We start from the raw sequence: 57,671 nt of genomic DNA, 5'->3' as shown, positions 1-57,671 counted from the left end.
ATATAGCACCAATTCATATCCTTCTTCTAGTAACACTTTATTACCACCTAAGGTTCTAACCTTATCTTCTTCGTGAGGATAATACCAGTTAGAAGAATTACTTCTATAAAAAAAACCAACTTTCTCAGTATAAGTAGTTTGATATCGTTCTTCTATAGGATTATAGTAGATGTGAAGATAATTCTCACCTACTTTTATTTCTTCTAAAAATGTCGCATTGGCTTCTACGAAAGTGTTAGCCTTTAAAGCTTGCAAAGGTGTCAGTCTTATACCTGCAATTCTCAAACACAGTATTAGTAAAACAGCTAAAACTGATACCATGAATATTTTGCGGATATATGATTGATTCCTGTACTTTTTCTTTATATACATATATGATGCAAATATCAATACTATTATTAGTAGCATCATAATTATCCCTAAAATTAAATTAATCATATATTATACCTCTTTCATAAATAAGTATAAACTAAAAATAAAACTAAAACATCTTTTTTTACTAAGTAATAATCTAAGATTTTTGATTATTACTGCTCAGTTGAAAAAATACTTTCGACACTAAAACGCAAAAAATATACCACGGAATTAAAGATAGTAAAGAAAAAACTATACCTATAGTTCCGAAATTTGCAGGAATCATCATAAAAAAAGCTGAAATAAATCCAAATATTGCTATCAATTTACTATAAACCGAGCTGTTTAACATAGAAATCGAAATAAGGTAAAGTGCTATACAATTCAATATATAGTAAATAACATAGGCAGTTCCTTTCCATTCAAATATCATATTTTGAGCTGAAGATAATAATATATTTCGTTGTATATCACTCGATGCCAAATAATATTCTTTACTAATAAATATCATTTCAACTGCTTTATTGGATGAGAAATATGAAGCTATTCCTATGAATCCAAGTATTAAAGCTAGTGTAATCAATGTTGAATTTCTCTTTTTTAAGGACAAATATAATGAAAAATATATAACAGCTAATATCACGTTATTAATAATATATAATGCATCAAAATGAACTAACCCTAAAAGCCGATTATTTTTAAATAGTTCTAACCACCCTTCAACAGTTTGTGGGTGAGGAGATATGGCAAATATTATAACTTGTACTGGAATGATTATAAGCATGATAATTATAAGAATTCCTGTAATAAGATAGATAGATTTCCATTTTTCAGAATTTGCTTCTTGTAAATACTCTATTTTATATTTTTTCATAAATTCCTCCATATTTTTTATTCATATACGTATTCATGATAGATAACCCTAACACTTAATATAGTATATCATATAAAAATTGAAGCTTCCCTAAATATTCATTTTAAAATATTGCTTATTGCTTTTATGATTACTTAAGTCTTGCTCTACATTGATTGCAATAATACAACTCAGACGCCTTAACTCTAGGATCAAAAACATAACCACAATTGGGGCATTTATATAATCTTTCAAATATAATACCCATTATTATAATAGTAATTGTTACTCCAATGTATTTGATGCTGTTTTCATTAATCCTAACATTAGTCCATATGTCACTATAGAAAATATTATTACTACAATAAAGAATACTCCAATTATCATTGGTATGAGAATACCTACAATGAAGATAATATTATTAATCAAGTATAATATCCACCTGTTATTAGCTTTTAACTCAAGTTCCTTATTATTTATAAGTCTTGCCTCATTTGATATTCCATTACAGATATTGTAAACCATCATTACTCCAAGGATTAAAGAAGTTATACCTAATAAAATGCCTACTACACCTAATGGATTACTACCTAATTCATTAATTTGTGGTTGATAAATATCAAAAATTGACAAGAAAATCATAGGAAATGCCAATTTTTTTGCCTTACCAAAAAACTCATTCTTTTCTTCTAGTATTGATAATCCTTGATAAAACATAACAAATCCTATAATATCTGGTAGGATATCTATCCCATTTAATCTAAAATCCAACAAAAAAATAAAACCCCAAAACAACTTATTAAAACCCATTTTCATCATCCCTTTCTCTTGTTTAGCTTAAATCTTCTTTTTCTATAAATTTTTCAATAAATATTTGTATTGGTATTTCTTGATTACTATTATCCACCACAACTATGTAATAACAATAAACTTTTCTTAACTGATCAAATATGTTTTTATCTGGTACTTCTGCAGTACCGTAATCTTTTATAGCAAAATCATCTGTACTTAGCTCATTTACTATATCAAAAAATGATACTGTGCCTTCTGTAACTAAATTATCTAACTTAATTAAACTATCTTCATTAGTCAAATATTCTGTAGCTATATAACTTAAAACGTTACCATCACTATCTAATGCCTCATTCAAATTGATTATACTTACTTGACTAAAAGTGAAATCTTTACCCTCTTTGCTTTTTAACTTAAAATCCTTAATCCCATTTCCTTTTATTGCAGTTCCAACATATGATTCTAATTCGTCAAAATATATCTGTATACTTGCATCCCAATCTGAATAACCTTCTTTAGGATTTGGTCTCTTTTCTTCGACTAATGCATTATCAGTTGAATCTGGCTTTAATAGACCTATATTAATTGCTATATTTTCATCTATTTGACCCGAGTCCACCAATTTTTCAATTAAGCTAACCTCATCCTCATAACCATTCATTGGCATCAGTAATGCAAAATAACTTATTTTTGCTAATTGATCTCTAAAAAATATATTGGTGACAAGTTCGTTATAATCCTCTTCATTTAAAAGCGCTTGGCTCTTACTAAACTCTAGAGACTGCTCCCATGCAAAATCTCCTGATATATCACTATACCCTAATGCTCTTAGTATAAAGGTCATATATCCATGTGCTGATATTATAGCATCTGAACCATAAGTTGTAGTACTAGTACCATTGGTAAGTTTCTCATGATACAAATATCCAACATAATCATCAGCCCACTCAGGCACATCTATAAAAGGATGTGTATATTTTTTATTTTGAGCCTCTTGTTCTGCACCGATTAATCGTACAAACATTATTGCAGCTTCAATTCTATTTGGCTCTCTATCTAATTCAAAGCCTGAATCTGTTCCTTTAAAAACTCCAATTTCTTTTAATTTCTCTGCATAATCCTCATATAAATTTGTTGCATGTACAATCGTTGAATTAAAAAGTAATGTAACTAAAACTAAACATACTGTGACTAATGACCTTAAACTCTTAAATATACTTTTCATGAACATTTCTCCTCTAATGATTTCTAATACTAGTATCAATTTCTCATAACGGTTCCATATTTGCTACGTTGCTACTGTATTTCCTGATATCAAACACCAATTACTAACATAAAGTAATCATTCTCTACAGCATTACTGATTCTTAACCCATTCTACAAACTCATTTATTACATCATTTGGATTAGCTTTAATATTTTGCTCTGCAATTTCATCATAATATTCAAGCTCATGTATAATTAATGGTATATCTCTTTTAAACTTATCCTTAATTACATTTTCTGAATGAAGTTTTTGTACAACACTTATAATTATATCAACAAATTCTATTATAATCTTTTCACCTAGTTCAACAATTCTATCAAAATCTTTACTCTCTTCTTCATCTGTAAAATATAAACCTTGTTCTTTTATCCAACCACGTACTTTGTCTGCATCATTAATTTCATTGTATATATCACCAATTACTAACTCTCTATTTTGTAACCAAAAAGCATAATTCCATCTAGCTTCTTCAAAATCACCAGCACTAACTTTAACTTCTTTAACATTACTAATGGTGTTATACCCTAATGTTACTGTCGGAAGTCTATAATCATCATTTATGTTCTCAATACAAAAAGATATCACATAAATATCCTCTATTAATGAATCATTCCACGAATCAATTTCATCTTTGACTTTATTGAATATATATTCATCAAAATTCAACATGTTCTTATCCTCCAACTAATTATTATGTTTATTATCAAACGCTGTATATTATGATAATCTCCTATCTAAATAAATTAAATTAAGAGTCGTTAACTCTTCATCTGGAAAACAAAACCACTCTTTAATATAATTTTCGTATCCAATTTTATCTCTTATTCTATAAAATGCTTGTATTAATTCTTTAATTATAATATTTCCATTCAACTTAACATCTAAAATAACTTCATCTATATTATTCTACTTCATATATATTAAACCCTAGAGTTTCATTAAGTTTTAGTATATTAATATTATCTAGATTTACTGTCAAACTATATGCGAAATTCTGTGTAAATATTAAATTTTCATATTGAACAAAGCTAAAATCTGTTGCTTCTAATAGATTAGATGAAAATTGTGCTTCATTTATATTTGCATATTTAAATATACATGTTTTTAAATTACACTCTGTAAACACTGTATTTGTTAAATTGGCACCACTAAAATCTCCAACAATACAACACTTGTTAAAAGTAAGATTACTTAAATCTTCATTAGTAAAATTACTTTCAATATGTTCATTATTGAAAACAGTTTTTCCTAATCTGTTTTTTGCAACTAACTCCTCTCTATTCATTTATTTCTGTTCCTCCCCATTCAATCACTGTAAATCCACTTCTTTCAAACGACTTTAGTTCTTGTTCTGTAACCTCAATTGGTTCGTTTAGCGCTTTATATACCATAAATACTCTTACTATATTATCTGGCGTTGGTTCAATTGATAATTTAGCTAATTCCTCATATTCTTCCCCAGCAAAATATATTAAATTATATTCATTATTTTGCATCTTTGGTAACCAATAAACAATAAATTCATTATATTCTTTTGGAATCAATCCAATTTTTTCTAATGATTCTTGCAAGAACTCAGCTGTCTCTGATCCTTTTACTACAAAACCTTCATCAATATTCCATAGATAATCTGATTTACCTTCCCAAAACAAATATGAATATTCTTTACCATCTATTGTATGTATTCTGCCATTTGGCTCTGCTATAACTTTCCATCCGTCTCTATAATCCGGGTAAGTACATAATAATTCCCCAGCATAATCAATTTTAATACTAATTTGTGTTTTCTCTTTTGGATATAGATAAATTATAGGCTTTTCAAATTTAATATCCTCACCTTCATCTGTATAAATTTTCTTTACTTCTATTTGATTACCTTCATTTGATACATTTTCATTTGTCTTTAATTCCATTTTAGTTTTCTTACATGATACTAAAGCTATCACAATAATTACTATAAATAATATCATCCTTATATTATTTTTCAAATAATCCACCTCTCAAATAATTATACTTATCAATATTAGGATAAATATTCAAACTCATCACTAAATTCAAGTTTTAGTATAATTGCCCATCCACTTCTTTTTGCCATATCAATAACTGATTCTCCTGATTTCCAGTAATATTGATCATTTTGTCCTATTATTCCCCATAAACCAATATCTTCTGTATCAGATACTATTTCTTGTAATTTTTTACTCCCATATTTCAATTCTGTATTGGGTTTCTCAATATCAATTGATGAATTCATGTAACAATCTTCTTCATATAAAACAGTTCTAACCTCATAGCTATTCTCATCATCATTTTCTTTAGCAGTAATTGTTATTTCCTTCAAATTATATAATTCTGTTAAGGGATGTACTTTTACTATTTGACCGTCTTTCCATTCCTCATAGTATAATATAATCCCTTTCTTTTCTGTATTATATTTTAATACTATATCTGCTACACTAAAATAGTTCAATTGATGTCCTATTTTTTTAGTATTTCCTTCAAATAATTCTTTCTGTATTATCTTAACTTTTCCTTTAGATACATGATTTGGTATGTATCTGAATTTATACATACCATAAAAAATTAATGCTATTGCTATTATTGTTAAAAGTATGACTTTGATTATTTTTTTACTCATCTTTTAACTCTCCCCTCGGCTCATCCAACTATTATAACTGCTTGTTCCCTAGTTAAAGTTCTTGAATTAACATTTTGACCAATTCTGAACTTCTACAAAATTCCCTTCTGGGTCTTTTGCATACACTACAGTCAGTAATCCAATTCCCTCATAAGTTTTCATTACAATTTCTCCAATTTGAGATCCTCCATGCTTCAATAAATTTTCGAGCACTTCTTCAACTGAGTCAACATGAAATGCAATATGAGCAAAACCCTTACAATTAATTGATTGTCTTCTTTCATTTTTGTCTTCTGGCTTATACTCAAATATCTCAAGTGTTGGCCCCTCTTCACTTCCAGGAAGACGTAAATGGATACCAGTCACTCTAACACCATCTATTTCCGTCAATTTATCAATCCATTTACCAGATAGATCTCTTTCTGGTAAAAGTGGTTCGCAATTAAATACTTTACAGTAAAACTCAGCAAGTTTCTTCCAATCATCCGCAATTATATTAGTGTGGATATACTTTATATCATTATTGTTCATAATTTTTGAATACTCCTTTCAAATATAACCAATTAATTAACTAATCACTTATGTCATATAAGTTTTCGCATTATTATTAGCACTGATACTTTCTATAAAATAGCCGTATCAATACATCACATATTAAAATCTAGATTTCTTATAATTGTAAGGAATACTTGTTCCTACAATAACATCCTCTATCTTTTCAATAATTAGCCAATCATCCATATTACCTTGTCTGTCAAATTCTAATGGTGCAATCTCTTGTAGGTTACTAAATTCAACTAGGCATATACATTTCTTGTGCCATCTTACTTTTTGCTTATCAGATAAATTTAGCTTTTCTTGATTTTCTTCTAATACATTATTTATTTCTTCTTCTGATAATTTTACGTAATTCTGTACACTTTTCACATTAGCTGTAGCAGTTATTTTTTTTGTTCCATTTTTCATAAAGTATAGCTTTTCACCTTCAAAGACTCTACTATGAGGTATTTTTCTACCCGCCGCCGATCTGATTATCATCGTTTTTGTACCCTGAATAATTTTCTCTAATACCTTTTCTTTATCATTACAATAAACCATATGTACCATTTCTTTTTTCCTCCTATCATCAATAAATATTCTTTATTATTTCTAATAATCTCCTTTTTCCTTCTGATAATTCTAACTCCACAATTTTGATATCTTTAACAGTATTGATTCTGAAACTATTATTAAATCTAGAACTATTATCGATTCACTTTTACTGAAAGAATATCCTAGTTTATTTCTGTTCCTCCAAATATCTTAGTGCTATTAGCTATTAATACTACTGTGAATATCATAACAAAACATATGTTCTTTTGCAATGATTTCTTAGACCCCTTCCCGAACCAATGAAAACATTGCCATATGATATCAATTCATTCAGCTTCAAAAAACTTTGCCTAGCTTATATTTCTAATAATATATAGCATCCCTTATTAGCCTCAATTTTCAATTGGTATTTATAAGCATGTAATTTAGTTTATCTTCCCGTCTATCATTCATCTTGTACCAGTTTTCTTGTTTATCTACAAATTCAAAACCAACTCGTTTAAGTATTCTTTGCATTTTAAGGTTATTACCCATAGTATCAGCATATATGTACTTCAATCTTAGGACATTAAATACATAGCCTATTGCCAAATTGACTGCTTCTGTTCCATATCCTAATCCTTTATAATTATCATTAGCAAGAATAATCCCTAGTTCACATTTGCTTTCTTTAGAGTTAATTCTTTTTAGAGATAATTCACCTATTGGAATTATATCAAAAAAAATGCCTAACCTAGGATAGTCTGATTCATTCTCCATAATATAATCATACATTTTATCTACTTTAATTTTATTATAAATATAGGGATTAGGATCCATAACATTATCTGCAACATATGATTTCCAAAACCGATGATATTCTTCTCTTGTATACGTCCTTATACATATCCTTTCACCTTTAATACAAATCATAAGCGCTACTCCCTCCTATAAAAAATCTAATATACTACATATTATATTAAGCAAAAAAGCTGCCAATAACTATATAATTTCTACTAATTTTATTACATTGTATGTATAGATTAAACTTGTCTGCTTGGATTGTATTTATCACCATATTTTTCTTTTGCCATTTCTGTGTATTTTAAAATAAAGTCAGATTTGGCTTCCGTATATCCATCTCGATTATGTTGATATTTATCTAATAATCTTAATTTTAGTTTACCATATTCATCAGCAACTTTTTTATATTCCATAAGATAATCTCTAAAATATAATTCATTCCAATTATCATTGTATCTAATATGCAAGTGATAAACTTTATCTGCAAATCCTTCTTTTGTATATCCTTTATTAAATGACATACTCATATATGGTTTTTTTTGAGATGACATCAATACCCAACCATTATGTATTATCGTGTCTATTAACTGTTCAATATTACTATCGTCATGTATCTCCAACAAGATATCCACAGTTGGTTTAGCAATTAATCCTTCAACAGCACTACTTCCAATATGATTTATACGTATAATATTTTTATTATCAATATAATTTATTAGTCTTTCTTTTTCAATTTCATACCAATTTTTATAATCTATATTATGTTCTTTTAAAATGATAGGGAATAATTCCCATAATTCTTCCAATGTCATTTCTCCTAATTCTTTTCCCATAAATACCTCCTTGATCTTCCTAGTTTTTGCATATATATTGGTATCTTATCATAATTTAAGATTACTTTTCAAAAATAGTTTTCCAGTTATCTTTATTGCTAAATGTCTCGAAACTATATTTTGATATATAATTAAATTCTTTATTGTTTTTCTTTTCATAAGCATCATATGCAATATATAATAACGACTCAAATTCCAAATCCTTAGGCATTTCTTTAGGGTTATTAATGATTTTATAATAATAGTCTCTGCCATTGGCAACTACAACACACCTAGTATACAGAAACCAATCCACCGAAAAATGACTATTTTTATCCTTATATGAATATTGACCAATGTTCTGTGCATATTCAATGCCATCTAAATCATACAGCAATCTTGAAAGTATATCATGAAATTTATAAATATCTTCGTTAGATTTTTTAGACAAATAATTAATAGCACTATTAAGCACTCTATCATCATCAACTTCAAATTTCCATTCAAACATTGAGATTACATTCCAAAATTCACTTTCATCCATAACTACATTATTGGGTATATCTCCATAGTCTTGTTTGTTACTACAACTTGTAACAATAGTAAATATTAAGGACAAAACATACAATAAAATTCTACTCATAATTTATTTCTCCTATATTATTTATCTTATAGAGCAATATAAAATATTTGCTTATTATAAATCAAATACTATTCTTAGCTTGACTGTTCTTCAATTCATAATATTATCTACATTAATATATTACAAAAAAATTATATCATAAACAACTCCATCAAAAAATTGTAAATTATTCCCTTAACTCACTATCATCAGTTATACAACTACTCCAGTGTCTTTGAAAGGATTCCCAAATAATTTCCTCTAGTGTTTTATGTCTCCTTAAGCAACTTTGTTTTCGATGTTTTTTTTACATGAAGTTTTACAATCTGTAAAACTTTACGATTATACGAATCAAATATCTTTTTCCATTTCAAAACATCTTCGTAACTTTTGGCTGCATATAAACATGATAACCGTGATGGATACTCTGAAAATTCTTCTAATCTTACCATCTCAACAATAACTTCTCTAATGGATATAATTGTTTGATCCATATAATTAATAGCAACATCAGCATTTTCTTTATTTAGTGTCAATCCATTCCCTTTACTTTTTTATATACTTATATAATATAAACTCAGTATAATCAATATAAAAACCTTCTTCAATATCTTTGTAACTCTCAGGTTCAATGCCAAAACCAAAGGCACTATTTGGTCCTCTTCCATGCTGACCCTTCTCAAATATCTTTTGTCTTTTATCATAAAGCTTAATTCCATCCATTTTACTAACCCATGAAAATGTTCCATTTTCATTAAAAGTACCATTGTATAAAAATTCTCCTTTACTATAATTCATATTATAGGTAGTTTCAAAACTGAAATATATATCATTCCCTCTATTCCAAACTCTTGATAAAATAATATTTGTGCTATGCACCTCTAAAAGCTTTTCATTCATCTCTATGATTTCATCTGAATTGAATGGTATCCATTCTGGTTTAATAAATAGCTTTACCTTTACTGATTCTTGTACCTGATTTAATATATATCCATTTCTATCAGTAACATTATTAAATATACCTTCATTAGAATAATTATTAATATAATGTTTGTATCCCAATATAATAATCAACAAAATTAGAATAACGCTCATTATTATTTTCCTTCTCATAACATCACCACCATTTCTTTTTTATTATATTCCTTATTTCATTATTTGTTTTATTGTAGTCGTATAATGAATTATCTATTATAAATTTTTCCATATTCAATACTTCTAGAATCTCCATCTCTAATACCTTTCTTGATTTAAGTACATTAATAGTACCTTCAACACCATTCATTTTGTTTTCTTTTCCAAATCCTCTCTTTGTATAATAGTAAGTAAATCCTTCTAGCCATGAGTAAGGTCTCTCTCTAGCAACTTTTTCAAAAGCCTCATCTATATTATTCTGATTAACATATAATAAAATTGGTTTCAACGGACTTATGATCTTTTCCAATCTTTTAATATAATTTATTGTTGTTTCCTTAGGACTATTATCTCGTAACATGCTAACAGTTATTGGATTTTGAATAAAACAACATTCAAAAATATATGTATTTTTATCTTCTAGAGCGTTATCTACAAAATTTGTCCATTTATCCAAGATTAATTCAATATGTCTATCTAGTGATAATTCATAGATATCATACTCCATTATATCATTTAGTAATTCATCTGGATATTTACCACCATTCATTAATTTGGCATATGGTATAAAAAAACTTTCTCCTTTTTGTACAGTATTCATCTTAATTAATTCTAAATATTTTTCATACTTAATAGTTAGCTCATTAAACTCTATACGATTCATACAAGATACTCCATCATAATCAGCAGGATGTTCTAAACTCCCTTCACAAAAAAGTTTATGTGCTAAATCAATTTCATTTAAAATTTGATCAGTTATTTGTGCTATTGTTGATTTACCTGAACCTGGCAATCCTTCAATAATAATTAATTTTGTTTCCATAACCTTCCCCCATTCTTTAAGCCCCTTCTGGAACGCTCTTGCCTAGCTAATGGATATACATTGTCAAGAAAAAAAGCTATTCCATCTTCATCATTAGTTTTTGTAACATAATCCGAAATATCCTTTAATTCTTGTACCGCATTACCCATCGCAACTCCTACACCACATTCCTTGATAATTTCAATATCATTAAAATCATCACCAAAAGCTACTACTTTATCTAGACCAACATTACTATCTTTTAATATATATTTGATAGCATTCAATTTAGAAACATCTTTATCCATAATTTGTCCAAGTGTATTATTATCTGTAACTACCATAGTACATTGCTCTGGTAATTTACCTCTGAATTGTTCCCAATCAGTTATCTCTGTTAGATCTATTAAAACCTTTGCTGCTGGTTTTAGATTAAAACAGCTAAAATCAACTTGTTTATATTGGATTTTACCAAAATACTCTTCAACATTATAATTTGAATATAATTCATTATTTATCTCTAATGATAGTTTACTATTTCTAAAACTATTACTAGATAGATCAATGATTTTCTTTACTGAGTCTCGTGAAATATACTTACTATGTATTTTTGTATTTCCCTGATAGATTTCTGCTCCATTATATACAATCCTTATGCTCTTCGCTAAAGGTGGAGGTAGAATTTTATCTACCACTCTAGGTGGACGGGCTGTCGCTATAACAATTTTCTTCCCATTAGATTCATGCTGTTTCAATATTTCTATTGTCTTTTTTGAAATAGTTTTATTACTTCTTAATAATGTACCATCAAGATCTAAAACAATAATATCAAACATTATATCCTCCTAATTTACCATAGTGTAAACAACTAACTAATATCACCACTAAAATAATATAACTATTTATACTCCCGACATCTCTGAACTGTCGCCTGTATACTTTAAATCCATCCACAAAACATACTCATCATATATCTCTTCTATATTCTCTGTTGTTATTTCTCTACTTATTATCTCAATTAATTCATCTTCAATCAACTCTTGAACTGAAAATTCTCCTATTCCTTCTTTATCAGAAGGATATATATGTATCGCTCTAAAACAAATCAACTTGTTTCCAATAAATCTGTATAAACGAGTATAATTTGATGATGCCCCATTCTTATTGAATTCATATATTACTTTCAATTCTTCATCGATTGTAGGTGATGACAGCTCACTTAGTTCTTCTGAGAAAACAAACTTCATCTCCTCATCATTCCAAAGAAAAAAATTGGAGCTAAAGTTACTAGCACCTCTATACGCCACATAACTAAAATCATTGAATCCATCAAAATTCGCATCTACAATCCCATTATCAAAGAACAATGTACCATTAGTTTTATTCTTCAACACCTGTATAGGAGTTGTTAAATCATTTATATCATATATTGTGATTATAAGATTACTATTATTAATTATTTCATCATCTTCTATATCAAATGATTTAGCCTCCATTACAATGTGTAACTTATGAACCTCATCACCAATATCTATATCCAACTCACACGACTCATACGCTTCTTTTTGTATTTCTTCATCTTTCTCATTTGTTTCAGTTACATCTATCTTATTGATTGTTGTAGCAGACTTTTTCCTTAGAAGTTTCTGAGATTGTTCATACACTTCGTAATCAACGCTATTATAATTACAACTTGTTATTATCAATCCAATTAACAATACTGCAAAATACCTTTTCATTATTACCTCCTTATCAACAAAATATATAGGTTATCTATTGCTTATTACATCCGATATCCTACTAAAGTATCTATTAATTTAATTACTAATTGATTCGTATTACCGTTTATATCATCCTCTGGACTATATTCAACTATATCTGCGCCCATAAATTTCTTAGACTGTGATACATAATCTACTATCTGTATAGCTTCTCGTGCAGTTAATCCTCCTACTTCCGGTGTAGCACAGCCTCTATAAACTCCTCCGTCACATGCGTCAATATCAAATGATAAGAATATCCCATCGGTAGTTTCTTCAAGTCTACTAACTATTTCTTTTATAACTTTTCCTATTCCCAACTTATCAATTTTATCCATACCATATAACGATATATTTTCATTTTTAATAGTCATATATTCATTTGGCATTAAATCTCTTATTCCTATGTACATTATATTTTCTGTATCAATTGCACCTGTAAGATTAGATGAATTAAACATATCTTGATATACATATCCTAAAGATATGGCTACACTTTTCCCATGAATATTACCATTTTCAAGATTATTCAAATCTGCATGAGCATCAACCCATATTAGTCCTAATTTACTTTTGCCATTTGCTTCTTTAAGATACCTGGAAGTAGCAGATACAGTACCAACAGCAATAGAATGATCTCCACCAACTATAATAGGTGTTTTACCTTTAACATAAGACTTATAGACGCAATCATTAAGTTTTTCACAATATAATTTTACTGCTTCTAATTTCTTCTCACTTTTATTTAACTGATGAATTTTGGAATCAATTTCTACATTACCAGAATCCTCAATATCTGACCCCCAAAATTCATTAGTTCGCTGTCTAATCTTCATATTTAGTCCATTCTCTCTTAAATAATCGGGTGCTGTTTTACTACCACTTTTATTGGCAGCAAAACCAAATGGCGCTCCTATAATTTCATAAGCTCTCTTCATTAATTAAATCCTTTCCATATATGCTTCTGTTAAATTAATATAATTGTTATATGCAATATTGACTAGTAACTAATTTCAGTAACTTTCCACTCGCTATTCCTTTCTTTAACTAATTGAACATTTACCTTCATGGTATCATTATAACCCTTAACCGAAATTATATAATGTGCATTTTCTTCCCCATTTGTAATGCTTACTCCTCCATTTGGTATAGTATCAAATTCTTTTATATCTCCTACAATTCCAATTATCTCTTGTGAATTCTCAATATAATTAATTGCTTCAATATATGATGCATCATTTTTTATCATCATCAAAGAAAAGAGTGTGCAAGAAGTAATAAATATGAAAAAACCTACAATTCCAGCAATAATTATTACACGTTTATTTAATTTTTTCTTAAAACAATATACATCTGTATTAGTTAACAAATCGCCTAGTTTCCTTCTGCTTTTTCCTGCAATAATACATATTAATTCAATTGGCCAGATAAAAGTAAATAAATTCCTTATTATTAACTTTATAACACCAGGCGTTTGCAAATCTTCTACATTCTTAACTTTTAACCCCATTAATAATTTTCCTAGGCTAATCCCTTTAAAACAGTCTTTTAATAAATATAAACAGAAAGCTATGACAATAATTTTCACAATATTATTATAGACATTATTAACATCATAATCTGTAAAACCAATTAAAAAAACCAGTAATACTATAATTAAATGATCAATCATAAAAGCTAAAAATCTTCTCTTAAAAGAAGCTCTCTCATTATGTACTCCTTCTACTGTATACATTCCAATCCTCCAATTCAAGTTTATAAATAAAGTTTTTATCAACGACTTTGCTGATAAATCCGCTTCAAGATTAATAATAAAATTCTACCCCTTTAATTTCATAAAGTGGCTTAACCATTAACTATACTTGATATTAATAAATCATATTCTTTACCTAACGGTAAGTTAATATCTACTTTTAAACTTCTCCTAGTAGTTTCAATTTCTTCATCTTTCATAGGATTATATCCTTTTTTAATGGACTTTTCCCAATATATTCCTATTCCCCTCTTTTGCCAGATAGGCAAATCATTATAGTTAACTCCCTCATTAAATAATAATTCATTTTTATTAGCTACAGTTTTACTAGATAGATAGTTAGTTGCCTCGATAGCTGAAATTCCTTTACTCCTCAATGTCCAATAACAATGAGCATTAAGAGAATTTCTATGAGCATCTGCTTGTCTCCATTCAAAATAATCAATTACTGCTTCTAGATTTGGTAACTCTGATACTCTACAATCAAAACATCCAATGTCCCCTAATAGATTTGTAAACTTTGCGCTTGCTTCTCCAGCTAGTATAGAATTTATTTTCCTTACTTTTCTCCCAAAAGTTGAATCTTCCAAGTGAAATAGCAATGAAATTTCGTCACTTTGAGTAAAACCATATATAATTCTAAATCCACAAGTCATCAAATGTTTAGTTGTTTCTATCATGTAATCCCTAAACTGACAATCAAAAGGAGCTTGAAATTTATGTATCTCTTTAGTTAGTCTAGTAAAATTTCTTCCATCTATTCTAGTTACAATATATATACCAGGTAAAACGCTATAATCTTTAGATGTTTCATATATTCTCATTTTTTTATCTATTTCATTGAATTTCATCATTCCACTCCTCAACTATATACTTATTATTATTTAAAGATACATAGTATAGTTTATCGAAACCTTCTTTATAAGAAGGTAATTCTAACTTATTATATGTGCTTAAGATACCCATTCGAGGAATCTTTTCTTTTCCATTTCTCAGTTCATTACGCATTATAGCATCATTAAGATTTGATTTAAAATAATAACCAATTACTTTAAATTTTTCTTCTTTTAACTTTGATATATACTTCTCTCTGTCTGTAACAGTTGGATTAGTATTATCTATAACTAAAGGTTGTTTTGCTCTAATACAGGCGTCAACTAGAATTTTTTCCCTATTTCTTGTTTTTAGCATATCTAGGTTTATCCTCATATGTGTATTGAAAAATAATTGCTTATAAAAACTACTTTTACCAGTGGCTTGTATCCCTATAAAAATTATTCCTTCCATATCATTCTCCCTTCAATAATAAACAAATCTATAACTATTTCTATTAAGAAAAATGCTCCAACATTAGTAATAATATGACTTAACGAAATCAGATTTTTTATTGTGCTGGCAGCACCAATCAACAAAGTTCATATGTATATTTAAATCTTTAAAAGTATACCAATCTGTATAAAGATTATAGTAATACTGATACTCACTACTATACTTTTCTTTAAGCTTTATAGGTAATCGTTCTAAAAAATCTTTGAAATCGCTCAGCAAAGTTATACAATAGTCTTTTTCATAAATTACTCCCTCAGGAATATGATGGCTTCCATACCACAAATCGTTAATATATCCTTTCATTATGGTATCAATCGTGATTCTATCATGAGGATTTAAGTCATATGATTCCAACAATAATTGAAATGGATTACCAAATTCATTAACTACTAGTTTATAAAACACCTTATCTGTTCTCATAAACATATAGAGCCATCGCATATGAATTGGCGATTTTTGTTGGGATTTCTCTATTAAATAAGGTAAAATAACTTCTTTCACAAGTGGATACTGAATTATTAAATCAGGATTTTTATCATATTTAGCTTCACTACAATAATCAGCAAACAATTCCAAGAGATTTTTATCAGCACTTTTCAAATATACTATTACATCATCCATTAACTTCTTGCTTCGTTTCTTCAAACCAGAATTATAAGCTTTTGCATATTCTAACCAAATTTTATTTAGATTTTTATCATTAGTATTTATTTTTGCAATTACATCTCCCATACTCATTCACATCCTTAATCTTAATAATCAAGTCAAAGTAATATTATTTTAAAACTATTATATTAAATTCCTAAATTTTAATGAATATAATTCATAACTCCTCAACCATAACTTAAATTCATTGCTTATAGATTCTACATTTCCATAAATACTGGAGGTTGCTAAACAATATCCATCTGAGAAGTACATTATTTTATTCTGCATTTGCTCATTAATATCATATAAATTATTCTTTAATAAAAGATTATAAACAATAGTTAATGATTTATCTATATCAATATTGTTATTTTCCAATTTTATATATGTTAATCCTGAGATACAATGGATAGAATTCACACTAACTTTCCAATTACAAGCCTCAAATAAAATAGACTTGATATCTGCAATCTTATGACTTTTAACAAAGGGAATATCATAAATTACATCAGGTATATCCTTATCATCCTTTAAGCAATTCTCTATCCAATTTAATATATCTGTAGAATCCAATAAACCACAATCTAATCCTAGTAACATAATATTTATTTCTTCTTTAATATTCATAATAACTCCTATTATAATAATAACCATGTGTAAAGATCACCGTAATTTGAGTGATACTCATATCTATAGATTTATACTCCCGACATCTCTCAACTAAGTCTGCAAAACTTTCTTATTCCACAAATATTCATATATCTAAAGCTAAAATAATTCACTCCGTTTCTACCAACCATATATAAATTTAGTATTATTCTTAAATCAGATTTACTTGAGATTATAGATTGAAAATATGATTATTATGCATTTGTCTTTTTCTCTATGGGAATCCATATCTCACAAAAACAATCTGTCTCAAGATCTTGTGAGTACAATTCAAAATCAGTATCATCAATCATATTATACTCTGAACCTGGAAGAAACTCAGAAAAGATCTTGCCCCATGTTCCCCCTATACAATCCGGAGTTTCACCAATACATTTAAACACAGCCCATAATGTAGGTTTTACCTCCCATATGCCATATCCTTCAGGTACATTACCACAACTAAATTTCATACCAATACCATAATCAAAATGTTTACTTTCTTTTGATATAGGTGCACAAACTCCATAAATATCATTCTCATTAGTATTTTGTTTCAAAACTTCAAATGTACCATTGGCACCACATTCTTTCCAAAAATCTGGAATTTCAGTATTTCCCTCTTCTGAGATTGATTCATTCCTAAACTTCCTAATCTTAGCCAATAATTTAAATTCTTCTCTCTTTTCAATTCTGTAATCCATAACAGTACCACCTTCCAATTTTATTTTAATGAGAAGGCGATTAAATGATTTTAATTTCATACCTGCACGTCTTGCCACATTAGGCGTAATACCATGAAATCTAGTAAATGCCTTTGTAAAACTCTCAGGCGAATTATAACAATATTTTAAAGCAACATCAATTACCTTTGCATTAGATAAAGAGATTTCCTGCCCTGCCATAGACAATCTTCTATTTCTAATATACTCATTGGCTGTAATACCAGTCACTAAACTAAATGTTCTATGAAAATGGTAACCTGATACGTAGATATGATTTGCAACATCTTCATAGGTAATCGGTTCTAATATATGCTCTTCCATATAGTTAATTGCTCTTTGTAAATTTTGAATATAATTCATCTAATTCACCTCCCTATATAAATTGTACTAAAATAAAACTGTTGTTTCCTATCCTACCTTGCTTTCTTTTGTCTTAAAGTTAAATAATATTAAACATTACAGCAATAGAAGCAGTAAAATTACCTAACCCATGTAATACCTAACTTGATATAATTGAACCACCTGACTGTTTTTCATTAATCCATCCACTTACCCATCCTGACATACCAGTTAAAACAATAATAATTATAGTTCCCATTACTCCAGCTATCCAAAAAAAGAATATTCCATGCATTAATCCAAATAATATTCCTTGAATAATATTATAAATATCAAAGATTTATTTTACACTATCGTACCATATCTCTTTAAAATCCTTTTGTAAAATACTAAATCTTAATCTATCAATATACTCTTCATGTCTAATTCTATCTTCTCTTAAAATCCCTTCACTAATAAAACCTATTCTAGTATAACATTTAATTGCATTTTCGTTATCATAGTCAACACGCAACCATATTTTATTAAGTTTCAATTCTACAAAACCTATCTGTAACATAGCAATAATAGCAGCAGCACCATATCCCTTACCCCAAAAGTCTTTATTTCCAATTGTTATTCCTAATTCTGCATTACTATTAACATCATCAAAATTTTTCAAATCTACCCATCCAATATGCACATTATCTTCTGTTAATATAGCTTTTTGTAAATATCCATTAGTTCTGTTAATACACATTTTAATCCATACCTTAGTTTCTTCTCTAGTGAATGGAGGATATTTGTTTGGAATAGATAGATATTTTGTGACTTCCTTATCTAAAGACCACTTATATCTATCCTCTAAATCATCTATAATTAAATCTCTTAATATTACTTTAGGTATCATAAGAATCACCTCGTATCTATTCTTTTATATTAGTTGTTAAATAATCTCTACCTTCATATTTGTTCCAACTTGTCCCTCTCTCACATTCTTAATCGGTAAAAAATATATAAACATATCAGAATTACACTTACGGTGATTCTCAAAACTTATATTAACACTAATATAAGTTTTGATTAATATCTTAAAGTCCTTCTGGGTTTGTGGATAATCAATATTGCAACTATCTGGAATAACCAAGTCCGAAAAATCACACACATAACCATTCGTACCGTTTTGTAATGTAGCTTTCCAAAATTTCTTGTTTAAACTTATATCATCAACACTCAATTGACAGTCACTAGCTGATATAAAATCTGAATTGATGGCTTCACCACATATTATAACTTGAAAACCTACTGAGGATTTCCCAATATTCTTTACTGTAAATTTATATGATTTATTATCACCAATATTAGATTTATACTCCATATAATAACTTACAAATTGTAATTTAGTCTGATCTAATTCCGTATCTTCCTGGTCTTCTTTTGCATTCTTGAAAAATAATGTAATTGCAGAATTCAAATCTAACTCCTGTAAATGCCTATGGCTTAGAAGGCATAATGAATTATCTATAGAAAATGTATTAGCGAATTCACTAATCTTATCATCTACAAAGACTGTGTTTTTACTGAAAATTGATTTTATAGTTTTACTGTCAATTTCTTCACCGCAATTAATCCATGCCTTTATATTCTTATAACTGACAGTACTCATTTCATTTAAATTTGTTATGTTAGCTTTCATCTTCCCATCTCTAAATAATTCAATATTAAAGTAGTCACTATCAATGACACTTATACAAAGGATTTCCGTATCTATTACCTTACCTAAAGAAATAGCCATATCTGTTGACAGTTCAATATTTGAGGCATCAAGATTACTATCAAATAGTGACATCCATTTAGAATCTGATCGTGCAATTAATGTAATCTTCCTATCAAAATCATATGATTCAGCTTCTACATAACCTGAATTCTTCATCATTACAGAAATAGCATCTACAACAGTATCAGTATCAATAGATTTTTTTCTTTTTAATTGTAAATTTGAACAAAACGTACCCATTCTTCCTCCTTTAAACATTAGTAAAATGTATTTCCATAACCTATCTAATTATTAACTAACGTTACACTATTTCCTGTATTCCCCCCTGAAAAGAGATCCTTGATTTTCTTTAAATAAATTTCTATTTATTATAATTTATATACTCTAACAAAATATATTTTTCTTCTACCTTCTTTATAATACTTCTATTATAGCTTTTAATATGAATTGAATCATCATATATATATTCAATATAGTTTGTTGAGTAAATTGTATATGTTCCATCTCCGTTATTTAGTATATTATCAACTTCACTATACAATTCAAATGATTCCGGCATTTGAATTTCAGATATATCATATTTATTATCAGCATAATCTACTAATTCATCAATATTTTGGTGCTTACCTCTTGACTTACCAAAGAAATTAAAGCTTGTTTCGCTCACTAGTTCATAATTCATATCTATCTACTTTATCATTATACCAAAGGTTATAAAATAAACCGAACGTAATTAAATCAACATCAGATACATTCTTTGATAAATAAGTATTAAGCCTAAAATTACTATTAATAAGCAACCAGTGAAAATATTTTTTTCATATAATCTACTCCGTTTAACCAAATTTATTTATAAACTCTTTACAATGTAAGAACTACTCATCTAAACCTCTATATATTTATTCTATTTCAATGATGTGTTTTTCTTAGGTTTTATTAGTAGATGTTTCATTTTTATTTCTTTTAATCTATAACTTTCTAGCTATTATTGATACCAAATTAAAATAATTACCACCTTCAGCATTTAACATTTTAATATCTTCTTTAACATAAATATTATCAGTGAAAAAGAACCTTACCTACCTTCCTAATCTTTTGCTCATTATACTAAACTTTAGTACCTATAATACGTTTTACTTCTAATACATCCATAACATCCACCTTGTTCTTTTAGTGGTTGTTATGGATGTGTTGATTATGATTTTTACTCACTCTTGATGAAAAACTTTGTTAGATTGATCTAATAATAAGTTATTTCTTGATGATAGGATACCACAATTCAATATATCCATATTTCTTTGTACCGCCATAAATCTCAAAATTTGCGCTATCAGCTCTTTCATAATTTGCTGTTGGTAGCCATTCACTATAAAATCTTTTCTGCAAAGTAGTTAAAACCTTAAAGAATTCATCTCCCCATTTAAATTTGGGGGATTCGAGAACGACATATGTCTGTGCAGGAATATGGATAGTTTTATATCCCTCTGTATTACTATTTTTTGAAACAAATGAACATAGCATATACGGAAAAGTATTTTCTTCTGTCTTACGATAATATTCTGCCCCATGAATTTTGCATAAATCTTGAGGTAGAAAAGTTGGCAAATCCCCAGCGTTTGAAAGAAGTCTATTATACTCCCCATTTTTTTGGCATGTTTGCCAGAGCTCTGCTGGACTTAAATATCCTTTTTCTCCTGTTAATGATACTATTGTTTCAATACCGAAAATGTCAAAAGCCTCTTTGGTTTCAATCCTGTAATCCATTTCTTTATCTCCTTTAATTGAAATTTGAAAAGAAATTTTAGGATAGGCTTTCAATTTTACACCAGCTTGTTTTGATTGGGTTGGCGTTAATCCATGAAGTGCTCTAAAAGTTCTTGCAAAAGATGTAGCAGAATCATATCCATATTTTATAGCTACATCAATCACTTTAATGTTGGAATTTTGTAATTCCAATGCCGCTTGTGTCATTCTTCTTCGTCTAATATATTCAGCCAATGAAATATCAGTTATGAATGCAAACATACGTTGGAAATTATAAGATGAACAACAAGCTCTCATAGCAACTTCATTAAAATCTATATCTTGTGTTAAGTTTTCTTCAATGTAGTCAATCGCCAGATTCATTTTTGTAAGCCAATCCATATTAATCCCTCCTCAATTAAAGGATATTATATATAAACTTTTAATTAGCAACTTTTTATGCACAATTTTGTTTACATACAAAAACAATTCAATTTCTCGAAAAAAATATTGTTTACAAGTTTCCACATTTCAGCTAAATACAATAACTCAGCTACTTCCTTAAGCTTAAGTAATTCTACCCTTCTACACTTACAAAATCTAACCATGAACAAGCCAATTATTTTGATACAACTTTAATTAATTTAGCTTCATTAATAACATCTGATTCTAATAAGTCAATATAGTATTCATCAATAATTATTGTAATTTCTCCACTATCTCCATATTCCTCTAACATATCAACTGCTTCATCATAATTACTGAACCTAAACCATAATGTACGCATATCATCTTTTGCTCTTGGTAAAATATCAGATAGCTTATCATCAATACTAAATGTTACAATATTACCCAAATAATAATCATCTTTGATAATGGAATAATTACCAGTTAATTGCTTCTGTCCAGAGAACTGTATCTGCATTCCTTTGCGACTTGTAATATCTGTAACAATCATTTCATTAACATTATCTCCAACTTTAATTTTATTTAGATCAAATAATGATCTTCCCCATATCATTGATTCAATAAAGTTTATATTAAGTTCTACATCTTCTATAGTTGACATTAACTCATCAATTGCATCTTGAGGAAGGTCTTCTTCATTCTTATTTTTAATATTTATGGTTTTTTCAACTTCTGAAATCCTATATTCAATTGATTCTAATCTTTTTATTATCTCTTCAGATTTTCTATTATTAATTTCCTCAATTTCACTAATCCTATTAGATAATACTGTAACTTCAGATGGCTTAGCTGTACATCCATTAATACTTATAACTACAACTGTAACAATTATTATTAAATACTTAGGATATTTCTTCATAATAAATCCTTTCTCTAATAGTCTTCTCTTCCTCTACTTATCTTCTTTATTCAACTCAAAATCTACCCAAATAGGTTTTTCTTTATTTTTTTGAACTTCCCATAATTCCCAGAAAGCCTTCTCTTCAACCTGTTTTTCAGATATAAAATAAATTGTATTGAGTTTACCGTTTGAATCCTCTTCAGCATCCATTCGAACGATATTATGCTGTGAATATGAATCTTCATTAAAGGATAATTGATAATAACCATTATAAGCTGCACCGCCGGAGGCATGATAAGTTCCATCTCTCTTAATATCACTCATCTGTCGATGGCTAAACTCATGACCAATTACTCTTCCATCATACTCTCTCAAAACTAATACAAATCCTGCTGATTTATCGATACTTCCTTCAATCACAATCTCTGGAACCTTATCATTATTCATATCTATAAAGCTAAAATGATTAGGTATAAACTTATATTCATCGTAGGATATATCATTTAGATAATATTCATTTTCAGATTCTGCTACTATAAATTCAAAAGAAAAAGGCATTTCACTAAGAAGTACTTGACTATACATTTTACATAATTCAGCATCAAAATACTCTGAATCTAAATTATTCTCAATGTAATCATTTATCCTTTGACTTAAACTACTAGATTCACTATTTATGTTTTCTATGGGTTTTTCTATTGACTTTTCTATATGACTAGTTTCATTTACTTCGCCTTTCTCTTTTTCTATAATACTATTTGTTGAAGGACTATCTTCTACTGAAGCAGTTTTGATGATATTCCCTTTCCAAGCAACTAAAATAAGAAAGATGCTCAGTATAATAAATATTTTTTTCATTATAATTTCTCCCCTAACTGATTAATGTATCAAAAAATTGTATTTACTTATTATTCGGTTTATATTCCCGAATCTTTTAATAAAAACTGTATTATTTCACTATTTACTATTTTAGGTTGTTCATGGTTTATGCCGTGTCCAGCACCTTCAATAATCTTATAATTATATCCCTCTATCTTCTAATACATTGATAAACTCCAATAACTTTACCAACAATAATCTTTGTAATCCGGCAAACATCCGTTTAATATATCAAGTGCCTTTTCACCTGCAAAAGATCTTGACCAATTTTTTAAACTTAAGTTCATTATAATGTGATATAAATCCATCATAATCTAGAGCAATTTTAGGTTCAAATCCATTTTCAACTAATGGATACCAATACTCTCCTTCTCTCACGTTCCATCTCTTTTTCATAATATTTCTAACTTGATAATATAATTCTTTTGATATCTTGTTTTGCATAATAATTTCCCCATCTGATTTAGATAATTTTACATAACATTTTGTATTTGACATCTATGAATGATCACTCAGATCTTTAACTTTCTCAGTAAAGGTTCATCATCCCATATTTGTACCTCTATATATCTTTCAGGACCAAATGCACCATCTTGATTCCAATCCTGAGGCAACCCATATTTATCTATAATCTTTATTATTTCATTAAAGGTATATATTTGTTTTCTATATTCCTTATTATCAGTAACACGTGGACTAAAAGTAGGAAACATATCTCCATATGAAAATGAAATAGTATCTAAATCAAATTCTGACAAATGGATTCTTATGTATTCACCTTCATTATACCAAGTTTGAAGCCAATCACATTTACCAACAACCATATAATGTGGTGATTTTCTAACTGGCTTTCCACCTTTGGAAATAAATATTTCTCTAGCCATTTGTTCTAACTCTTTTCTTCTCTCAAGATATCCTTTATATCTATGAACCGCCATGACTTTATTCTCTTGCTTTATTCTATCTAGTATCTTTTGAGCTTGTGGTATGTCTAAATCTGATAAGTTTAAGAAAGGTCCTCTGTCTTTTTCATAATAATGATATAAATACTTAATACTTTTATCCTTTTCCATAGATTTTACCCCTTACTAATTATTGCGGTTATACTTAGACCCTACTGCAAATACCTTGTTTCTGTATACATTTTTGTTAGCTTTCAACTTGATATGCAAAAGGTAAAAGTTCTATAGCAGACACCTTGCAAATACCATTTTCATATTCAACAATCACTTGACACTGTGGCGCATAATCAGAAAGCATTTGCCTGCAATTACCACATGGAGGTAAAATTTCTTGACCATGTTTCCCACGAACGGCTACAATACATTCAAAATCTCTTTCTCCATTTGTTATAGCCGCTCCAATTGCTATTTGTTCTGCACAAGCACCGTGTAAAGAATAAACATTTACTCCAACATAGATATTCCCACTTTTACATCTTACTGCAGCACCAACAGTATGATTAAAGTTAACCTCATCATAATTATCTTCAATTACCTTTTTAGCTCGAGTAATCAAACTTAAATCCTTTTCATCTACTTTTTGCAATCTAATTTCCTCCAATTATACATATAATACTTAAAATTTAATACTTATATTTTTAATGAATTCAACTATTTCAGATACCACAATTTCTTTGTGTGACCAATGAAGATAGTGTTTAGAATCTTTTATTGTTTTCTGTGCGCTATCATTTGACCAATTTAATAATTCCAGCTGTACTTTCTCCCAATCATTTCCACTGTCAGATGAAAGTATGAGCAAAGGAATATCTTGTAAATATCCATTATCAATAACTATCTTAGCATTTTCGTTTATATGTTTTAGTACATCAAGATTACTATTATTACCTATAAACTTATAATACATTGCTTCGTCAATATTTTTAATATCTTTTGGAAGTGATTTATATCTTATGTCCTCACCTATAAATGGTAGTTTAATACCAATATTGCCTAAAGCCCTGTTTATTCCAGTTACTCTTAAAATAGAACTAAATCTGTTTAGCATCAGTGATTTAATTTCTAACTCATCCACATAATATTGGGGACTTCCACCATCCAAGAAAATTATACCTTGAATTTCATCAGGATACACTTGGGCATATCTTATTGCTTCTAATGAAGCAAGAGAGTGGGCTACTAAAATATATGGTGGTATTTGATTCGATTTATTAAGTAACTCATGTAAATCACTCACCAAGTTATCTACTGTTCTTGGCGAATTAGTTTTTTTGCTCCATCCAAATCCAGCATGGTCAAAACTAAGCGTTTTAGCATATTGTTGCAGCTCATTTTGCAAATAATAAAAATCAGTATAAGAGTTTGGTGTACCTGAACCTGATATAAACACTATTGTGTTATTACCATTACCCGATCTATACAAATGCATATCATGTGAATTTATATTAAGCATTTCTCCAACAGGTGTGTACATCTTTATTTCTTTTGTTTCCATAATTACTTGCCAAAATCCACCTATGATTAATAATACAACAACTATGCCCACAAGATTTCTTTTAATAGTTTTCCTTTTTCTGTTTTTCTTCATAGTCACCTTCCTATAATGTTACTCACATCGCTGAACTAGATATTTTATTCTATACAGTAATTCATAGAAATTGCAACTACATTACAATTAATATATTCTTCGCACCCTATATTTCAATCAAGTTATTATTCTCTAGAACTTTTTCTCTTAAGAAAAGATAATCCTTTTTCTTATAATCAAAAGGAGTTATCAAAAACCTTATCCTAGTTAATCTTCTTTTTATTATTTTCCCATGAATCAAAAGTTAATATATCAAGTACTTCCCCTTCTGTTAATGCTACTAATATGCACACTAATATACCTCCAAACATGAGAAGTGATGCTAATCCTACTATTACTGTGTAATTAACCTCTTTGTTTTGAATTAATAGCAATGAAATATTAATACTTAACAATATAATAGTCATAAATGTTAAGCCACTCCCATATGAAGAGCTGTAAGTAAGCCATATATAAATGCAACCTATTAGAATCAATATTAAAAGTATAATTTTTATTTTAATAAAGAATTTTATGGTTTTTATTTTATTCATCATCATATAATCTATTATCATGACCAATCCAAATATAGCTAAAATAATCATCGGATTAAACAAATTAATATCCTCTAATGTGTAATAAGAACTCATTGCAATTCCTGATATGATAGCATTTAAGACCGAATAAACCCTTAAACCTTTTTGATTTTTTCTTAATATAAAATATATAAATACAGAAAATAATATCCATGATATAGCCAAAATTAAAGCTATTCTCCCATCAATAAAAATCGAACTTAAATTATTAATAAGAAAAATCATTACTACTAGAATAAAGCAAAAAAAATATCCCTTATATAATTCACTTCTATTCAAACTCATTATATTTCTCCTTCCCAGTACCTATTATTAGGATATATTTAATTAACTTAATATTAATATTGTCATAGCCTAATAACCCTTATATATACCGTTATCGTGATTAATTTTTAGTCTTGCCATTACATCAACATCAAATCCATCTACCACATATTCATAAAAATAAGTTGTAGAAGCTATTTCCCTCACATGTTTTACTTCCTATCCTATGCATGAGATAAAAGTGGAAACATCAATTGTTCATCTCTAAAAAAATCTACTTTATCACCCATTACAAAAAGCGTAGTGTCTTCTTCTCTTAATAAGCTAACATCATATAAAGTTTTATCTATTGGTGTAAAGCTAAATACTATTTTTTTAAGCTCTTTTTTCCCCATTGCTTCAATAATATCATCCAATAGTACATTTCTTATAGAAAATACATCATTAAGATAAAGTATATCACCATCAAATTCTGCTATAACTATAGTATCAAGTGTTTCAATATAATAAACATTCTCTTTCATAAATGATGTACAATAAAACATAATTAAAGATTCATTATTATACATCTGAAGTTTCGAAACTGGCACTGATTTCTTGACTGTATTAAATAAAAAGTTTCTATCCTTTTTATCTGACATATTTAATTTCTTAACTTTTGATGTTGTATTTTCTACTAATATATCTTTTGAATGTTGATACTCATCTACAGGAACGAAACCAAATTTAGGATAAAAGTTTAAAACCTTATCATTAGCAAAAAGATATATTAAGTCACATCTATCTCTCCATTCCTCTATTACCCTCTCCATAATAAACCTATTTAGACCTTGATTTCTATATTCATCATCTGTCATAACAGTACCAATTTGTATATACCTCTTTTTTTCTCCCATAATTAAAAAATCAATGATGTTAACAGATACACTAGATATAACATTTTCACCATCTAATATCGAATAAGGAATATATCTATCTTTCCAATACCCATTTTGATACCATTCCTCAAAATCAAATCCATATGTTTTTCTAGTCAATGTATTAAAAGAAGTTCTTATCTTCTTATCATCTTTAAAATTAACCGCATATCCATAAATCTTACCTTTTATTTTTATGTACTCCACTGTAAAGTCTCCTTCATTTTATATTAGTCCCATATAATCATAGACCTCTAAATATGGTTAAAATTCCAATTTGTATTAAGCATCTTTTATTCACAATAATAGATTATGTGTTGGAATGTGTTATTTAATTTATGACGTCCTTATATATTCTATCCACTATTCCATTTAAACTTAATTCTTTATACAATAATACTTCAGGAATGATACCTAATAAATCTTTTTCATTCCACCATTCTCTCATTTCTTTTTCTCCAAATTCATGAGCATTAGGCTTTTGTTGATGTCGATTTAAAGTTTCTTCAAAAGGTATATCAAAGTAATATGCAAAGATTTGATCTCTGAACTCATCCTGTAAATTTTCAAATAAGTTTTTATACCACTTTGAATTTAAAATACCTTCTAAAATTACAGTATGACAATTGTTTTTCCCGTATAGTGCAAGTTCAAATAATAACTGACTGGCTTCTGTATTGGGTCCATCTTTCACAAATAGCATTTCTCTTCTAACAACATCTTGTGAAATTAGCAGTGTACCACGTCCAAATTTTCTTTGTAAAGCTTTACCCGTGGTAGTCTTCCCACTTCCTGAATTACCTCTTAGTATTATTAACTTCGCCACTCCATCCATCTAATATCTCCCACCTTCTAAATTAACAAAATCACTATTTATCTACATATCATATGGACAAAACGGCTATATACCGTATTCTTTAGCATATTCTAAATAAACATCATCATTATTTAGAACTCTAACAGATTCACTCGTAATTTCAGAATCCGAATCCGATACCCAAACTGCTAAATATGATTCACTACTCATATTTAGAAAAACCTTTTCCTCTTTCAATATTGTCAGAACAGACAAAAACAGTGAAAATATTTCTTGCCTAAAAACATGAAATTCTATTACTTCATCATAATGTCTTTCAACAAGCTCTCTTAACATATGATTCACTTCATTAAAGAAACCATAGTCATCCCATAAAGTCCACTCCTGCGCCCCATACCTATAATAAGAATATAATGGATCATTCTTATCTTTTGTAAAGTCCGTTATTCTATTAGCGACTGGACCTACACTTGTTGCATCATCGCAAGTATATAATGTATACCCATAAATGTTTCCTTCTCCAAATTCTTGTACAAGTTTCGAAAAGTGCTTTTTGGTTGCATCAATCAGCAGCACTTTTATTCTATTTAGTTCTCTTCGAGTATCCTCATCTAAAATGTACATTTCTTTTACTTTTGTATATCCTTCACCTTTATTTGTTTTGTTAGGTTTACTCTCTATCCCATTATAGGATAACAATCTTTTTAACCTTTTAATAATGCACATTATTTTACCCCCTAACAGGATTCATTTATAGTCTCATCTTTCAAGCGTATTCGACGGAATTGAAATCCTGTGAACCAGTATATATATATTCATTTGTGAGTCATATTTTTTCAACTTTCTTATGTATATAACTTTAACTTTAGACTAAAAGCCACAGTTAATAAACATTATAACGCCCATTTTTTTATACCATCACTTTCTTCAAAATCTTTTTGTAAGGATGTGACATATCCTTATTCTCAACAATAATCAGTTTGTTCTCCTCAATCATCTTATCTATCCGCAAAGCATACCAGCCATCACTAACACCTAACTCGTATTTTCCCATAATCTCACCAATAAAACGAGCCATAAGAAAATCATCTTCAGGAATACTTTTTATAATAATGTAATCATAAAATTCTACAGGAACAGAAATCAACTTTCCGTTTACAACAGCTCTTAATGGGGCATTTTCCGTTACCAAGTCACACCACCAGTTACTAAACATTCGTTTTTCAGATTGAGATAATCGTTTTTCTAAAGGCAAGAATTGATAAAATTTTCCTGCATCTATTTGCCCCCAATCATAATAAGCAACCGTTTCATTCTCAGATACTTGCTTATATTCTGGTAATGAAATAACGCTTATTTCACAATCAATATTTCTTAATACATTACAAATAAAGTAAAATCCACAAGTCGAGTAAGGGGTGTTGCTTTTCCATATTCGTATTGGAGTTCCATTGGTTGCAGCAGACATAAGCTTTTTCATATCTTTGCGTTGATTGTGAAAAAACTGTTCATGTTCATTATCATCAAAATTAAATCGTCCCCATATTTTTTGGAAAACACTCTGACGCTCAATGCCATCGAATTCACCAGATATATCACCGATATCCAATGCATATCCTAAAAAAACTACATCTTGTGAATCTCCACCAACAGCCTGACCTTCAAAGTGTTTCTTTAATTCAGCTTTGGATGGTTTTTTTCCAATATATCCGATCCTTTTTTCATCATAGTTTTTTGCTACTTTCATAGCACCTTTCGTGCTATCGCTAAATACAACTTCAACCATAGTTTTACCCCCTACTATTTAAATAATCTTAGTTACGTAGTATCTTACAAGTGTGTATTAATTTAATCTTTATATATCCATATTTTTATTTAGGTATCAGCTTTTCTTCTTTCCTCTAAATTCTGCAACGCTTCTCTAGATTCACTTTCTACTCTTTTATCATCACTCTTACTAAATCTAATAAATATATGTTCATAGTCATAATTATAATCTAACCCCAGAGTATAAATAGCTTCTGCTAAAAAATTTTTATCAATTTCTTCAATTCTATTAGCTAAAATATCTAAATTGCCTCTCCCATAATTTAATAATGAAAATATATCATCTATTACATCAGCATTATCTTCTATAAATAATTGATTCTGTAAAACGTCCGTGAGTTCATCAATAAAATCTAACTTATTTCCATAATATGAATCATAATATCTGTCTAAACAAAATAAAACACTCAGTTTTTCTTCTAATGCATCACTTAACAACACTTCTTTTATAGATTTAATACCTCTTTCTACAATGTTAATATGATCTTTTGAATAACTTATAAATCTTCCCTTATTATCACTCATTTTTTACCTTTCCAGTATGTTTGTATACAATTAGTAAAATAGTCCATTAGTTTATTCTTCCAATTAAATGGTTCCACCCCTTCTCTATTGCATATTCAATTATCATTTTAGCTACTGAAGGTAGATATGGATTAACATAGTAATTATCTTTCCAACTAAGATGCACTTCACAAAATGTATCTTTATATTCATAAGAATATGCTCTAAATACTATCTCTTAAGGATTTTCTACTACTACATATTTGAAGTTACTGTTACTAATAGTGATTTCGTTTAATATTTTTTTTTATTTATTTTCTACCAATAATTAATCCATGATTACTCCACCCTAAAATACTCTTTTCTCTACATACAGAATAATGATAGTCACACCATACTTTAAATTCAGTCTCAGTCATTGCATCAATCTTATCACTAATAAAAGGTGATATTCCATCTGATGCAAGATGATCTAGTACCTTTAATCCATTTTTGGTCATATACGATTCTATTTCTTCTGGTGTAGCGAAAAAACAATCAGTCCAAAAACAGTCTGGGTCGTTACTACGTATAGTACCAGTTTTTTTAAGTTTAATTCCCAAATCAAGGTTCAAATATTTCTTATCTTGAGTTGCAATATATGGGAATACATAATATCTACTAATATATGCAAGAACTAATATACCGCCTTTTCTTAGCACACGATAACATTCTTTCAAACACTTTTGTCTAAGCTTTTCGTCAACTAAATGATACATCGGACCCATACAGAGGACAACATCAAATATCTCATTTTCAAATCTACTTAAATCAGTAGCATCATTTACATCAATATCCATACTAAAATCACATGACTTTATCTTATCTTTCATTATCGTTACATGCCGTGGTGTTAAATCTAATGCTATCACATCATGCCCTTCATTTGCTAACTCAAAAGAATATATTCCTGTTCCAGCAGCACAATCCAATACTTTAGCCTTTTTATGAAGTATATCTTTGATTGCACGAATAGAAGTAATAAACTCAATTTTACGTGCATTATTTGAGCTAAGTCTATCTTCCTCTCTATAATTTTCATAGGACCCAATTACATGATTCATTCTCTTCACCTCTTATTCATATATAACTAAACAGCTGTGGTTATTAACCTTATCAATCTAAATTTTATAGAAATTTCTTTCTTTGATACTCAATTAATGAATTCGCTTCATCCTTCAATTCCTGTGATATTTCCATGCTTTCGACTTCTCTAAGTAACGATATAAATTCACTTTTTCTCTCATCGTCTAATGCATTGATAACTCTATTTAGCATCCACAATGTAAGTTCAGTGGGTATGCGTAATATTGATTGTTTCAATGCTTCATTATATTCATTAGAGTAAAAATGCTCCATAAAATGTACTATAGGTCCAGGTGCACCATAATCTAAAGTCGGATTATTTTCAATAAAGTTAAACATAACTTCAAAATCACTGAAATTCATCATATCCCCACTATAAGTTGCTAATATATCATCAGCATCAGCATAGAAACAATCTGAATTCTTAATTTGTATTAGCATTTCAGAAATTTCATGTATTGTACTCATACCATTCTCCTTAATTATTTATTTTAACTAGTAGATTATTTCACATAACTGTGAAGTATTTCCGACGTCCTTTCACCAGTTACTCTTGAACTGTCAAGATTAATGCAACGACTGCCTCGACGCGATTAGATGTTGGGATGTGTTAGGGCATTTCTCTGAAGAAATATCCTTGCCCTAACAAATAGAAATACATTGTTATGTGATGTTGTCACGCTCTCTACAACATAATTAATCTAGTCTGTAAGTGTTAACCCACATCTTGGACAATACTTTTCATTTATATCAACCTTTGTTCCACATCCTGGACATAATTCATATTTATATAATTCTTCTTTATTTTCATCTTCATATATTGCTATTTCTTCCATTTTAACACCGTCTACTTCTACAACTTGTAAATTATTCGAATTAATCCAAATAATATCTCCTTTAGAATCACATACTGCTATGGTTGCAATTGTGCCTTCTTCTTCATGCGGAATTAAATTACCACCGAAAAAACTTGGTCTTACCGCTTTATATACTCCAAATCCACTTCCTAGTAGCACATATTTTTTATGTGTTATTTTATCTCTTACAATAACTCCCACTATTCTCATCCCTTTTTAATGAAATATAATAATATTCTTAACCTATGTTCATCTATCTGTACTCTCCACAAAATAACTTCAATTTCAGATATGTTTCTGTACTAGAACAGCCAATAGTATCTCTATACCAAAAAGCATTTCCAATCATTGAATTTAATCATTATTCAATTGCCTCATTTCAACCCCTGTAATATTTAAAATAAAACGAAATAAAATGATTTTCTAATATTCATAGACATCGCCATTATTAAATGTAATCATTACCTTAAAACTATAGTCTGGATAATTATTATACTCTATAGGCGCACCAGTTTCTGAATGTAAAATAGTTACCATATAAGTGCCATATTCATCACCTTTTTCATCTGTAGAAATTTCGTTATACTCTATTTCAGGAATTGCTGTAGAGGCAACGTCACCTGCCGCTATCATCAAATTAATTTTGTCTCTTGCTTCTGAATTCACTATATTGTAAGTAGTAACATCTTTCAAAAAAACTTCATTATCCTCATAAAATGCTTTAACTACCACACTTTTAATCTTGAAACTTTGTTCACCAAATGTATTATTCCGTAATGTGAATGAATAATCTGTTCCTTCTTTACTGCCACTTGTACCAGCTCCCAATATACTTACTCTGTTTTCAAAGTCATTTTTTACATTATTTTGGTATGAATAAGAATTGAGCTTTTTACAGCTTCCATCAACCGATTTTTGATACATATTAAGTATATAGTTATCTTTATAGGATAACTCAACTTTGCCAGTATAATTTAAGCCATTTGTCGATACACACTCATAATCTTTTCCTGTTGTATTATTTTGTGTTGATACATTAAGATAAACTTTTGAATCTGCATCTGACTGCTTTAATGTAAACCCAACTAATGTTTTTACAATTCCTGTTTGTGTATCTACGCTGTTGTAAGTAAACTTGTAGTTAGACACAATATTTTGTTGCTCGTTTAGAATAGTCTCTACTTTATCTGATATGGTGTCGCTTAAATTATTTACTCCATTATTTATATTTGATTCCATATTAGAAACACGACTTTGCAAATATTCCATTTCTTTTTTGAACTTAATATTTTGATTTATAATCAGTACTATTACTAATATCAATCCTATAACTACAACATTGTACTTTTTATTATTTTCCATCTGTCATCGCCTTCCTTATTAACTATTTAGCACCTTAGATTGAATTAATCATGCCCTGATTAATTTATTTATAGAAATCTAATGCCATATATTATCCCTAAACTTCCCCTTGTTCCTAAAATATGTATTTTACTATTAATTTCGTATTTATTATATGTATTTCGACTAACATCAATCTTGTGCTTGACTAACGTATAATCTTCTAATACAACGATTGTATAATCAGTATTATCACTATCTCCCTCTGAATTCATATCTATCACTATACCATTTACTTGGAAATCATCCTGCTCACCATATTTATGATTATATCCAGATGATAACAAAGATATTATAATTATTAATACAATCAATGGAGTATAAAAAGAAATAATAGGAATAAGATAATTTGTCTTTGTTAAATAATCACTTTCTTCTATTTCATAATTAGCTTGCTCCTCTTTCAATTCATTCTTATTTCGGATTTTCTTAAAATCAAACTTATTATCAATTTTATTAAAATCTTTACTTTTACAATTTAATAAGCCTGTATTTATTTTTTTACCATTTCTTAAGTAAAGAAGTATTTGATAGTTGTCCATCCCTTTTCTAGTAACTATCGTTTTTTTTCCTATGACGCATTTTTTCGATATTAAGTACATTCTGCCCAGTGACGCTTTCTTTATCTTAATAAAACCATCTGATATATATATTTTATTTCCAAAATAACTTAATAAACTATTTATTGAGATTAATAGCATCAAGGATGCAAATATCAGCGTTGCATATAATCCTATAATATGAAAATTAATTTTATTATACATTAATGTATCAATAATCTCCACTAAAGGATAAATGAACATCGCCAATCCTATAATAAATAAATATATGTTTACAAAAACCCTAAATTTGGGCTTAGCATATTTAATTAAAGATTCTTCTTTATTGAAATTATTATTTGTCTCACTCATCATATACCTCGCGATTAAAAATTTTAGTTTTGACTACGAGCATAAACCAATATTTTACAACAGAATAAACCACGATTAATCAAATTTCTTATACCATATTTCTATTGTTGCTTCAATATTAAAATCAATTGCTTTATGAAAATGCTACTTTGATCCAACATGAAGCTGTGAAAAATTATGCTCATAATGGAATGTTATGGTTTTCTTGCAAGCTCCAAATCAATGGTATCATAAATCGTTATCAGTCCACCCAATTCATCTATTTCACTTTTTATTTCACTAAAAAATTTCTTTCTTTTGTCTATTTCAATAGCAATATGATCAGAGTAAGTACCTAAAAGTGTATACTTTTTTTAAAGCTTCATGCATTCCTACCCTGCTTTTATCTTTATAAGGGTGATTGGCAAAACGTGCAAAAACGCCTCCGCTTTTCAGTAAATTAAAAACTTTTATATAACCTATCTCCTCAGGTATCCAATGAAAAGCCGATGCGGAATAAATCAAATCAAGAGAATTATCTTCACACTGAAAATCCTCAAACTTAACATTTACAACATCAAATTTTTTATAGCAGGTGAATTTCTTCTTTGCATATATTGATAATTCAGCACCATATTCTACTGCAGTTAAAAAACAGCCTGTATCAAGAATAGGAAGTGAAGCTTGTCCTGTTCCGATTCCTATTTCAACGGCTTTGCTTGATGAGTTTATTTCTTTATAAGCAAAGATATCTTTATACAACTCACCCACATAAGTAGGACGCCATTTGTCATATTCTTTGTAAACTGTGTTAAATGTCCATTCAAGACCTTTGATAATTGCCATAATTGTACCCTCCTTTTTTATAATTTTAAACAACCAAATATTTATTCTATATATTAAAAGTCCATACTACGTTAGTATTAGTCCCCAGTGTAATTCTCTGAAATGATATCACTCTTTCACCTAACTTATAGTACTCCCGACGCAACTGAGCTGGACTCTCAGAATCCTTCTTCCCGGTAGCGCTCGCACCTGATGAAGAGATATGCGTAGCGTACGGGAATATTTTGTTAAGCTAAGTCGCCAAATTTTGTATTACTCATTCAGGTCACTTCTTGCAGACAAATGATAAAATACTTTATCTCCAAACTTTACTCCTAATGGTTCATCTTCATCAGTATTAATATTAAAGTCAAGTGCTACCTCATGAATACTTGGGTTAGTGACATCTTGTATAATGAGCTCCCCACCAGTTAATTCATACTCACTTATCATAGATGGAGATGCCTTAACTAACTCTCCTCCCTGATAATACTCCTCTTTTATAGGTTGCAAATATAACATATTATTTATTATAAACCATTTGCCCATATAAGCTTTAATCCTATTATCACCAAAATACTGACTATATTGAAATGTGTAAGTTCTGTCATTATTAAATTTATATACTTCCCCATATCCAGCTGCAACATAAGGTGTTTCATGCCAGAACCCAACTAAGTTTTTTTCATCACTAGTTAAATTATTGGATAAATCATTAAAGTTTTTTTCTACTTTTAGTATTAAGTCTATATTCAGCCAATCGTTATCATTCAATTTCACATTTATATCAGTAATTTCTTCGTCTGGCTCATACCAATTTTGTTCTCTAAAGAAAACATCATATTTTGAAGTATTAAATACATAACCATACTTAGCAAAAAATGCATTTCTTAATATACTTAAATCTTCCTTTGATATATTACTAATTTCCTTTAATGTAAGAGAAGAATTTAGGTCTACTTCTATATCGTTGAATACTAGCTTGTATTCTATAATATTATCTTCATTACTATTATTATCGTCAATAACTTCTATATCTACTATTTCATTTATATTATCTAGCTCAGAGTTATCTATTAAGGTATCAGTATTACTTATATTTTGTTTTTGACAACCAACCATAAATAATAACATTACCACTACTAAAATATTCTTCATAAATATATAATCCTCCTAAATGTTTGAATACAAAAATTTCGCTTGACGGTTCCATATTCCTTACATCTCAGCACCCTGAAAATAATTAGCTATATATGTAACTTTATTTTACCAGTGATTATACCCATTTTAGTATGATTGTTACCTTTTTGAATCATACTGAGGATTTGCAATCCTAACTAAATTTCCATATTCCTTTTTTAATTCTTCAAATGATTTTAATACATATATAGGTACATTAACGTGTGCAATATAATTTTCCCCATTAGGACCATACCCATTAGCATTATCTAATAATCTTGGAATTTCACCCATCAATAAGGAAATATATCTCTTTATGTCCCACATACCCCAAATATCTGACGGTTCAATAACTAATTTTTCATTTTTGACTGTAACTTTAACTTTATATGAAGCAAAATTTATTATTTTAATTTCTGAATCTTTAAGATATTTACGAAAACCAGCGTCCATTCTAAGCTGCATTGTTGAATCTTGGACAATAATAATATTTTTTGGACAAAGTTTATTTTGATTTATAACATCTAACGCATAGGTAACATTATTTCCGCAATTAGTTGAATTACGCTCTATTAAAACATTTTCAATACCATATTTTCGTCTTATATATTCACTTATAACATCTGCTTCCATTTTTCCTTCAGTTACTATCTCTGGATAAGCATTATGTACAGCTAGTCGCAAACTCTCTGTAGTATGTCCTTCTCCACCAACGATCATAAAGTTTTTTGCAATATTGTTTAGAATGGCTTTTCCAACTACGTCTAAGCCATATGGTATACTACCTCCAAATAAAATCAGTATATCCGCCTGTGAAATTTGATATTTTTCTTCTAAATCATTACTCGACAAAGTATCTAAATCTCTTTTTCCAAGGAAATCACTTAATACATTTATGTTTTTCACAATCTTATATAAATCCATTTAAAAGCCTCCATACATTAAATTCAAATAATCTTATCCCTTCATTATTTAGCTAACTATCTATCAACAACTGTTCTATATCTTATCAATAATATCATTCTTTGCCATATACAACGTTAACTCTTCTACATTTATATATCCCTTAGAATTTCGGTTAGCTTGACTTACAATAATGTTATTTATTGTTACTTCAAACCTTGATAATGGATGGCTTAACATACGATCTAAAGAGCATTTACTTGTAAGTAATGATAGCTTCTACAATAATCTCTATGATAAATATTATTATATAAGATATTATTACCTTAGAATAGTTGATAAACCAAAGTCCCTAAACTAATTACAGCTATAAGTATATTTATTGGAACAACCAATTCTCCATACATTGCAATTGGAAGTTTCAAAAACATCATCTTAACAAACGCTCCAAATATACCAATAATCATAAAGTAAATTGACATTACAATTCCTAACATTTCTCCAAAGTAATCTTCTAAAAAAATAAATAAAATGATGGCTACTATAATTGAACCAATAAAGTAAATTAGTCTTGGCAAAGCGAGTCTTTCATTCTCATTATGTATTGACTCTTCATATTCAACTGAATTAATCATTTTTTCAACTTTCCTATAACGCAAATTGAAGTCTAATATATCTAGAATGATAATCAATATTGTAGATCCAATAAGGTAGATAATTTCAGGCAAAGTATTGGGAAGTCCAAATAATAACAAAGCAATAAAGACTACTAATACCACTAGAAAAAGAATTCCGTAGATATACCACTGAATTTCCGTTCTTCTCAATTTGCTATCAATCTCATGGTTATCCTTATCTCCGAAAATATAGACTATCAGACTTCTTCGATCTTTATTCTCAAACAAATTATAGTAAGAACATAAAGCATAATACTCACCATAAGTTTGTGTAGATAGAAACAGACTTGAAAGAATCAATTGAGTTACATAAAGTAACCAAATCACAAAATCCCCTCCTTATCAGAAATATATATGTCATCTATCGTTTTATTTTCGACGTTTGCTCCGACCCACAAAGACCTTCTCAACAGATAGTGAATTTGCGTAGCGCAATTACCGACTTACCCCTTTAGTTAAGCACAATACCTTAGGTGAGGCTACTGTTATATTAAGTAATAAGCAAGTCATTAACCAGTTCTGAAAAACAATACAATCATTAATGCTATCAATATTAATTTTGGTAATATAATACTTAGAAAAGCTTTACCGTTTGAGAATTCTTGAACCTCAGATACCATACGAACTAAGTTAACAAAACACCAAATACCTATAACTATCTCTATAACAGCCAATATACAATACAATACTGTAGCAATAAAATTGCCAAGAACTAAATATTCCAAGTTATCTGCTCCACCAATAAAGGTTACTAATGCAATTGGTAATATTAACATTTCAGGTACTGAACTCCAAAGCATTGAAATTCTTAGATGCTCTAATGTAGCAACTCCCCCAAATAACTTACCAAACCATGACATAACCCAAGAAGTAAAATATACATAAATAATACCTGAGATTATCGCAAACATCGGCAGTAAAACAATAACTGACACGTCAATATCATATGCACGTTTGGCATAATTATCCATAGATTTTGTAAATCCTAGCAAATACATAAGAATCCAATAATATTTCCTACTCTCGTTCTCCAGTACGAATCTGATTGTATCTCTTGGACTCATTAAAGACTTCATAACTGGATTAAATACACCTACGTTTTCATTCTCTTCAATCATTTCATTCATAATAATCTCCTCAATCAAGTAGTAAACTATTTTACCTAACATTTCTTCTTTCCGACATTCCAGTTCCGTAGAAAGAGTAAGTCCTCTATCCTTCAAAATACGTTCCATAACGATCAGAAAATATTGTCCTCAAGTTGTTAGGCAACTCCTCCATAATCTTAACAATAGGTCTGCCATAAATGCAAAAACCTGTATAATCCTTTACTCTTGGATGATATCCTACTGCAATTTTTTATGCGTTTTGGATTTGGATAACATCTTCTTTTTTAGTTTACCTCCATTTGTTCTCTTATCCTCGAATGCTCTAAATATCATAATTTCTATTATTAAGACCAGTACTTTTCTGTACTCATTAGAACTGAATTAACGGAAAAATAAGGATACTTCAATATTTTTTTATAATTATTTCTATTAAGTCTTTTTTGTAATACATCTTCTGTAGATGTTAATGTAAATATATGTAATTTAAAATCACTTTCCAAAGTACACTTGATTATATAATGTGTATTACGTGTTATGCTCGTTTTTCACTATATTTTTTAGAAATTTGATAAGAATACAACGTTAAAACAATGCCATCTACTATAATGATAGTAATCATTAAAATAGTAGATTTAAAACCACCGATTAATGCTGATTCAAGTATTATAAGTAATCCTGATATAATTAGAGAGATTCCTCCAAATCGATTGCTTTTTGCCCACGTTACATCATTTTTCATACTCCAAACAGTACGTACACCTACAATACTGTTCATCTTACTTTTAGGTACAATATTGCCAATGACGATTAATAATACACCCACAACAATATTTGTAACTAGATTTATATCTATTGCCATATTTGTCATATTATTTTTTGTTTCAATAATTGAAGAATACATCATTGTGTAATGCATAATACCAAATAGAATTGCCATACCAATAGCTGTATAATAAATCACTTTTTCATTTTGTTGAGCTTCTTTAACCGTTTTTTCATCTTGATTTGAAGCTTGTTTTTTTCTAAAATAATTTAAAATCAATTTCCAAAACAATGTCATAACAATAATAATGACTGGAAAGATAAAATTTTCATATTTTGAACCCCATCTATTAATATTACCAATAGCATCATAGTGCATAGGAATTTTATCGTCCATAAAAGGTATAATTGCGCAAGTTACAATAGTAGGCAATAGAGTTATTATCCATAATAATTTATTTTTCATTATTTTCCCCTCCAAATTGATTTATCCAAATGATTATTTCATCAAAAACACTTGTATTCAATTCATAATAGATATAATTTTTTAGTTTATATTCCATTATCAAATCAGCATTTTTTAGAAGTTTTAAATGATATGAAAGAGCAGCGGGTGTAATATTAAATTTGTCTGCTATTTCTCCTGCTGTAAGTTTACCGTCTTTTAAGCATACAAGAATGTTTCGCCTTAATGGATCTGATAGTACTTTAAAGGTATTAGCCAAGCCCATTCAATCACCACCTATTTAAAATTTTATTTAAATAGATTATAACATTTTAAAACAAAAAATCAATAGCTATTTAAAAATATTTTTAATAAGCTATTGATTTTTTATTATATTATACTTTAGCTTTGTATTTACATGTTCTGAACTTACCCTCAATCCAAAATGTTGCTTCATTCGTGAGAAATCTTAATAAGAAGCATTTAGGATCCTCTACACCTTTTTTAAAGAAATTCCTATCACAATATTTATCAAACCCTTTTTTAATATTCATATCTTCAATTATTTCAACATTTCCTATAAGTGTAACACTATCTCCTCCAAGATGATAACATACACTTGCTTTTGTATTGTTTTGAAAATGCGTTGCTTTACCATTTATGTGAGACCTCTTTGAGGTAAAAAAGTAAACTTCAGAAAAACCGTTTGCTTCAATCTTGTTAATCGTACATATACGAGGATAACCTTTTTCATTTACAGAAGCGAGAGTTACGACATCACATTTTTCTAATAATTCTGCTGCTTTTCCCTCTAGTTCTTTAATTCTCTCCTTTTGAATTTCATAAGCTGTCTTATCCATATCATTCTCCCTTTCTTTATATAGAATAAACAAATTGCATTATATAGGATGTTAGATAACGTTCCGTCACGACGTTTCTCAACCTAAAAAAGGAGTTGCTAATACCCTACCAATATATATTTTAGTTAGCTCTTATCATATCAATTGGTATATACTGTTCATCATACAGTACCTTTGAATGATTCTCCGTTACTAATGTTTTGTTAATAAGATTACCTGTTCTATTATTTATTTCTTTTTTATATATTTCATTATTCCTGTAATATCCATCTTTTTTTTGAGTGAAATAACTATTTTGTTCTACTATATGATATGAATGTTCTAAGCTCTTTTCACTTCTTAACTCTCCACAAAGATATTCATTTGAGGCATAAGTAATTAATTGAAAAGTTTGGTCTGTATTGTTAACAAATTGGTAGTCAAGATAATTATACATGATTGACGTACCAGTTCCAAATGGAACTTGTCTTCCGTAATCTGGAAATATGTCTATTTGATTATGGTGATGGTGTTCTATAATCGTCAATGAGCTATGTAAAATCATCCAATGAATCAAGTTTGTAAATTGACACATTCCACCACCAACCCCTTTATCTGTATTTCCCGACCTTATCACTAATCCTTCTCTATATCCCCTTGATTTGGTACATTTACCTAATAATCTCCAAAACGAAAAGACTTCTTGTGGCTTGATAATGATACCATTAATTCTTGGTGCTGCTAAACCTAAATTAGTTGCTTTATTCTCTTGTAGTACCATATCTACATTCCCTAATTGTCTTCTTATTAGCGATTTGTGTTCATAGATCTTTATAGGTAATCTACGAGTTTCATATGTATTAGCATATATATGTCGATTCCTAAACCACTTTAATTTTCTTCTAAGTATTCCCTTAGTTACAGATATCTTATAAGTCAAAGGATTCAACTCACAAAATAGCTTTTTAGCCATAAACTTACCTCTTTTCTATCTAGCTTTAATTTAATATATATTCCTTAAATTTTATGAGTTTACATATAAGATAATTTCCTCTATGTTTTTCTTTTTAGTGAAATCTACAGGAACAGTATATGACGCTAACATTCCTTTTTCATCAGGCATTAATGTTTTTTTCATTTTTAACTTCCATTTTAGTAGTTTCATTAGAAGTTTATCACCTAGGTTAAGTTTTTTGTAATCAAACCCACCTCTCAAATAAAAAAATTGTAGTTTTTCCAGTTGTTCTTTCGTAAAATTATTATTTTTAATTTTTTCTATATCATCTGTTCTAGGAGGAGTAGCACCCGATGCAAAAACAACAATTCTTCTGCCTTCAAGTCTAGTCAAGTTTTTGGTTATTAGTTTTATTCCGTTTATACCGACTGCATACAATCCACCACCATAAATTATAGTATCATAAGATTCAAGTTCTTTAATAGTAACTTTAGAATATTCCAATAAGTCTGCTGCTAACTCTTCTGCAATCCATATGGCATATTTTTTAACAAAACCTGATTTAGACTTAAACACTACTATAGTTTTCATATTCACAACCTCCTAGTTTATATATATAAATAGAAAAAGCACTGTATATCTACGTCAAAAGAAGTATATAAGTTTATATAACTGTTTTTTTCCCATATTTCAAGTTATAATTGAAGTTCACACACACTAAAAATTTCTAAAAGGATGTCATTGCTATACCCTTAATTATAACTTATTTACTTAATATGATTCAATACCAAAACCAACAAATTTCTTGGTTGCTTCTTATCATATCCAAATTTATCCCTCTCAAGCAATGGGCTCAATATTTCTGCAATTAAACTCTTGAATTCATCAGAAACATAAATATTATAAAAGTATTCAACTTCTTCCCCTTCATACTCTTCTGATTCAAGTCTTCCCTCGAAAATTGACGAGAGATAATCCGACATTTTCAAATATCTTTGATAAGATTCATCGTCAACATCTTCTAGAGATTCTGGTGTAATCATTCTGATATCAGACATTCTCGAAGCATATCTAATCTTCATAGTAGTATTACAAATTCCTCTCATCATATATTGATGTTCCTTCAATGAGACTTCATCTATATCCTCTCTCTCATACATCCCTTGATAACGCTGTAACTCCCTATTTAGCAAATTCATAACCGTGTACGTTGCTTGTATATCTCGCTCTAATTGATTCTGCTCCAATTTCAACTTTTGATTATGAGCCAATATGGCAACTGTTGAAGTAACAATCAATAATGCTATACCTATCAAAATAGTAATCCTAAACTTATCTATCTTAAATGCTGTCAATTTATATGTTCCTCCTTATCTAGTATATGATTGCGCCTAACATTTTGAGTGTTTACGACGTTCACTTTAACCCACAGAGCATCACCCAAAAGAAAATGAATGTGAGGAAGCTTTATCAAATAACACTAACTCTTTCTAGCTATTAGATAAATGGAGTCTCCTTCTTCTTCCTCCTGGTATCTATTTATTTCAATGACTTTAAATTTGTTAGTAAATAAATCTGCCAAAATATCTTCTTTGTAATAAACAAATCTTAGATCATTATATACCTCAGTTCCTTCACCATACCAAAAGGTATGAAAAACCAATCCATTAGAATTTAATTTATCATATTGTCTAGTAATTGATTGAGAAAGTTCATCTGTAGTCAAATGTTGCAATACTTTATTAGAGTAGATACAATCATACTTATTAGATGTATTAATAGTTATAGCATCTAGTAAAATTAGATTGGCATTGTTGTTATGCTCTCTGTATATATCTAAAAAAACTTCTGAACTATCAGACCCTGTTACGTCATATATCTTACCCAAGCTATCTAAATCTTTACCAGGTCCCATTCCCAGTTCTAATAATGAAGCTCCCTTTTCTAGATGACTTGCCAAAACCTCTATAAGACTTCTACCACTATAGTCTCTTGACATCTCAATATATTGTAAGACATTATCTTTGTTATCATAAAATCCCATAATAAACACGATCCTTTCTTAACTTAAAACAGCCAATTTAAATTACGAATTTTTTCTCTAGTATGCATATCATTATACCACAAATCAGCTAACGGAAATATATTGTTAGCTGGCTTAATATGCTCGTTTATATTTTATCTAACGTTTAAGTAATCTAGATTCTTAATAATTCCAAGCTTTTTGCTTTCTTAAATGCAATTCTCAAAAATTCTTCTACTGTTAGATTCTCATAATCCCATTTCATAGGCTCTAATGCTGTTGCACCAGTATAAGATGTTGCTGCAATATTCTTCATAGTAATACCCCAATCAATATCACCATCATAAGGTAAACCATGCTGACCATTACTTCCATTATTATCATGTAAATGTAGTGCCATTAGTCTTTCTCCGTATTTAGATAGTAAATCAACATCTGGATAGTAGCGGTAATGATGTCCACTGTCATAGCAAAATCCAATACGTTGAGAATCAACTTGTTCTAATATGTAAGCTAAACTTGGAAGATTATGTAGGTTCTCTAATGCAACATTAACACCATTATGCTCCGCTAGTTCTGCAATCCTCTTCATGCGGTCTAATCCTAATAGATTATATAAGTTATCTTCACTAGGTAAGTGTAGAACCATTGTTGGGATGTCAAAATCTGCACAATCTTTAACACATTGGCGGTAACATCCAGCTTGTGATTCACCTTCTAGATTATCAAGCCAAAGCTTATTTGCGTTTTGAACAGGCACATGGATATTTTCAATGAAAAGTCCCATTTCGCATGCAATTTTCGGTCCATTGCGATAATCATCCTTACCAAAAATATCACGTCCAAACTCATTACTCCACCACATCATAAGACCATCAAATCCAGCCTCTTTTATTAACCTATACCGCTCATTAATAGGCATATATTTTTCAAACCAATCCCAAATTGTTATCATATAAGTCATCCCTTCAATAATTACAATTCATTATTTATCCATACCTAAATTCCTTTTCTAATTCTTTTAAAAGCGCCTTCTACTGATAAAACTCTATTATTTTTTATATCTTCAATTCCTTAGTTTAACAACTTTTTCAATTTTTATTAAATCTTCAAAGCGTATAAATCAATATTAATTGCCTACCTATATTCCCCAATTAATTTCTAAGCAACTATTTACAAACTCAATGTTTTGTATATAATTCTGAGATGTTTTTTCATTATGTTTTACGCTAATTATTGCTTTATCAGCACTAATATTTCCATTTTCATTAGTGTGCAAATATACAATACAATTACTTTCAGATACATACCAACTATTAGCATTGATATAATTCAAATTAAGTATAACATCACTTTTATAACTTAATCGTTCTAAAGGAATTATTATATTAAAACTATATTGCCCATGCTTTCCACCTTTAGTTGTATAAGTTCCAGTTTTTGAATTAACAGTACAATTCCTGTTTTCAAAAGTACAATTTGCACTTAAAGTATCTAAGGATATTTCTTCTCCATTAAGTATAACTTTCAAATGAATAGTGATACGGTCTTTTCCAAATATATAACTTTGAATTTGATAAGGATTTAAAAGGTAACAGCATATAAATGTAATTGTAATGATACTTATGATTCCTAATTTTTTATTATGTATTATTTTCATCTCTAATCATCCTTTATATTATAATATTTTACTATCACGTTGTATTATTATAAAACATGCGTTTAATCATTATAACAGATAACTAATTCAATGGATTTTGACCCCGAACGAACGGAAATACATTGTTAAGTGATGTTTCTCCCACAGCTTCTAAGCCACTCTTATTTACATACCTTCATAAAAACTTCTTATCAAGTTATTTCAATTTTTTTTTAAAGCCATATTCTTTAGAATAACCCATTGTTTCATAAAACTTATGTGCATCGGTACGTTTACTTCCAGACACAAGAATTGTATATTGACAATTATTTTTTCTTCCAAATTTCTCTTGAGCCTCCATAAGTAATTTACCTATACCCTTACCACGATAACTTGGTAAAACTGCTACATTTTCTATTACCATGAACTGTTTACAGCTTCCACATAAGTCATAGCAAACAACCCCCATTGCAGTTCCTATAACCTTTTCTCTATAACATGCTACAGCTACAAAGTAATTCGGATTATTAGAAATAACTTCGATTTGTTTTTTCATTGCTATGATATCAGAATTCTTTCCAACAAATTCAATAAAGATTTGTGATATTTCTATTACATCATTAATATCAGCTTTCCGAATTATATATTTTGAGTTAACTTGCATTTATTATTACCCCCGCACTTATTCATGATAACCATTAATAAAAAGATAGTTTATAACCTATAAATGAATACCAGCTTTTCTATTGACATTATATTAATATCCTAATAATCATAAAGCCCCTAAAGGAATACCCTTGCCCAAACGAATGGAAATACATTATTAGATTAAGTTATTATCTCAACCTTAGAAAGAGGCGCTCATGCCCTGTCAAGGGCTAATGTGCCGACTGTCGCGACACGCTTAGGTTTAGGAATGTGTGAGGATTGACTCATTCAGCTCCAAAGTATATCCCTAAATCTTTTATATACTTAATTATACTCATTTTACGAATAATTAAATACTATTTAAATAGTGTTCCTGAAGTGCTATGCTTACTACCATCATTTTCCGTAAATTCAGCGTAAAATCTCATTTCACGATATGCACTTTTATAAAACCTAATCAACACCTGAGTGGCAACATCATCATATAATTTTATTCCTAGATTATCAGCAATGTACTTTTGATTATTTAAAACATCAATGGAATCCTTTTTCATTGATGTGACAAGTTCCTCAAAGTTCTTCTTTGAAAACTCAGAAAGTATGGAGATGTTTACATACATGTCTTTTCTGACATAGTCTTGCCAATATGGGCAGTTTATTACAAACTCGAAAAATTCATTAATATTATCAGCTATTCTACCTACTTGTCCTTCACTTCCCCAAAAACCTACGGAACCATCCTCTAAAAGAATATATTCGCCACCACCACCTTCTTTGGCGAACGTTTTTCCAGTAATATTATATTCTAAATGTCCATCTTCATCTTCGGGTTTTTGAAAATCATCTAAAATTTCAACATCACAAACTCTTTCAAGACACTCTGATAACTTCTTATTTGCCTTTAAAATACTTAACATATGTTCCAACCTTTCAATTCGTATTATATAATCTTCATAATACACTACTGTGAGTCTACGAACGGCTAATGCAACGCGAGAGTTACCATACTTGGTTTAGGCGGTGTGATATGCGGTCAGTGTCCACGCTTATTTTATATTTGAATACTTTTCTGTAGTCGTCACAATTATACCATTACAGAACGAACGGAAATATATTGTTATCTGTAGTACTCTCGGAAACTTAGTCAACTTATATAAGATTATATTATATTTTTCAGTGTTTTTATATCTATTGTTTTCTCAACTTGATTCATACCTTCATCATCTATAAAGCCTCGCAATATAATGGTTCCATTTTCATTCCATCGTATTGGTATTATATCATCGTCTGTACTAAATATTCCTTCTAAGTCATTAGAGTCACATACTTTTTTGAATGGTAACTCCATTGGATTAGTTATATTGAAAAATTCAGTACCGTATGGCGAAGCCCAATAACAGCCATCAACTGCAAGCAAATCATTATGTTTACAGTAATGTATATCAGTCCATATAAAAGTTTCTTGGCTATTATTAAAACTTTCTACTGGTATATAATGATTCACATTATAATTTGATAAATCCATTATACTATATCCATATAAGTCTATCGAAAAAAATAAATATGAATTACCATTAGAGTGCTTTATATCCGAAAAGAAATCAACACTATAATCTATGTTCTTAATTTCATTTACTATTTTTTGCTTACTATTAATAATTTCAGTTCTCGATGCACGTACATTATAATCTAAAGTACCATGACTAAAATCAGAGTAATAATATGTTATTAAAGTATGTTTACCATCGTCTACTATTCTTGTTCTGACCTCTTTATCTTGATACTTCATATCAAATACATAGTCCATCTTTCTTCTATATTCCTTATATTCTTCTGAATAAGCTATATTTCTACTCTTCATAACATCCACCTTCTGAATAATTTATTAAAATTCACCGTTCAAGTAGCAAATATTACAGCTAATGGTCTTATTGACTACTTGTAATTATTACAGATAATTTGAATCTTCAAAATATGTTTTATTATCACATATCCTTCCGATTCCTATTAGCCTACCATCAATATCTTTAATAACAAATTCATATGTACCATATTCTGTTTTTTGGGGTTTTTTCATAATTTTTACGTCTTTAGATAAATATTCCTGATATAACAAGTCTACACCTTCTATAGTTTCTGGATATATATGCTGTTCGTATATAGATGCGCATCCTCCATTAGCTCCCAATTATCGTCATAAACATAAAATGTGTAGAAATAATCTTTATTTCCAACCTCATCTGAATTAACTGTATATTCATTATTATTAAAACATATGGTATCTATCTCAATTTCGCTTGATATTTCCTTTGTCTCCACCACTTTAGAAATTTGCCCCAATTCATCCGACCAAGCAAGCTGATTAATATCTAGTTCACTTTCAATAGAAACAATATATGTCCAGTTACCCTCTTTGTCAATTAGACTATATTCTGTCATGTGATTGCTCGCTCAATGCTACCACCAGACTTATAATATCCATATTCATTCAATGTGGAATCGCTTCTAGCCCAAGTCTCGTAATAATAACAAAGAGATAGTTTCTCCTCGATATACTTTACAATATAAACAAGAGCACTATTGTCATCCTCATCATAAATATCCACACCATTGAAACGAAGAACCAATTCTTTCACTCCATCCATACCACAATCTATATAGCTGTAATCTATAGATTCAATTTTCTTATTTGTAGAATTTTCAAAATAATACGCAGTAACTATGTCTAATACTTCCGAAAGTGTATATTCACTTCCCTCTTTGTATAGAGTTCCCTTAAAATAGTCTTTTGGCATAAAGCGGTCAAAAGATACCTTTGTTTCATTTTTCATGAATTTCTCGTAGGCTTGCAAAGAAAGTTCTTCTTGAGTAAGTATTGGATCTACTATAATATCAGAAGGCGATGGCATTGAAGTAGTTAAATTTTTAGGATCATCAACACTTTTTAATTTTTCACATCCACTAATCAATAACAATAACCCTATTATTAAAATAGTAATTAACAATTTATTCTTTTTCACTTTATTATTTCCTCCTCTGTATGCCTTTTGATTATTTTATAATAATTGTATATAAAATAATGGGAAGTTCAGTTCACTGTAGAGTACATTGTCAAATCACTTGTCCGATGAAATCAAATTCATCATCTTGTTTACGACATTTCTAAAGCTTCTAAGGAGGTACTCATGCCCTGCCAAGGGCTAATGTGCCAACTATCCCGACGGGCTTAGGTTGAGAAATTTGTGAGGACGATCTATAAGGAATACCTCTTGGCGACCCGTAAGAACTCCCCTACCCGAACGAACGCAAACACTTTGTTAGGTGTAGTTGCCAACGGACTATTAGATTATTTTATTGTACTAATGACTACTTTTAAATATAATTGCCTTCAATCATATCATCCACAGTAGGAGCTATTTTCTTACCAGTTAATTCTAACTTAGTCCATGAAATCAATTCAAATAATTGGCGCTTTTTGTAATATAATAAGGTTTCATACTGTACCTTTGAAATTCTTTCTCCATGAGAAGATAAATTTCTTACCCAAAAGGAATACCTATACCTCACCCGAACGAACAGAAATACATTGTTATAAGATGTTACCTCACTCAGCATCGGACCACATCCCAAGTTGTTTAGTATTAAGAAAGTATTAATATACTATATCTTAAATAAATTATTAGTTTTACTAGAATATTCAAATCTTAGAATAGCTCCTTTTGCTTCAGGGTTCCACCCCTGTTCAATAGCTTGAGATATAATCTCCTTTACATCCCTTGGTGTTATAGGCCTTAAATTTAAGTTTTCCACATGAGGAAACTCTAACCAAAATTTATGTGTTTCAGAATCTAAATTAACTATAATTTTACTACCCTCATTATAACTTTTTTCACATACTAAAATCAGAAAATGATTTTCGTTACTTATTTTCCAATTATATGATTTACCGTTAATCATAATTTTTCGTAACCCTTTTTTACTCATCATTAAAATCACCTATCCAGTTGTTTATTTATTATTACAATTTAGTATTGTTATTATATAATTATGTCATATGTACTAAAACATTTTGTTCCTATTAATCAGTTTTAATCATTTGTTTAAACATGAGCTTATAATAAATATAAGTTTAAATACTATTGTTTCTATATCTTTAAATACCAAAAAAAATAACCTGAAATGAGTGAGATAATGTCTTCATAACGTTCCGTATTTCCGACGTCCCAGCGCCTTAGAGGGAGTCGCTCATGCCCTGAATAAGGGCTAATGCAACGACGTCGCGACGCGCTTAGGTGGTGTGGGATGTGTTAGGGCTTACCCAAAAGGAATACCCTTCACGAACGAATGGAAATACATTGTTAGGTGAAGTAAACTACGGAAGTAGCCACTAATCATTTAAGATTTTACATAATTTTAAGGATTCGTACATTTTTAAATCTGATCTATTATCCTTCAATTCAACACCTTTAATTCCATTAAAATCGATTCTTACAGCATCTGATAAATCGAACAATACTGCTCCAATTGGATAAAATGAAGATAATAAAGACTGATTGTAATATCCATCATATAATAACTCATTATCAACATACACCATAAATTTATCCCTAGAGTTAGTATCAAATATTGAGCTACCACCAATTTTAATATCTTTATCAATATTTTTCTGTTGGCTTATAAAGTCATCTTTAAAAACTATAGTATGAGTACTCCAATCATAATAATTTATATCATTTCCTGTAAATAATGGCTCTTTACTGACTATATACTCATCCGAAAATGCTTCTTTTTCTACTGCATTATAAAAACTCAATACTAGATTTGTTAACCTTATTATCTTTACTACCACAACTGACTATAATACATACTTGTAATAAAATCACCAATAACGAGATTATTTTTTTCATTATATACTTCTCTTTTTAAGATACATAAATATTTAATTAAACTAGTAGTTTATTTTACCGGTTCCGTATTTTCGACGTTCCAGCACCTTATAAGGAGTTGCTCATGCCCTGTTAAGGGCTAGCACCGACTGTCGCGACGCGCTTAGGTGGTGGGATGTGTATAGGGCATAACCCCCAGAGAAATACCCCGCCCAAACGAATGGAAATACATTGTTATGTGATGTTGTCACACTCTCTACAACATATTGTTAATCTCAATTAGTCAGTAAGTGTTAAACCACATCCTGGACAATACTTTTCATTTACATCAACCTTCGTTCCACATCCTGGACAAAATTCATATTTATTTAATTCTTTATTGCTTTCATTTATAGCATTATATAATGCTATTTCTTCAATCTTAACTCCATCAACTTCTATAACTTGTAAATTGTTAGAATTAATCCAAATAATATCTCCTTTAGAATCACAAACTGCTATAGTTGCGATTGTACCTTCTTCTTCATGCGGAATTAAGTTACCACCAAAAAAACTTGGTCGTACTGCTTTATATGCTCCAAATCCAGTTCCTAACAATACATATTTTTTATGTGTTACTTTATCTCTAACAATAACTCCCACTTTTCTCATTCCTTTTATAATGAATTATAATAATATTCTTAATCTATGTTCATCTCGCTGTACTCTCCACAAAATAACATCAATTTCAATTTAGTAATATATCTTCGATATTCTTGAAGAAAACCCTAGTATTACTGATATTAGCTTCTTCACCATCTATTATTATCTTAGCAACATCATCTGAATATACTACTCCAGAACCTACCCATCCTTCTTCATGTCGGTACCAACCGTAATGCATACCAACAGGAATCACTGAATTCTCACACGACATCTCACCATTGAAGTCGACAACTTCATAACCTAATCTCCCTGCCTCCAGAAGAACATTGCATACATTCCCAAAAGAATTGTTATAAATAATGATATACTTATCCTCCGCTACTGGAGATTCATACAAAACATCATTAATCGAAAAAGTACCATCACTAGCATTCTTGTCTCTTGAAGCAACTTCAAGTGGAGACAGATTGGAACGGTGTACACTAAACCCTATCCCTAAGATAATGGCAAATCCCAATGCTAATGAAATATATAACTTCCTCAAAATCATCACACCCTCTCAAATACTCAAAAAAACAAGCAGATAATGTCTCATAACGGTCCCGTATTTCCTACGTTCCAACACCTTAGGTGTGAGGGCTTACCCTAGAGAAACACCCTTCCCGAACGAATGGAAATACATTGTTATATGATGGTAACAGCGGAAACTGCCAATACCAAAAATATAAAGCAATTATATTATACTTTCCCAGTCTCTTTTATTATATAAAACTCTAATAACACTAACTAATAAGTCTTTATCCGAACATATATAAAAAATTATATAATTACCAACTATAATCCTTCTGATACCTTTTAAAGATAATTCCTTATCCTTTATTAATGCATTTCGTTTCGGCATATCAGCTAAACTTTGAATCGCTATCTCCATTTTTTTAACAAGTTTCTTTGCTGCTTCGTCATCTAAAAGAGTTTCGGAAATATACTCTGATATTTCCATTATGTCTTTGATTGCTTTCTCAGTAATTACAACTCTATAATTATCCATCTCTAAATTCCTTTTCTAATTCTTCTAAAAGCATCTTCTACTGACAAAACTCTATTGTTTTTAATATCCTCAATTCCTTCGTTTAACAACTTTTTCAATTCAAATTTGCCGACTAAACGCTCATAAGTTTCTATACTTAAAACAGCTAAATCTCCTTTGCCATTTTTAGTTATATATACTGGTTCTGAATTATCATGACAAAAACTTGATATCTCATTATACTTATTTCTTAGATCAGAACTTGGTCTTATTGTTGGCATTATATGCACCTCCTATAATATCATATGCATATTCTATCATAATTACGATATCTATTCAACAATAGTGTAGCCAATAAAATAGTTCTTTTTTTAATTAGATATCACTTTCATATAACGTTTAGTATTTCCGTCCCTGAACCGGACCCGCTTTCATTTCTTTCAAAAACTCTCTAATTGCATTTTCATATTCATTGTTATTCTCAATATACAGCAAATGCTTTCCATCTATAATATTATATTTTGCATTTGGAAATAGAAAGTTTTCATAATGCCTACAGCCAATAGCATAGTCTTTATTCCCTACTATAACAAGAACTGGTACATCTATTATTTCTGTTATTTCGTAATAACACTTATTATACCCTTTATTGGTAAATGCTTGATTTCCCATTGATCTATTAAAATCATCTACTTCACTAAATAAGTTATTTACTCTTTTATAACTCTCATAACTAATATATTGAAGTTTATAAAATATATCTTTCTCCAATAGTTCTGTTATAGTCTTATTCCATTTATCCAACACCTCATAAGAGTCATCTAATTCATAATCATTTCCTAGTGATAATAACCTTCTCCCATGATATATTTGACTTTTAAAAGAATCCTCCATGTACAGAGTACAGCTTAATAAAATAAGACCATCTACATGTTCCTTATATTTTTCAACATAGTTAATTGCTATAATTCCACCAAAAGAATGTGCTATAACTATCCAACTTTCTATACCTAAGTTAGTTCTAACTTCTTCAATATCTCTTATTATTCGATTAATGGAGTAATCAGTATCATTCTCCCCCTCAGATCTACCACATCCTCTTTGATCAAAATAGATGAAGTCAATAGAGTCTTGTAGGCACCTACCACCATATACCTCGTAATCATAACTCCAACTTCCTGGTCCTCCATGAATAAAAATACATGGTTTACCTTTTCCCTCTCGCTTTACATACAGCTTAACGCCATCAGTCATTTCTATGTACATTTTAACAGCCTCCAATTATGTTTTTTAATTTTTTACCCAACATCTACTCCCAAACAATCATGTGGTATAGTTTTATATAACGGTTCTTGTTCACGACGTTTCAACACCTTAGAAGTAGTTGCTCATGCCCTGATTAAGGGCTAATGCGATGACTGTCGCGACGCGCTTAGGTGGTTGGATGTGTGAGGGCTACCCCTAGAGGAATACCACCCCGAACGAACGGAAATACATTGTTAACTGAAGTAATTACGGAAACCCTGCAATACTCTCTATTGAATAACAATTTTAGACATTCGTTTTGTTAACGAAACTAAATACCTTATTCATTACACATGATCTTTGAAATTGTTGATTAACTTCTCCAATTACTTTAAAAAGTATATGAGTTGCATTAATTACTTCATCAACAAATTCATCTAAGTTTATACTTATTGGCCCCCATATCAATTCAACTTCATTAAAGAATTCTTTATTTGTTATTACATACCCACCTTTTAAATGGTTATTCATCTCTACCGTATACAATTTTCTAATCTCTGATAAAAGAATTATGTTACCTTGTTTTTGTATTAAAAGCCAAGTAACACTATTCTCAACGTATTTAATGAAAAATGAATCATACTTATTTAGATTTTCAACCACATAAATTAAACTATTTAAATGAACATCAATAAGCTGAGAATCCTCAAAATTAGAAAAAATCAATTTATCTGGAAGGTAATATGGATAACCTTCACCCTCTACACTCATACAATAATTCCCATAAATTGATGTGAATTCTCTCTCAAACTCCTCTAAATTCATTACTTTCATTTCGTTTAGATCTTCATCAAATACTTTGAATTTTATATTAAACATAATACACCCTCTATACTAGTAATTATTTCAGTTAACGGTTCTGTATTTCCGACGTTCCAGCACCTTAGAAGGAGTTGCTCATGCCCTGAATAAGGGCTAATGCAATGACTGTCGCAACACGCTTAGGTGGTTGAATGTGTGAGGGCTGACCCCATAGGATTGATCCTACCCGAACGAATGTAAATATATTGTTAGTTGATGTTGTACTGGCCCTTTAAAAACAGTCCCAATGAAGGTGCCAATCTTTTGTTTTCTTAGATTTTAGAATATATAAACTCCCATTATCTGCTACCATAAATTTAGGTTTTTCTTCAGATGAGATCTGAAAAATATACTCATACTCATTAGAGGGTGTTGACTGAATATATGCACCATAACCACCTATTTTTGTCTTCTCACTTGAACCGTAGTCATTAAAAAATTTCTTTGTCAGTTCATCTGTCTCATTTATTTCTGTCATATCAAGGTATTCCCAAGACTCTTCCCAACATGGAAACTCTGGATTTTCTTTTTGAATCCAAACTATTGGAAATGTTTTATAAGCATTAGCTTCATCGGGTGTTTTTGTAACTTTTAATTCTGAAATACTGCTATATTCTTTTATAAGCCAACCCTCTCCGTTTTTAGCCTCAAACTTTGTTGGTAACGAAGAATTATTAAGAAAAACTTGAATTAGCTGGGTTTCACCAAAAAAATCAGCCCCATTTGGAACATCCGGTACATAAATCTGAATAATCGGAAGCATGTAGCCATCATCATCTTTAGGCCAATCTTCACCCAATTCAGTTAAAAAATTGCCTCCAAACCAACTCTTCATATCCTCAGTTGGCCTAAATCCTCCGATTTTAGCAATACTTGGAATTCTGCCAAATGAGTTAAGCTTATCCCATATATTCATAAAATTCCCCTTTCGAATTAAATAAGTACAATGTTAGCTAACGTTACGTGTTCCTGACGTTTCTCAGTCTTAGAAGCACTCGCTCATGCTCTGATTAAGTGTTAATGCGTGCGCCATCCCGACGGGCTTAGGCTAAGAAATGTGCAACAGCTTGCCACTCATCTCAAATTCCCGCCCACTCTAGTATATCATTATCCTCATTATACCATAACAGAGCGAACAGGAACATTTTGTTAGCTGATGTTGTGGACGGACACTGCCAATACGAATACTTAAGTCAATTTTTAACATACTATTTTACAACAGCTCTAAAAGGTAAATG

At 29.4% G+C, this 57,671-nt stretch carries 76 protein-coding genes (1 of these 76 running past the window's edge); all 76 read right to left on the bottom strand.

Annotation, left to right across the window (positions count from 1 at the left end; translation table 11 throughout):
* Positions 1–438 carry the 5' portion of a hypothetical protein gene (locus ACX6CF_RS08290; RefSeq protein ID WP_458784852.1) on the bottom strand. It extends 258 nt beyond the left edge of the window, so the window shows 438 of its 696 coding nt (coding positions 1–438); its start codon is at positions 436–438; the stop codon falls past the left edge of the window.
* Positions 439–511: 73 nt separating this feature from the next.
* A complete protein-coding gene (locus ACX6CF_RS08285) occupies positions 512–1,228 on the bottom strand; it encodes a hypothetical protein (protein ID WP_458784851.1) in 717 nt (238 codons plus the stop codon).
* 264 nt (positions 1,229–1,492) lie between these two features.
* Positions 1,493–2,017: a hypothetical protein gene (locus ACX6CF_RS08280; protein ID WP_458784850.1), complete on the bottom strand. Its 525-nt coding sequence runs from the start codon at positions 2,015–2,017 to the stop codon at positions 1,493–1,495.
* Positions 2,018–2,039: 22 nt separating this feature from the next.
* Positions 2,040–3,224, bottom strand: coding sequence for a hypothetical protein (locus tag ACX6CF_RS08275; RefSeq protein WP_458784849.1), 1,185 nt, complete (start codon positions 3,222–3,224; stop codon positions 2,040–2,042).
* Between the two features lie 132 nt (positions 3,225–3,356).
* Positions 3,357–3,935 carry a hypothetical protein gene (locus ACX6CF_RS08270; RefSeq protein ID WP_458784848.1) on the bottom strand — a complete coding sequence of 193 codons (579 nt, stop codon included), beginning with the start codon at positions 3,933–3,935 and terminating at the stop codon, positions 3,357–3,359.
* A 232-nt stretch (positions 3,936–4,167) separates the two neighbouring features.
* Positions 4,168–4,551 (bottom strand): pentapeptide repeat-containing protein, encoded by a 384-nt coding sequence (locus tag ACX6CF_RS08265; RefSeq protein ID WP_458784847.1) that lies wholly within the window; start codon positions 4,549–4,551, stop codon positions 4,168–4,170.
* Entirely contained in the window at positions 4,544–5,254 is a 711-nt protein-coding gene (locus ACX6CF_RS08260) for a hypothetical protein (protein ID WP_458784846.1), read from the bottom strand. The genes ACX6CF_RS08265 and ACX6CF_RS08260 overlap by 8 nt, the downstream gene beginning before the upstream one ends.
* Before the next feature lie 35 nt (positions 5,255–5,289).
* A complete protein-coding gene (locus ACX6CF_RS08255; protein ID WP_458784845.1) occupies positions 5,290–5,904 on the bottom strand; it encodes a hypothetical protein in 615 nt (204 codons plus the stop codon).
* A gap of 66 nt (positions 5,905–5,970) precedes the next feature.
* Positions 5,971–6,435, bottom strand: coding sequence for a VOC family protein (locus ACX6CF_RS08250; protein WP_458784844.1), 465 nt, complete (start codon positions 6,433–6,435; stop codon positions 5,971–5,973).
* Between the two features lie 123 nt (positions 6,436–6,558).
* The gene (locus tag ACX6CF_RS08245; RefSeq protein ID WP_458784843.1) at positions 6,559–7,011 is read right to left on the bottom strand and encodes a hypothetical protein; all 453 of its coding nucleotides are present in this window, start codon (positions 7,009–7,011) and stop codon (positions 6,559–6,561) included.
* A gap of 384 nt (positions 7,012–7,395) precedes the next feature.
* On the bottom strand, positions 7,396–7,908 hold the full coding sequence (locus tag ACX6CF_RS08240) for a GNAT family N-acetyltransferase (protein ID WP_458784842.1): 513 nt from the start codon (positions 7,906–7,908) through the stop codon (positions 7,396–7,398).
* A 110-nt stretch (positions 7,909–8,018) separates the two neighbouring features.
* On the bottom strand, positions 8,019–8,612 hold the full coding sequence (locus tag ACX6CF_RS08235) for a GrpB family protein (RefSeq protein ID WP_458784841.1): 594 nt from the start codon (positions 8,610–8,612) through the stop codon (positions 8,019–8,021).
* 61 nt (positions 8,613–8,673) lie between these two features.
* The gene (locus ACX6CF_RS08230; RefSeq protein ID WP_458784840.1) at positions 8,674–9,234 is read right to left on the bottom strand and encodes a DUF4240 domain-containing protein; all 561 of its coding nucleotides are present in this window, start codon (positions 9,232–9,234) and stop codon (positions 8,674–8,676) included.
* 248 nt (positions 9,235–9,482) lie between these two features.
* Positions 9,483–9,749, bottom strand: coding sequence for a DUF2441 domain-containing protein (locus ACX6CF_RS08225; protein ID WP_458784839.1), 267 nt, complete (start codon positions 9,747–9,749; stop codon positions 9,483–9,485).
* A gap of 10 nt (positions 9,750–9,759) precedes the next feature.
* Positions 9,760–10,326 carry a hypothetical protein gene (locus ACX6CF_RS08220; protein WP_458784838.1) on the bottom strand — a complete coding sequence of 189 codons (567 nt, stop codon included), beginning with the start codon at positions 10,324–10,326 and terminating at the stop codon, positions 9,760–9,762.
* A gap of 4 nt (positions 10,327–10,330) precedes the next feature.
* A complete protein-coding gene (locus tag ACX6CF_RS08215) occupies positions 10,331–11,170 on the bottom strand; it encodes a P-loop NTPase family protein (protein ID WP_458784837.1) in 840 nt (279 codons plus the stop codon).
* Positions 11,155–11,985 carry an HAD family hydrolase gene (locus tag ACX6CF_RS08210; protein WP_458784836.1) on the bottom strand — a complete coding sequence of 277 codons (831 nt, stop codon included), beginning with the start codon at positions 11,983–11,985 and terminating at the stop codon, positions 11,155–11,157. The genes ACX6CF_RS08215 and ACX6CF_RS08210 overlap by 16 nt, the downstream gene beginning before the upstream one ends.
* A gap of 66 nt (positions 11,986–12,051) precedes the next feature.
* A complete protein-coding gene (locus ACX6CF_RS08205) occupies positions 12,052–12,888 on the bottom strand; it encodes an XAC2610-related protein (protein ID WP_458784835.1) in 837 nt (278 codons plus the stop codon).
* Between the two features lie 44 nt (positions 12,889–12,932).
* Positions 12,933–13,847: an arginase gene (locus tag ACX6CF_RS08200; RefSeq protein WP_458784834.1), complete on the bottom strand. Its 915-nt coding sequence runs from the start codon at positions 13,845–13,847 to the stop codon at positions 12,933–12,935.
* A gap of 62 nt (positions 13,848–13,909) precedes the next feature.
* Complete coding sequence (locus tag ACX6CF_RS08195) at positions 13,910–14,644, bottom strand: RDD family protein (RefSeq protein WP_458784833.1); 735 nt, start codon at positions 14,642–14,644, stop codon at positions 13,910–13,912.
* 110 nt (positions 14,645–14,754) lie between these two features.
* Positions 14,755–15,513: a tRNA(His) guanylyltransferase Thg1 family protein gene (locus tag ACX6CF_RS08190; protein ID WP_458784832.1), complete on the bottom strand. Its 759-nt coding sequence runs from the start codon at positions 15,511–15,513 to the stop codon at positions 14,755–14,757.
* Positions 15,500–15,949, bottom strand: coding sequence for an ATP-binding protein (locus ACX6CF_RS08185; protein WP_458784831.1), 450 nt, complete (start codon positions 15,947–15,949; stop codon positions 15,500–15,502). The genes ACX6CF_RS08190 and ACX6CF_RS08185 overlap by 14 nt, the downstream gene beginning before the upstream one ends.
* Before the next feature lie 63 nt (positions 15,950–16,012).
* Positions 16,013–16,723, bottom strand: coding sequence for a hypothetical protein (locus ACX6CF_RS08180; RefSeq protein ID WP_458784830.1), 711 nt, complete (start codon positions 16,721–16,723; stop codon positions 16,013–16,015).
* Positions 16,724–16,780: 57 nt separating this feature from the next.
* The gene (locus ACX6CF_RS08175) at positions 16,781–17,266 is read right to left on the bottom strand and encodes a hypothetical protein (RefSeq protein ID WP_458784829.1); all 486 of its coding nucleotides are present in this window, start codon (positions 17,264–17,266) and stop codon (positions 16,781–16,783) included.
* Positions 17,267–17,502: 236 nt separating this feature from the next.
* Entirely contained in the window at positions 17,503–18,372 is an 870-nt protein-coding gene (locus ACX6CF_RS08170; RefSeq protein ID WP_458784828.1) for an AraC family transcriptional regulator, read from the bottom strand.
* Between the two features lie 319 nt (positions 18,373–18,691).
* The gene (locus ACX6CF_RS08165) at positions 18,692–19,240 is read right to left on the bottom strand and encodes a GNAT family N-acetyltransferase (protein ID WP_458784827.1); all 549 of its coding nucleotides are present in this window, start codon (positions 19,238–19,240) and stop codon (positions 18,692–18,694) included.
* A 36-nt stretch (positions 19,241–19,276) separates the two neighbouring features.
* Positions 19,277–20,347: a hypothetical protein gene (locus tag ACX6CF_RS08160; protein WP_458784826.1), complete on the bottom strand. Its 1,071-nt coding sequence runs from the start codon at positions 20,345–20,347 to the stop codon at positions 19,277–19,279.
* 121 nt (positions 20,348–20,468) lie between these two features.
* Complete coding sequence (locus ACX6CF_RS08155) at positions 20,469–20,789, bottom strand: hypothetical protein (protein ID WP_458784825.1); 321 nt, start codon at positions 20,787–20,789, stop codon at positions 20,469–20,471.
* A gap of 569 nt (positions 20,790–21,358) precedes the next feature.
* Positions 21,359–22,252 (bottom strand): AraC family transcriptional regulator, encoded by an 894-nt coding sequence (locus tag ACX6CF_RS08150; protein WP_458784824.1) that lies wholly within the window; start codon positions 22,250–22,252, stop codon positions 21,359–21,361.
* A gap of 217 nt (positions 22,253–22,469) precedes the next feature.
* Positions 22,470–23,177, bottom strand: coding sequence for a hypothetical protein (locus ACX6CF_RS08145; protein WP_458784823.1), 708 nt, complete (start codon positions 23,175–23,177; stop codon positions 22,470–22,472).
* A 33-nt stretch (positions 23,178–23,210) separates the two neighbouring features.
* Positions 23,211–24,017, bottom strand: a complete 807-nt coding sequence (locus ACX6CF_RS08140; RefSeq protein WP_458784822.1) for a hypothetical protein — start codon at positions 24,015–24,017, stop codon at positions 23,211–23,213.
* A 264-nt stretch (positions 24,018–24,281) separates the two neighbouring features.
* On the bottom strand, positions 24,282–24,482 hold the full coding sequence (locus ACX6CF_RS08135; protein WP_458784821.1) for a hypothetical protein: 201 nt from the start codon (positions 24,480–24,482) through the stop codon (positions 24,282–24,284).
* 68 nt (positions 24,483–24,550) lie between these two features.
* Positions 24,551–25,111, bottom strand: a complete 561-nt coding sequence (locus ACX6CF_RS08130) for a hypothetical protein (RefSeq protein ID WP_458784820.1) — start codon at positions 25,109–25,111, stop codon at positions 24,551–24,553.
* A gap of 76 nt (positions 25,112–25,187) precedes the next feature.
* Positions 25,188–25,586, bottom strand: coding sequence for a cytidine/deoxycytidylate deaminase family protein (locus ACX6CF_RS08125; RefSeq protein ID WP_458784819.1), 399 nt, complete (start codon positions 25,584–25,586; stop codon positions 25,188–25,190).
* A gap of 30 nt (positions 25,587–25,616) precedes the next feature.
* Positions 25,617–26,588 carry an alpha/beta fold hydrolase gene (locus ACX6CF_RS08120; protein WP_458784818.1) on the bottom strand — a complete coding sequence of 324 codons (972 nt, stop codon included), beginning with the start codon at positions 26,586–26,588 and terminating at the stop codon, positions 25,617–25,619.
* A 203-nt stretch (positions 26,589–26,791) separates the two neighbouring features.
* Entirely contained in the window at positions 26,792–27,448 is a 657-nt protein-coding gene (locus ACX6CF_RS08115) for a hypothetical protein (RefSeq protein ID WP_458784817.1), read from the bottom strand.
* 203 nt (positions 27,449–27,651) lie between these two features.
* On the bottom strand, positions 27,652–28,551 hold the full coding sequence (locus ACX6CF_RS08110) for a GNAT family N-acetyltransferase (RefSeq protein ID WP_458784816.1): 900 nt from the start codon (positions 28,549–28,551) through the stop codon (positions 27,652–27,654).
* A 124-nt stretch (positions 28,552–28,675) separates the two neighbouring features.
* On the bottom strand, positions 28,676–29,179 hold the full coding sequence (locus ACX6CF_RS08105; RefSeq protein WP_458784815.1) for a kinase: 504 nt from the start codon (positions 29,177–29,179) through the stop codon (positions 28,676–28,678).
* Between the two features lie 66 nt (positions 29,180–29,245).
* A complete protein-coding gene (locus ACX6CF_RS08100; RefSeq protein WP_458784814.1) occupies positions 29,246–29,887 on the bottom strand; it encodes a DUF4303 domain-containing protein in 642 nt (213 codons plus the stop codon).
* A 184-nt stretch (positions 29,888–30,071) separates the two neighbouring features.
* Positions 30,072–30,947 (bottom strand): DUF3658 domain-containing protein, encoded by an 876-nt coding sequence (locus tag ACX6CF_RS08095; protein WP_458784813.1) that lies wholly within the window; start codon positions 30,945–30,947, stop codon positions 30,072–30,074.
* An 89-nt stretch (positions 30,948–31,036) separates the two neighbouring features.
* Positions 31,037–31,513 carry a hypothetical protein gene (locus ACX6CF_RS08090; protein ID WP_458784812.1) on the bottom strand — a complete coding sequence of 159 codons (477 nt, stop codon included), beginning with the start codon at positions 31,511–31,513 and terminating at the stop codon, positions 31,037–31,039.
* Positions 31,514–31,803: 290 nt separating this feature from the next.
* Positions 31,804–32,595, bottom strand: coding sequence for a class I SAM-dependent methyltransferase (locus ACX6CF_RS08085; RefSeq protein WP_458784811.1), 792 nt, complete (start codon positions 32,593–32,595; stop codon positions 31,804–31,806).
* 64 nt (positions 32,596–32,659) lie between these two features.
* Positions 32,660–33,085: a hypothetical protein gene (locus tag ACX6CF_RS08080; RefSeq protein WP_458784810.1), complete on the bottom strand. Its 426-nt coding sequence runs from the start codon at positions 33,083–33,085 to the stop codon at positions 32,660–32,662.
* A gap of 233 nt (positions 33,086–33,318) precedes the next feature.
* Positions 33,319–33,675 (bottom strand): hypothetical protein, encoded by a 357-nt coding sequence (locus tag ACX6CF_RS08075; RefSeq protein ID WP_458784809.1) that lies wholly within the window; start codon positions 33,673–33,675, stop codon positions 33,319–33,321.
* Positions 33,676–33,897: 222 nt separating this feature from the next.
* Positions 33,898–34,836, bottom strand: coding sequence for a hypothetical protein (locus ACX6CF_RS08070; RefSeq protein WP_458784808.1), 939 nt, complete (start codon positions 34,834–34,836; stop codon positions 33,898–33,900).
* Positions 34,837–34,904: 68 nt separating this feature from the next.
* Entirely contained in the window at positions 34,905–35,786 is an 882-nt protein-coding gene (locus tag ACX6CF_RS08065; RefSeq protein ID WP_458784807.1) for a hypothetical protein, read from the bottom strand.
* Positions 35,787–36,107: 321 nt separating this feature from the next.
* Complete coding sequence (locus tag ACX6CF_RS08060) at positions 36,108–36,611, bottom strand: class I SAM-dependent methyltransferase (RefSeq protein ID WP_458784806.1); 504 nt, start codon at positions 36,609–36,611, stop codon at positions 36,108–36,110.
* 252 nt (positions 36,612–36,863) lie between these two features.
* Positions 36,864–37,748 (bottom strand): YARHG domain-containing protein, encoded by an 885-nt coding sequence (locus ACX6CF_RS08055; RefSeq protein ID WP_458784805.1) that lies wholly within the window; start codon positions 37,746–37,748, stop codon positions 36,864–36,866.
* A 141-nt stretch (positions 37,749–37,889) separates the two neighbouring features.
* Complete coding sequence (locus ACX6CF_RS08050) at positions 37,890–38,693, bottom strand: YdcF family protein (protein ID WP_458784804.1); 804 nt, start codon at positions 38,691–38,693, stop codon at positions 37,890–37,892.
* A gap of 305 nt (positions 38,694–38,998) precedes the next feature.
* On the bottom strand, positions 38,999–39,676 hold the full coding sequence (locus tag ACX6CF_RS08045) for a hypothetical protein (RefSeq protein WP_458784803.1): 678 nt from the start codon (positions 39,674–39,676) through the stop codon (positions 38,999–39,001).
* 182 nt (positions 39,677–39,858) lie between these two features.
* Positions 39,859–40,476, bottom strand: a complete 618-nt coding sequence (locus ACX6CF_RS08040) for a YIP1 family protein (protein WP_458784802.1) — start codon at positions 40,474–40,476, stop codon at positions 39,859–39,861.
* Positions 40,477–40,990: 514 nt separating this feature from the next.
* Positions 40,991–41,686: an SdpI family protein gene (locus ACX6CF_RS08035; RefSeq protein ID WP_458784801.1), complete on the bottom strand. Its 696-nt coding sequence runs from the start codon at positions 41,684–41,686 to the stop codon at positions 40,991–40,993.
* Positions 41,676–41,951 carry an autorepressor SdpR family transcription factor gene (locus tag ACX6CF_RS08030; RefSeq protein WP_458784800.1) on the bottom strand — a complete coding sequence of 92 codons (276 nt, stop codon included), beginning with the start codon at positions 41,949–41,951 and terminating at the stop codon, positions 41,676–41,678. Before ACX6CF_RS08030 ends, ACX6CF_RS08035 begins: the two co-directional genes overlap by 11 nt.
* 109 nt (positions 41,952–42,060) lie before the next feature.
* A complete protein-coding gene (locus ACX6CF_RS08025; protein WP_458784799.1) occupies positions 42,061–42,525 on the bottom strand; it encodes a pyridoxamine 5'-phosphate oxidase family protein in 465 nt (154 codons plus the stop codon).
* A gap of 121 nt (positions 42,526–42,646) precedes the next feature.
* Positions 42,647–43,477 (bottom strand): VanW family protein, encoded by an 831-nt coding sequence (locus tag ACX6CF_RS08020; RefSeq protein WP_458784798.1) that lies wholly within the window; start codon positions 43,475–43,477, stop codon positions 42,647–42,649.
* A 51-nt stretch (positions 43,478–43,528) separates the two neighbouring features.
* Positions 43,529–44,050 (bottom strand): flavodoxin domain-containing protein, encoded by a 522-nt coding sequence (locus tag ACX6CF_RS08015; protein WP_458784797.1) that lies wholly within the window; start codon positions 44,048–44,050, stop codon positions 43,529–43,531.
* A 176-nt stretch (positions 44,051–44,226) separates the two neighbouring features.
* Positions 44,227–44,814 carry a hypothetical protein gene (locus ACX6CF_RS08010; protein ID WP_458784796.1) on the bottom strand — a complete coding sequence of 196 codons (588 nt, stop codon included), beginning with the start codon at positions 44,812–44,814 and terminating at the stop codon, positions 44,227–44,229.
* Between the two features lie 125 nt (positions 44,815–44,939).
* Positions 44,940–45,503 (bottom strand): class I SAM-dependent methyltransferase, encoded by a 564-nt coding sequence (locus ACX6CF_RS08005; protein WP_458784795.1) that lies wholly within the window; start codon positions 45,501–45,503, stop codon positions 44,940–44,942.
* 154 nt (positions 45,504–45,657) lie between these two features.
* Positions 45,658–46,437 (bottom strand): sugar phosphate isomerase/epimerase family protein, encoded by a 780-nt coding sequence (locus tag ACX6CF_RS08000; RefSeq protein WP_458784794.1) that lies wholly within the window; start codon positions 46,435–46,437, stop codon positions 45,658–45,660.
* Positions 46,438–46,623: 186 nt separating this feature from the next.
* Positions 46,624–47,142 carry a hypothetical protein gene (locus ACX6CF_RS07995; protein WP_458784793.1) on the bottom strand — a complete coding sequence of 173 codons (519 nt, stop codon included), beginning with the start codon at positions 47,140–47,142 and terminating at the stop codon, positions 46,624–46,626.
* Positions 47,143–47,338: 196 nt separating this feature from the next.
* Positions 47,339–47,785: a GNAT family N-acetyltransferase gene (locus ACX6CF_RS07990; protein ID WP_458784792.1), complete on the bottom strand. Its 447-nt coding sequence runs from the start codon at positions 47,783–47,785 to the stop codon at positions 47,339–47,341.
* Between the two features lie 340 nt (positions 47,786–48,125).
* Positions 48,126–48,686, bottom strand: coding sequence for a hypothetical protein (locus tag ACX6CF_RS07985; protein WP_458784791.1), 561 nt, complete (start codon positions 48,684–48,686; stop codon positions 48,126–48,128).
* 242 nt (positions 48,687–48,928) lie between these two features.
* Positions 48,929–49,630, bottom strand: a complete 702-nt coding sequence (locus ACX6CF_RS07980; protein ID WP_458784790.1) for a hypothetical protein — start codon at positions 49,628–49,630, stop codon at positions 48,929–48,931.
* An 87-nt stretch (positions 49,631–49,717) separates the two neighbouring features.
* Complete coding sequence (locus ACX6CF_RS07975; RefSeq protein ID WP_458784789.1) at positions 49,718–49,846, bottom strand: hypothetical protein; 129 nt, start codon at positions 49,844–49,846, stop codon at positions 49,718–49,720.
* 50 nt (positions 49,847–49,896) lie between these two features.
* Positions 49,897–50,208: a hypothetical protein gene (locus ACX6CF_RS07970; protein WP_458784788.1), complete on the bottom strand. Its 312-nt coding sequence runs from the start codon at positions 50,206–50,208 to the stop codon at positions 49,897–49,899.
* Entirely contained in the window at positions 50,205–50,789 is a 585-nt protein-coding gene (locus tag ACX6CF_RS07965; protein WP_458784787.1) for a hypothetical protein, read from the bottom strand. The genes ACX6CF_RS07970 and ACX6CF_RS07965 overlap by 4 nt, the downstream gene beginning before the upstream one ends.
* Before the next feature lie 352 nt (positions 50,790–51,141).
* Positions 51,142–51,384: a hypothetical protein gene (locus ACX6CF_RS07960; protein WP_458784786.1), complete on the bottom strand. Its 243-nt coding sequence runs from the start codon at positions 51,382–51,384 to the stop codon at positions 51,142–51,144.
* 45 nt (positions 51,385–51,429) lie between these two features.
* Positions 51,430–51,756 carry a hypothetical protein gene (locus ACX6CF_RS07955; RefSeq protein ID WP_458784785.1) on the bottom strand — a complete coding sequence of 109 codons (327 nt, stop codon included), beginning with the start codon at positions 51,754–51,756 and terminating at the stop codon, positions 51,430–51,432.
* Between the two features lie 400 nt (positions 51,757–52,156).
* The gene (locus ACX6CF_RS07950; protein WP_458784784.1) at positions 52,157–52,582 is read right to left on the bottom strand and encodes a hypothetical protein; all 426 of its coding nucleotides are present in this window, start codon (positions 52,580–52,582) and stop codon (positions 52,157–52,159) included.
* A gap of 352 nt (positions 52,583–52,934) precedes the next feature.
* Positions 52,935–53,297 carry a hypothetical protein gene (locus ACX6CF_RS07945; RefSeq protein ID WP_458784783.1) on the bottom strand — a complete coding sequence of 121 codons (363 nt, stop codon included), beginning with the start codon at positions 53,295–53,297 and terminating at the stop codon, positions 52,935–52,937.
* An 85-nt stretch (positions 53,298–53,382) separates the two neighbouring features.
* On the bottom strand, positions 53,383–53,844 hold the full coding sequence (locus tag ACX6CF_RS07940) for a hypothetical protein (RefSeq protein WP_458784782.1): 462 nt from the start codon (positions 53,842–53,844) through the stop codon (positions 53,383–53,385).
* Between the two features lie 189 nt (positions 53,845–54,033).
* Complete coding sequence (locus ACX6CF_RS07935) at positions 54,034–54,348, bottom strand: type II toxin-antitoxin system RelE/ParE family toxin (RefSeq protein WP_458784781.1); 315 nt, start codon at positions 54,346–54,348, stop codon at positions 54,034–54,036.
* A 2-nt stretch (positions 54,349–54,350) separates the two neighbouring features.
* Positions 54,351–54,608 (bottom strand): type II toxin-antitoxin system Phd/YefM family antitoxin, encoded by a 258-nt coding sequence (locus ACX6CF_RS07930; protein WP_458784780.1) that lies wholly within the window; start codon positions 54,606–54,608, stop codon positions 54,351–54,353.
* A gap of 118 nt (positions 54,609–54,726) precedes the next feature.
* Positions 54,727–55,593 carry an alpha/beta fold hydrolase gene (locus ACX6CF_RS07925; RefSeq protein WP_458784779.1) on the bottom strand — a complete coding sequence of 289 codons (867 nt, stop codon included), beginning with the start codon at positions 55,591–55,593 and terminating at the stop codon, positions 54,727–54,729.
* Between the two features lie 285 nt (positions 55,594–55,878).
* On the bottom strand, positions 55,879–56,451 hold the full coding sequence (locus ACX6CF_RS07920) for a hypothetical protein (protein WP_458784778.1): 573 nt from the start codon (positions 56,449–56,451) through the stop codon (positions 55,879–55,881).
* A 214-nt stretch (positions 56,452–56,665) separates the two neighbouring features.
* Positions 56,666–57,349, bottom strand: a complete 684-nt coding sequence (locus ACX6CF_RS07915) for a DUF1963 domain-containing protein (RefSeq protein WP_458784777.1) — start codon at positions 57,347–57,349, stop codon at positions 56,666–56,668.
* Positions 57,350–57,671: the final 322 nt, after the last annotated feature.

It is taken from the genome of Vallitalea sediminicola, from assembly GCF_054408565.1.
This window is presented reverse-complemented; position numbering and strand designations above follow the sequence as displayed.

Coding starts and splice junctions, on each gene's coding strand:
- ACX6CF_RS08230 (WP_458784840.1), bottom strand. CDS start 9,234: ATGAGTAGAATTTTATTGTATGTTTTGTCCTTAATATTTACTATTGTT.
- ACX6CF_RS07975 (WP_458784789.1), bottom strand. CDS start 49,846: ATGAAAAAACCCCAAAAAACAGAATATGGTACATATGAATTTGTTATT.
- ACX6CF_RS08135 (WP_458784821.1), bottom strand. CDS start 24,482: ATGCAAAACAAGATATCAAAAGAATTATATTATCAAGTTAGAAATATT.
- ACX6CF_RS08090 (WP_458784812.1), bottom strand. CDS start 31,513: ATGAGTGATAATAAGGGAAGATTTATAAGTTATTCAAAAGATCATATT.
- ACX6CF_RS08000 (WP_458784794.1), bottom strand. CDS start 46,437: ATGATAACAATTTGGGATTGGTTTGAAAAATATATGCCTATTAATGAG.
- ACX6CF_RS07930 (WP_458784780.1), bottom strand. CDS start 54,608: ATGCCAACAATAAGACCAAGTTCTGATCTAAGAAATAAGTATAATGAG.
- ACX6CF_RS08040 (WP_458784802.1), bottom strand. CDS start 40,476: ATGAATGAAATGATTGAAGAGAATGAAAACGTAGGTGTATTTAATCCA.
- ACX6CF_RS08285 (WP_458784851.1), bottom strand. CDS start 1,228: ATGAAAAAATATAAAATAGAGTATTTACAAGAAGCAAATTCTGAAAAA.
- ACX6CF_RS08130 (WP_458784820.1), bottom strand. CDS start 25,111: ATGGAAAAGGATAAAAGTATTAAGTATTTATATCATTATTATGAAAAA.
- ACX6CF_RS08165 (WP_458784827.1), bottom strand. CDS start 19,240: ATGATACCTAAAGTAATATTAAGAGATTTAATTATAGATGATTTAGAG.
- ACX6CF_RS07970 (WP_458784788.1), bottom strand. CDS start 50,208: ATGACAGAATATAGTCTAATTGACAAAGAGGGTAACTGGACATATATT.
- ACX6CF_RS07925 (WP_458784779.1), bottom strand. CDS start 55,593: ATGTACATAGAAATGACTGATGGCGTTAAGCTGTATGTAAAGCGAGAG.
- ACX6CF_RS07995 (WP_458784793.1), bottom strand. CDS start 47,142: ATGAAAATAATACATAATAAAAAATTAGGAATCATAAGTATCATTACA.
- ACX6CF_RS08170 (WP_458784828.1), bottom strand. CDS start 18,372: ATGAATTATATTCAAAATTTACAAAGAGCAATTAACTATATGGAAGAG.
- ACX6CF_RS08240 (WP_458784842.1), bottom strand. CDS start 7,908: ATGATTTGTATTAAAGGTGAAAGGATATGTATAAGGACGTATACAAGA.
- ACX6CF_RS07915 (WP_458784777.1), bottom strand. CDS start 57,349: ATGAATATATGGGATAAGCTTAACTCATTTGGCAGAATTCCAAGTATT.
- ACX6CF_RS08185 (WP_458784831.1), bottom strand. CDS start 15,949: ATGGAAGGAATAATTTTTATAGGGATACAAGCCACTGGTAAAAGTAGT.
- ACX6CF_RS08145 (WP_458784823.1), bottom strand. CDS start 23,177: ATGAAGAAATATCCTAAGTATTTAATAATAATTGTTACAGTTGTAGTT.
- ACX6CF_RS08115 (WP_458784817.1), bottom strand. CDS start 27,448: ATGAGTTTGAATAGAAGTGAATTATATAAGGGATATTTTTTTTGCTTT.
- ACX6CF_RS08050 (WP_458784804.1), bottom strand. CDS start 38,693: ATGGATTTATATAAGATTGTGAAAAACATAAATGTATTAAGTGATTTC.
- ACX6CF_RS08200 (WP_458784834.1), bottom strand. CDS start 13,847: ATGAAGAGAGCTTATGAAATTATAGGAGCGCCATTTGGTTTTGCTGCC.
- ACX6CF_RS07985 (WP_458784791.1), bottom strand. CDS start 48,686: ATGTTAAGTATTTTAAAGGCAAATAAGAAGTTATCAGAGTGTCTTGAA.
- ACX6CF_RS08070 (WP_458784808.1), bottom strand. CDS start 34,836: ATGGAAAATAATAAAAAGTACAATGTTGTAGTTATAGGATTGATATTA.
- ACX6CF_RS08275 (WP_458784849.1), bottom strand. CDS start 3,224: ATGAAAAGTATATTTAAGAGTTTAAGGTCATTAGTCACAGTATGTTTA.
- ACX6CF_RS08065 (WP_458784807.1), bottom strand. CDS start 35,786: ATGAGTGAGACAAATAATAATTTCAATAAAGAAGAATCTTTAATTAAA.
- ACX6CF_RS08280 (WP_458784850.1), bottom strand. CDS start 2,017: ATGGGTTTTAATAAGTTGTTTTGGGGTTTTATTTTTTTGTTGGATTTT.
- ACX6CF_RS08140 (WP_458784822.1), bottom strand. CDS start 24,017: ATGAAAAAAATATTTATTATACTGAGCATCTTTCTTATTTTAGTTGCT.
- ACX6CF_RS08150 (WP_458784824.1), bottom strand. CDS start 22,252: ATGGATTGGCTTACAAAAATGAATCTGGCGATTGACTACATTGAAGAA.
- ACX6CF_RS07990 (WP_458784792.1), bottom strand. CDS start 47,785: ATGCAAGTTAACTCAAAATATATAATTCGGAAAGCTGATATTAATGAT.
- ACX6CF_RS08215 (WP_458784837.1), bottom strand. CDS start 11,170: ATGGAAACAAAATTAATTATTATTGAAGGATTGCCAGGTTCAGGTAAA.
- ACX6CF_RS08005 (WP_458784795.1), bottom strand. CDS start 45,503: ATGGGATTTTATGATAACAAAGATAATGTCTTACAATATATTGAGATG.
- ACX6CF_RS08245 (WP_458784843.1), bottom strand. CDS start 7,011: ATGGTACATATGGTTTATTGTAATGATAAAGAAAAGGTATTAGAGAAA.
- ACX6CF_RS08030 (WP_458784800.1), bottom strand. CDS start 41,951: ATGGGCTTGGCTAATACCTTTAAAGTACTATCAGATCCATTAAGGCGA.
- ACX6CF_RS07960 (WP_458784786.1), bottom strand. CDS start 51,384: ATGCTGAGTGAGGTAACATCTTATAACAATGTATTTCTGTTCGTTCGG.
- ACX6CF_RS08080 (WP_458784810.1), bottom strand. CDS start 33,085: ATGAGTACAATACATGAAATTTCTGAAATGCTAATACAAATTAAGAAT.
- ACX6CF_RS08105 (WP_458784815.1), bottom strand. CDS start 29,179: ATGGATGGAGTGGCGAAGTTAATAATACTAAGAGGTAATTCAGGAAGT.
- ACX6CF_RS08270 (WP_458784848.1), bottom strand. CDS start 3,935: ATGTTGAATTTTGATGAATATATATTCAATAAAGTCAAAGATGAAATT.
- ACX6CF_RS08175 (WP_458784829.1), bottom strand. CDS start 17,266: ATGAATATTAAAGAAGAAATAAATATTATGTTACTAGGATTAGATTGT.
- ACX6CF_RS08190 (WP_458784832.1), bottom strand. CDS start 15,513: ATGAAATTCAATGAAATAGATAAAAAAATGAGAATATATGAAACATCT.
- ACX6CF_RS08250 (WP_458784844.1), bottom strand. CDS start 6,435: ATGAACAATAATGATATAAAGTATATCCACACTAATATAATTGCGGAT.
- ACX6CF_RS08085 (WP_458784811.1), bottom strand. CDS start 32,595: ATGAATCATGTAATTGGGTCCTATGAAAATTATAGAGAGGAAGATAGA.
- ACX6CF_RS08015 (WP_458784797.1), bottom strand. CDS start 44,050: ATGAAAACTATAGTAGTGTTTAAGTCTAAATCAGGTTTTGTTAAAAAA.
- ACX6CF_RS08020 (WP_458784798.1), bottom strand. CDS start 43,477: ATGGCTAAAAAGCTATTTTGTGAGTTGAATCCTTTGACTTATAAGATA.
- ACX6CF_RS08265 (WP_458784847.1), bottom strand. CDS start 4,551: ATGAATAGAGAGGAGTTAGTTGCAAAAAACAGATTAGGAAAAACTGTT.
- ACX6CF_RS08180 (WP_458784830.1), bottom strand. CDS start 16,723: ATGGGAGATGTAATTGCAAAAATAAATACTAATGATAAAAATCTAAAT.
- ACX6CF_RS07935 (WP_458784781.1), bottom strand. CDS start 54,348: ATGGATAATTATAGAGTTGTAATTACTGAGAAAGCAATCAAAGACATA.
- ACX6CF_RS08035 (WP_458784801.1), bottom strand. CDS start 41,686: ATGAAAAATAAATTATTATGGATAATAACTCTATTGCCTACTATTGTA.
- ACX6CF_RS08120 (WP_458784818.1), bottom strand. CDS start 26,588: ATGAAGAAAAACAGAAAAAGGAAAACTATTAAAAGAAATCTTGTGGGC.
- ACX6CF_RS08155 (WP_458784825.1), bottom strand. CDS start 20,789: ATGAATTATGAACTAGTGAGCGAAACAAGCTTTAATTTCTTTGGTAAG.
- ACX6CF_RS08055 (WP_458784805.1), bottom strand. CDS start 37,748: ATGAAGAATATTTTAGTAGTGGTAATGTTATTATTTATGGTTGGTTGT.
- ACX6CF_RS08220 (WP_458784838.1), bottom strand. CDS start 10,326: ATGAGAAGGAAAATAATAATGAGCGTTATTCTAATTTTGTTGATTATT.
- ACX6CF_RS07920 (WP_458784778.1), bottom strand. CDS start 56,451: ATGTTTAATATAAAATTCAAAGTATTTGATGAAGATCTAAACGAAATG.
- ACX6CF_RS08060 (WP_458784806.1), bottom strand. CDS start 36,611: ATGGCAATTATCAAAGGTCTTGAATGGACATTTAACACAGTTTACAAA.
- ACX6CF_RS08235 (WP_458784841.1), bottom strand. CDS start 8,612: ATGGGAAAAGAATTAGGAGAAATGACATTGGAAGAATTATGGGAATTA.
- ACX6CF_RS08160 (WP_458784826.1), bottom strand. CDS start 20,347: ATGGGTACGTTTTGTTCAAATTTACAATTAAAAAGAAAAAAATCTATT.
- ACX6CF_RS08210 (WP_458784836.1), bottom strand. CDS start 11,985: ATGTTTGATATTATTGTTTTAGATCTTGATGGTACATTATTAAGAAGT.
- ACX6CF_RS08205 (WP_458784835.1), bottom strand. CDS start 12,888: ATGAAAAGGTATTTTGCAGTATTGTTAATTGGATTGATAATAACAAGT.
- ACX6CF_RS07955 (WP_458784785.1), bottom strand. CDS start 51,756: ATGATGAGTAAAAAAGGGTTACGAAAAATTATGATTAACGGTAAATCA.
- ACX6CF_RS08025 (WP_458784799.1), bottom strand. CDS start 42,525: ATGGATAAGACAGCTTATGAAATTCAAAAGGAGAGAATTAAAGAACTA.
- ACX6CF_RS08095 (WP_458784813.1), bottom strand. CDS start 30,947: ATGGTTGAAGTTGTATTTAGCGATAGCACGAAAGGTGCTATGAAAGTA.
- ACX6CF_RS07980 (WP_458784790.1), bottom strand. CDS start 49,630: ATGAAGAGTAGAAATATAGCTTATTCAGAAGAATATAAGGAATATAGA.
- ACX6CF_RS08195 (WP_458784833.1), bottom strand. CDS start 14,644: ATGTATACAGTAGAAGGAGTACATAATGAGAGAGCTTCTTTTAAGAGA.
- ACX6CF_RS08255 (WP_458784845.1), bottom strand. CDS start 5,904: ATGAGTAAAAAAATAATCAAAGTCATACTTTTAACAATAATAGCAATA.
- ACX6CF_RS08100 (WP_458784814.1), bottom strand. CDS start 29,887: ATGTGCATTATTAAAAGGTTAAAAAGATTGTTATCCTATAATGGGATA.